We start from the raw sequence: 56685 nt of genomic DNA on the forward strand, positions 1-56685 counted from the left end.
CTCGCTTTGCAGGTGAGTCAACGCCACCAGCCCGCGATCGCCATGCACCGTGTGATAGGCGAAATAGGCCACGACGGAGACGCCGATCACCGGCCCGACAATTTGTCGGACGGTACGGCCAAGGGCGGAGCGGAGGGTGCGGAGCATCGTCATGGCCGGATGGAATCACAGCCCGAGTCGCGCGGTCAATGGGAAAGGTGGAAACATACCGAAAAATCACATTGAATCAGATGGGTATGATCGAAAGGGTTAGGACGCGCAGCGGATGGCACTATGCTCGTATAAGCTGATTGACTGAGGTAAAGCGCGTACACATATTATCGATACTGGTTGGCTCCCGTTCGGATCGTTCCATGACAGACCAAACTGCTATCGCCCCTGCCCTCAAGGACATCCTGGCGCGCATAGACCGTAATCAGGCTGAAACGGGCAAACTGAACGAAGAAACCAGGAAGTTTGTTGCCGAGCAGCATAAGCTGATGGCCGAGGCCAACAAACTCCGGCGCGACCACAGCTTCGCTCCCATCAGCATTCTTGTCGCCGTAGCCAGTGGGTCCGCGGGTCTAGTCGTCGCAATCGTTTCGTTGTTGAAAAGCATGGGCGTGCTTTAAGCAAATTCCCCCGCGACCCGCGCCACCGAACTCCCCCAGGCATCCCAACTCAGCCGCTCCCGAAAGCTGACCACGCAATCGCGCTGCATCTGCACATAGGCGGCACGGTCGGACCACAGCGCTTCGATGCGGTCGGCATAGGCCTCGCCACCCGCCGCCACCGGCAGCAGCAGACCGTTCACCCCATCGGTGACGACGCTGGGGATGCCGCCAGTGGCGGTGGAGATGCTGGGCAGGCCCACGGCGCTGGCCTCAGCGAAAACCAGACCGAAGGCTTCCTGGCGGCTCGGCACGAATAGGAAGGATGCTTGGCGGAACAGGTCCTTCAGCTTGGCGTACTGGGCAGGATCACCCTTGGACAGGAAGCCGTGCTGATGGATACCGGGGCCGTCCACGGGGGCTGTACAGCCGGCAATGTGCAGTTCCACATCCAGCCCACGGGCGCGCAACGCCCGGAAGGCCTCATGCACGATGTCGCCCCCCTTGCGACGCCAGTCCACGCCCAGGAAGAACAGCCGGCACTTGTCGGTCAGGCGGTCGGTGTCGGGCGCCAAGCCGGGATCGAGATTGGCACCCAGCGGCACGACATGGACGCGGGCCGCCGGGATACCGTAATCGTCCCGCGCCGAACGGGCGGCCCATTCGCTGCTGAGCAGGACGGCGCGGGAGCGGGACAGGGCGGCGGCTTCCATCGCGTTGCCCAGCCGCCTGGACCGGGCGGAGATGCCGGCGAATTCACCGGGATAATAGCCGCTCATCGCGGCATAGGTGGCGTCCGACACGTGCAGCATGGGCACAGATGTCTTCAGCCGCGACAGGATCACCGACGCCGACAGGCCGACGATGATGTCGGGCCCATAGGCTTCCAGCGGCCCCGCCACCTCCCGGCAGAACAGCTCGGAGACCAGCGGTTCGCGCGCCGCGTCGACCCCCAGGCGGGAACCGACCTTCAGGGCGATACGCTGAAAGGTGCCGGCGATGGGGCACGGGATATGGCGCACGTCCGTGAATGCACGGCTGAGCGCCTGCAAGGCGTAGAAGGGCGTCCCGCTCCAGTCCCGCGGGGTGGCAGGATTGTAGGGCGTCAGGAAGGCGACCTTCAGCGGCTTGGACAAGGCGGAACATCCTGTGGGATCAGAAATGACAAGAGTCCATCCGGCGGGCCGGATGGACTCTGCATCATGATCGCTATAAGCGACCTGGAAAAGATCAACCGCGCTTCAGCGCCGAACGGCCGGGATAGATTGCGGCCACGCCCAGGCCTTCCTCGATGCGGATCAGCTGGTTGTACTTGGCGATCCGGTCGGAACGGGACAGGGAGCCGGTCTTGATCTGACCGCAGTTGGTGGCCACGGCCAGGTCGGCGATGGTGCTGTCCTCGGTCTCGCCCGAACGGTGCGACAGGACGGCGGTATAGCCGGCATTCTGGGCGATGCGGACGGCTTCCAGCGTCTCCGTCAGGGTGCCGATCTGGTTGACCTTCACCAGGATGGAATTACCCACGCCCTTGGCGATGCCGTCGGACAGGCGGGCCGGATTGGTGACGAACAGATCGTCGCCGACCAGCTGTACCTTGCCGCCGATCGTGTCGGTCAGCAGCTTCCAGCCATCCCAGTCGTCCTCGGCCATGCCGTCCTCGATGGAGACGATCGGGTACCGGGAGACCAGATCGGCCCAATAGGCCACCATCTCGGCCGGGGTCAGGCTCTTGCCCTCGCCTTCCAGTTCGTATTTGCCGTTCTTGAAGAACTCGGTTGAGGCGGCGTCCAGGGCCAGCAGGACATTCTCACCGGCCTTGTAGCCGGCATCGGCGATGGCGGCGACGATGAAGTCCAAAGCCTCGGTCGCCGAGGACAGGTTGGGGGCGAAGCCGCCCTCGTCACCCACGGCGGTGTTGTGGCCGGCGGCCTTCAGCTTCTTCTTCAGGGCGTGGAAAATCTCCGCACCCACGCGGATGGCGTCAGTGACCGTCTCCGCACCGACCGGCATCACCATGAATTCCTGAATGTCGATCGGATTGTCGGCATGGGCACCACCATTGATGATGTTCATCATCGGCACCGGCAGGATGCGGGCATTGGCGCCGCCGATATAGCGGTAGAGCGGCAGGTCCAGCTCATCCGCCGACGCCTTGGCCACGGCCATCGACACGCCCAGGATGGCGTTGGCACCCAGGCGGCCCTTGTTCGGCGTGCCGTCCAGGTCGATCATGGCGGCATCGATGGCCACCTGATCGGTGGATTCCAGGCCGACCAGCGTGTCGGCGATCTCGCCATTCACGGCCTCGACGGCCTTCAGCACGCCCTTGCCCAGATAGCGGGCCTTATCGCCGTCGCGCAGCTCGACAGCCTCATGCGCGCCGGTGGAGGCACCCGACGGAACGGCGGCCCGACCAAAGGCGCCGGATTCCAGGCGAACCTCGACCTCGACGGTCGGGTTGCCGCGGCTGTCCAGGATTTCGCGCGCGTGAATGTCGATGATGGCGGACATGGGGCCTCTCTCTGGCGTGGGCTTGAATGCCATGAACCCGAAAAGGGTAAAGACGGGATCAAGGGGATAACGCCAGAGGCAGGCCACGACAAGCGACAGTTCGCTAGCTGGCCGTGCCGGCGGCCTTGGTCCCACGTACCGGGATAGTCGGGGGCAAAGTCCGCTTCGCCCCCTGCACGCCTGCATAGAAGGCGGAAAGCAAGGCGAAATCGGCCTCCATGCTGTCGGTGGCCGCCACAGGTGCGCCGATACGAACCGTGCGCGTCACATAATCCAGCGCGACAGGTATGATCGGAACGCCGGCCTGTCGCGCAATATGCCAAAAGCCGGTCTTCCACCCGGCACCCGGCTTGGGATTGCGCGTGCCCTCCGGCGCGATGCCCACCACCAGGCGATCGGCAGCGTTCAGGGCCGCCACGCACTCGCCCACCACCCCATGCGCGGACCGCCGGTCCACAGGCAGGATATCGCACCAGCGCATGATGGGCCCCAACGGCCCCTTGAACAGGGTGTGCTTGCCCAGGATATGGATGCGCACGCCGGTGGACAGGATGGTGCCCATGGCGATGAAGAAATCATAGTTGGAGCTGTGCGGGGCGCCGATGGTGACGAACTTCTCCAGATCGGGGAAGGCCCCCCCGACGCGCCAGCCCATCAGGCGCATCAACAGACGCCCGACAAAACGGGAAAAGGGGCCACCCCGCCGCGGCGTGCGGGGGCCCAGGGCTGTATTCGACATGGAAAGCGCTTCCTCAACCACCCGGCGGATTGTCCGACCCGCCTTTCGTTATATGCCGATGGTGCGGAAAACCGGGTGGATTGTCAAAGACGCGGAAGGTCAGATGGCAACCGGGTTGGCCTTGGCGATGCAATCCAGCGCCACCAGCGTCGACAGCACGCCTTCCATCTGGTTCAGCGGCACCATGTTGGGACCGTCGCTGGGTGCGCAGTCGGGGTTCTCGTGCGTCTCCATGAACACGGCCGCCACGCCGATGGCGATGGCCGCGCGCGCCAGAACAGGCACGAATTCGCGCTGGCCACCGCTGCTGGTCCCCTGTCCGCCCGGCTGCTGAACCGAGTGGGTGGCGTCATAGACGACCGGATATCCCGTCTGCGCCATGATGGGCAGGGAGCGCATGTCGCTGACCAGGGTGTTGTAGCCGAAGCTGGCCCCGCGCTCACACAGCAGGATGTTGTGGTTGCCGGTGGACGCGATCTTGGCAGCGACATTCTTCATGTCCCACGGCGCCAGGAACTGCCCCTTCTTCACATTGATCGGCTTGCCCGTCTCACCGGCCGCCAGCAGCAGGTCGGTCTGGCGGCAAAGGAAGGCGGGGATCTGGAGAACGTCCACCATCTCCGCCACCGGCGCGCATTGTTCGGCCGTGTGGATGTCGGTCAGGACGGGGCAGCCGAAGGTGGCGCGGATATCGGCCAGGATGGGCAACGACTGGTCCATGCCCAGGCCGCGCTGCGCCGACAGCGACGTGCGGTTGGCCTTGTCGAAGCTGGTCTTGTAGATCAGGCCGATGCCCAGCTTCTTCGTCAGTTCCGACAGGGCGCCAGCCATGGCGAAGGCGTGGTCGCGACTTTCCAGCTGACACGGGCCGGCGATCAGGATGAAGGGCTGGTCATTGGCGACCGACAGGGGGCCAACGGCGACGGTGCGGGTCACTTTTCCGGATCTTTCCTGCTGCTGTCCAGGCGACCGAAATAGAAACCCAGGACAAGCGTTACAAGGGGAAGGATGGCAACTTTCACGAAATCGATCACTTCGCGGACAAGGCTTGTATTGTCGATCGCCACCCCGTAAAGGCGGGCGGCGAAGTCGAAAATGAGAAGGGCCAGAACAACAGCAACGCACCAGCGGAAGAGGTTCAGCACCATCCGGGCGATGTGGGACTGGTCGTCAGCCTGCTTGCGGCTGGCATAATCCGCTGCGGACAAGCGGTCATCAACCTTGTCGAGGGAAGCTTTACTCTCAGATATTATATCACGAAAAAATTTCCGTTTCCCTTCGTCAGCCATTTGCTCCCGCAAATTAGCTGCATCCTGGAGGTTCGGATCATCAGGAGTGGGCATTGTACCACCCGTCAGCTGGCCAACTTCGACGTCAGGCCAACCATGACGTTCCCCTGCTTTGCCAATCGCTGCGCGACGTCGAAGAGGCGCTTCTGAAGGTAGGGATCAGTTTCCATATCGACGAGAAACATTAGATTCTCCGCCTCATCCAGAAGCGAGCGAGACACCTCTGCCAACTTGACCACGTCTCGGCGTTCAAGGACCTCAGTCATCGGAGAAATCCTCCATCCTGGCGATCAGTTCACTCAATGCCCCATCTTCGCACATAGGCCCCAGGTGAACCATCGGCAAGATAGGCAATCACACCAGCCGGCTCTGCGCGATGGCGGCGCCGATGAAGCTGGTGAACAGGGGATGCGGGTCGAACGGCTTGGACTTTAGTTCCGGGTGGAACTGCACGCCCACGAACCAGGGATGCTCGGGCAGCTCGACGATCTCCGGCAGGATGCCGTCGGGCGACAGGCCGGAGAATTTCAGGCCTACCTTCTCCAGCTGCTCCTTGAAGTTGATATTCACTTCATAGCGGTGGCGATGGCGCTCGACGATCTCTTCGCCGCCATAGATGTCGCAGACGCGGGTGCCGGGCAGCAGGTGGCAATTGTACGAACCCAGGCGCATGGTGCCGCCCAGGTCACCACCCTCCTGGCGCTGGACCAGCTGGTTGCCCTGAACCCATTCCGTCATGATGCCGACGACCGCCGGATCGGGCTTGCCGAATTCGGTGGAGCCGGCATGGGTCAGGCCGGCCAGATGGCGCGCACTTTCGATCACCGCCATCTGCATGCCGAAGCAGATGCCGAAATAGGGGATCTTGTGCTCACGCGCGAACTGCACCGCGCGAATCTTGCCCTCCGTGCCGCGCTCGCCGAAGCCGCCGGGCACCAGGATGCCGTGCACATGCTCCAGCCGCTCGATGGCCTCACCGGTCTCGAAGATCTCGGCGTCGATCCAGTCCAGCTTGACCTTGACATTGTTGGCGATGCCGCCATGGGTCAGCGCCTCGCCCAGCGACTTGTAGGCGTCCAGCAGGCTGGTGTACTTGCCCACCACCGCGATGGTGACGGTGCCTTCCGGGTTGCGCACGCGGCGCACGATCTCTTCCCAGCGCGACAGGTCGGGTGCGGTATCGATCGGCATGCCGAAATATTTCAGCACCTCGGTGTCGAAACCCTGCTCATGGTAAGAGATCGGCACCTGGTAGATGGTGTCGACATCCAGGGCGGCGATCACGCATTCCTTCTTGATGTTGCAGAACTGCGCGATCTTGCGGCGCTCATTCTCCGGAATGTCGCGATCAGCACGGCACAGTAGCATCTGCGGCTGGATGCCGACGGACAGCAGTTCCTTCACCGAGTGCTGGGTCGGCTTGGTCTTCAGCTCTCCGGCGGCAGGAATGTAGGGCACCAGGGTAACGTGGCAGAACAGCACGTTCTCCTGCCCCTGGTCGTTGCTGAACTGGCGGATGGCCTCCAGGAAGGGCAGCGATTCGATGTCGCCGACGGTGCCGCCCACCTCGCACAGAACGAAATCCTCACCATCCAGGTCGGCGGCGATGAAATCCTTGATGGCGTCGGTGATGTGCGGGATCACCTGCACCGTGGCGCCCAGATAGTCGCCGCGGCGCTCCTTGGCCAGGACGTTGGAATAGATGCGGCCGGTGGTGATGTTGTCCGACTTGGTGGCATGCACGCCGGTGAAACGCTCGTAATGGCCCAGATCCAGGTCGGTCTCCGCACCGTCATCGGTGACGAACACCTCGCCATGCTGATAGGGGCTCATCGTGCCGGGATCGACATTCAGATAGGGGTCCAGCTTGCGCAGGCGGACTTTGTAGCCACGTGTCTGCAGCAGCGCCCCCAGGGCTGCGGATGCCAGGCCCTTGCCCAGCGACGAGACCACACCACCGGTGATGAAGATGAAGCGCGTCATGGAACCCTAACCTTCGCCAAGCATGCCAACAGGTTGGGCCCTTCCGGCCCAATCCTCTGTCGAGATTTCACATCGGGGCACGGATGCCCACTTCACCATAAACAAGCCCTAACGGAAAGAGGCGGCATGTCTGCCGCCTCTCCCTATATCCACCGGGCCTACGCCAAAAGTGCTCACTCGCCGACGGGGACCGTCGGCTTGGCCGGCTCGGCGGGCGTCGCCGGCGCTTCGCTGCCGGGGGCCGGCAGCTTGTCGAACAGGCTCTTCCCACTGCCGCCGGTGCCGGCCAGGATGGCCAAGATCAGGCTGGTGCAGAAGAACAGGGCCGCCAGGATGGCGGTGGTGCGGGTCAGGAGGTTGGCACTGCCGCGCGCGGTCATGAAACCGCCCATGGTGCCGCCGCCGACGCCCAGGCCGCCGCCTTCCGACTTCTGCACCAGAACCACGCCGATCAATGCCAGCGTGATCAACAGATGCACGACCAGGACTACCTCTTGCATCCCAATATCCCTGAAAACCGTCACGGAACCGGGCCGCGGGGACCCGCGACCGTCGATCAGTCAAATGGCGCATAAAGCACCCAAACGCAAGGCCGCCCGCTTCCCGTTTCAAGGGGGAAGCGGGAAGCACCCGCGTCATGTATCCGTCACGCTTCTTAACGGGTCGCGCAATGGGATGCCATAGCGAAGTGTCAGGGGCAGGCTTGCGCGATGGCCCAGAAATCATCCGCCTTCAGGCTGGCACCCCCGACCAGGGCCCCATCGACGTCGGCAAGACCAAGGATTTCAGCGGCATTGGACGGCTTCACCGAACCGCCATAAAGGATGCGCACCGCATCCGGATCGGCCACCAGCCCCACCAACTTGGCGCGGATCATGGCGTGCATGGCTGCAATGTCGGCCAGCGTCGGGGTGCGGCCGGTGCCGATGGCCCAGACCGGTTCATAGGCGACAACCGTGTTGGCGGCGGTTGCACCATCGGGAATCGAGCCCGACAGCTGACCGGCCACCACCTGCTCCGCCCGGCCGGTGTCACGCTCGGCCTCCGTCTCGCCCACGCAGACGATGGCGGTCAGGCCGGCGCGCAGAGCGGCCGCGGCCTTGCCCTTGATCAGGGTGCTGGTTTCGGCGTGGTTGGTGCGGCGTTCGGAATGGCCGACGATGACGGATGAGGCTCCGGCATCGGCCAGCATTTCCGCGGCGATATCGCCGGTATGGGCCCCCTGGGCCTGGGCATGGCAATCCTGGCCGCCGGCCAGGACGGCGCTGCCGGCCACGGCATGGGCAACGGGGGCCAGGATGGTGGCGGGCGGGCAGATCAGCAGATCGAATCGCGGATCGGGCGTGGGACCGACACGAGCAGCCAGATCGGCGGCCAGGGCGGTCCCGTCGCTGCGCCGGCAATGCATCTTCCAATTGCCGGCGATCAGGTAACGGCGAACGGTCATTTCAATCCTCTTCTTGGTTGGCCTGGTCCGCCGGGTTTGCCCCGGTCCGCCGGCCTTTTGTGACGGGAACATTATGCGGCGCGCGGGCTGCTGTCCAAAAGGTCAACGCTGTCATGGGCTGATGCGGTCCGACATGGCCCCTGCCCGCCCCCCGGGCTTGCCCCCATTGTCACGCTTCCCTATGATGCCGCGCTTTCCGGGCCCTGGGCCCGACGGTGCCACCCGCATTCCGGCGGTGGCGCCGCACCTAATCGATGGAACCGCAAGCGTCCCCATGCTCCAGATCATCCGCAGCACCGCCGGCTCCTGGGTCGTCAAGATCCTGTTCGTCGTCCTGATCATCAGCTTCGCCGTCTGGGGCATTGGCGACATCACCAAGGGCGCCCAGACGGGCGTGGCCCGCGTCGGTGACCGCAACATCACCCCGCAGGAACTGGACCAGGCCTATCGCACCGAATTCAATCGCATGAAGCAGATGGTGGGTCCGGAATTCAGCGAGGAACAGGCCCGCCAGTTCGGCCTGCGCGACCGCGCGCTGGAACAGCTGATCCAGAAGGAACTGCTGGCCCTGGCCGCCGACGATCTGGGCCTGCGCATCGCCGATGACACGGTGCGCGCCGAGGTGCTCAAGGTCCCGGCCTTCAAGGACAGTTTCGGCAATTTCGACGCCAACCTGATGCGCGCCCTGCTGCAGCAGAACGGCCTCAGCGAAGCCGGCTTTGTCGAGGATGTGCGTGGCGACATGGCCCGCAGCGACCTGATCGGTGCCGTCACCGCCGGTGCCAGCTCATCCAAGACGCTGGCCGACGCGCTGTACCGCTACCGGTTCGAAGGCCGGACGTTCGAGATCGTCACCATCCCCTATGGTGCCATGCCGGCCGCCCCCTCGCCCGACCAGGCGACCTTGGAGGCGTTCCACAAGGAAAAGGGTGTGCGTTACACCGCCCCTGAATACCGCACGCTGAACGTGGCCCTGATCGAGGCTTCAAGTTTGACCAAGGATGTCGAGGTCACGGACGAGTTGCTGAAGGAATATTATGACGGCCATGCCGGCGACTACATCACGCCGGAAAAACGGTCGATCAGCCAGGCCGTGTTCCCCGACAAGGCAGGGGCCGACAAGGCGCTGGCCGAGGTGAATGCGGGCCGGAAGATCGACGACGTGGCCAAGGCGGCCGGTGTTGAGGCTGTGACGCTGGAGGATGTGCAGAAGGACGGTCTGCCGGCGGAGCTGGCCGACCCCGCCTTCACCACGGCCGAGGGCAAGTCCGGCGGGCCGGTGGAAAGCGCCTTCGGCTTCCATATCTTCACCGTCACCAAGGTGCAGGCCGGCGGCGAACGCACGTTGGAGCAGGTAAAGGATGAGGTCGCGGCCAAGGTCCGCCAGGACAAGGCCGTGGAGAAGATGTTCGAACTGTCCACCAAGCTGGAGGATGAACTGGCAGGCGGCACCCCGCTGACCGAGGCCGCCCATACCGTGGGGGCCCGCATCGTCAAGCTGGAGAAGATCGATAATCGCGGCGCCAATGCCGCCGGCGTCGCCCAGGGTACCGGTCTGCCGGAGGTCGACAAGATCGTCGCCTCGGGCTTTACCGTGGCCGAGGGCCAGACGGGCAGCGTGGAAGAGGCCGGCAGCGATGCCTTCTTCGCCGTGCAGGTGGAAGCGGTGCTCCCCGCCGCCCTGAAGCCGCTGGACGAGGTGAAGTCGGTCGTCCTGGGCGACTGGCAGGCTGACCAGAAGCAGCAGGCCGCGAAGAAGAAGGCCGAAGAAGTGGCCGCCAAGATGAAGGCCGGCACGCCCGCCAAGGAAGCCGCCACCGGCGTTCCCGGCGCTCTGGCCCAGAATATCGACCCGCTGATGCGCGCTGGCGCGCCCAGCGCCCTGGTCCCCGCATCGGCCGTGCAGACCCTGTTCAAGGGTGCCGTCGGCGACGTGACCACGGGTGAGAAGCCCACGGGCATCGTGGTCGCCAAGGTCACCGGCATCATCGCCGCCGACCCCGCCAACCCGATGGCCGCCAGCCAGCTTACCCAGCTGGCCAACAGCGCCGGTCAGGCCATGCAGGACGAACTGGTCATGCAGTATCTGGCCGCCTTGCGCGCCCATTACACGGTGACCATCAACCAGTCCCTGATCAACCAGCTCTACCGCACCAATCAGGAGTAATTCCCGTGCGCACCTTCCCGGATGAAAGCAGCTTCGCCCGCCCCTATGAGGCAGGGTCGGCGCAGGTGCTGTGGACCCGGTTGGTCAGCGACCTGGACACGCCCGTTTCCGCCATGCTGAAGCTGGTGCGCGGGCGTCCCAACGCTTTCCTGCTGGAATCGGTCACCGGCGGGTCGGTGCGCGGGCGTTATTCGCTGATCGGACTGAAGCCCGACCTGATCTGGCGCTGCCGTGGCGCCGCGTCGGAGATCAACCGGCAGGCCGCCACCGATCCCTCGACTTTCACTCCGTGCCAGGGCGACCCGCTGAAGGTGCTGGCCGACCTGCTGGAGGAGAGCCGCATCGATCTGCCAGCCGAACTGCCGCCCATGTCGGCGGGCCTGTTCGGCTATCTGGGCTATGACATGGTCCGGTTGATGGAGAAGCTGCCGGACAGCAACCCCAATGAACTGGACCTCGAAGACAGCATCATGATCCGCCCGACGGTCATGGCCATCTTCGACGGTATCGAGAATGTGGTGACCGTGGTCACCCCCGTCCGCCCGCAGGAAGGCGTGAATGCCGCCCAGGCCCTGGACGCGGCCCGTGCCCGGTTGGGCGAGGCGGTGGCCGATCTGGAAGGGCCGGTGCCGGCGGCGCATGAGACGGTGATGGAGGTGACGGCCCTGCCGCAGCCGGAATCCAACACGGCGCTGCAGGAATATTTTGGCATCGTGGAGAAGGCCAAGGAATATATCCGGGCCGGCGACATCTTCCAGGTGGTGCCCAGCCAGCGCTTCTCGGTGCCTTTCGCCCTGCCGGCCTTCGCGCTCTATCGCGCGCTGCGCCGTCTGAACCCCTCGCCCTTCCTGTTCTTCCTGGATTTCGACGGCCTGTCGGTGGTGGGCTCCAGCCCGGAGATTCTGGTGCGCCTGCGTGACGACACCGTCACCATCCGCCCCATCGCCGGCACCCGCAAGCGCGGCAAGGACCCGGCGGAGGACAAGGCGCTGGCCGCCGACCTGCTGTCCGACCCCAAGGAACTGGCCGAGCATCTGATGCTGCTGGATTTGGGCCGCAACGATGTGGGTCGGGTATCGCAGACGGGGACCGTTACGGTAACGGAAAAATTCACCATCGAGTACTACTCCCACGTCATGCATATCGTTTCGAATGTAGAAGGAAAACTGAACCCCAAATTCACGCCGATCGAGGCTCTGGTGGCCGGCTTCCCCGCCGGCACCGTGTCGGGCGCGCCCAAGGTACGGGCGATGGAGATCATCGACGAGCTGGAAAAGACCCGGCGTGGCATCTATGGCGGCTGCATCGGCTATTTCGCGGCCAACGGCACCATGGATACCTGCATCGCGCTCCGCACCGCCGTGCTGAAGGACGGGGTGATGCATGTGCAGGCCGGCGGCGGCGTCGTGGCCGACAGCGATCCGGAAGCCGAGTATCAGGAGACCGTGAACAAGGCCAAGGCCCTGTTCAAGGCCGCCGAGGAAGCCGTGCGCTATGCCCAGGAGCACGGGACGGCCTGACCCATGCCGGAAGCCATCCCCGCCAGCCTGACCGTTCCCTTCGACCGGTTGCTGCTGGCGACGGTGCCGGATCTGCTGCCGGCATTGTTGCCCCTGCTGCCGGGGGTGCAGCCGGTCGATAGTCTCGACCGGTTGCGCGCCGCGCTGGACCATGATCCCGGATCATCGGTGCGCCTGGTCTGCATCGGCTTCGGCCGGGTCGTGCCGCCCGACCTGCTGGCGCGCTGCCGGGCGGGTGCCATCAACATCCATCCCGGCCCGCATCTCTATCCCGGGTCCGCCGCCGCGCATCTGGCGCTTTATGAGGGGGCGGAATGGTTCGGGGTGACGGCGCATCTGATGAGCGCCGCCGTCGATGCCGGCCCCATCCTGGCCGAAGCCATCTTCCCCATCCCACCCGATACCGGCCATCGCGGCCTGGATGAATTGACCTGGTCGGCGCTGCTGTCGCTGCTGCACCAGCTGGCGCCGGCCATCAGGGGCGACACCCCCTGGCCACGGCCACCCGGCCTGTCCTGGTGGGGGCATGCCAACCGGCGGGCCGACATCATCGCACTGGCCCGGATCACCGATAATATGGTTGAAAGCGAAGTTCTGCGACGCTGGCGGGCCTTCCATGACGGGCCCGACAGCGCGCTGACCATCCAGGAGCATGGGCAGGTACGGCCCTATCAAGCGCAAGGTCGTATCATCGGCTGGGTCGACGGGATCGTCGGCGATGCCATCCAGGGCTGGGCCCATGATCCGGCATCGACCGATATGCCCGTGCATATCCGGGTGGAGGTGGACGGGCATCCTTTCCGCGATCTTGCGGCCTACGCGCCACGCGGCGATGTGGCCGCTGCCGGGCATGGTGATGGGCATTGTGGGTTCAGCCTGGCCTTATCCGACCTGCCGCAAGGTGCAGTGCGCGTGGATTTCCTGCTGCCTGCCGACGAGTGGCGCCGGCTTCCCGGCGGCCCCGTCATGCTGCACCAGACCTGCGGTTGAAGCAGGAGCGAGCAGGTGCACCTTGCAGCATCCCCCCTGACATTGCCTGGAACAGCAGGTTAGGATGAAGGGCGCTGCCATGGAGGGGACCCGGTGAATATACGGCCGTTCTTCCTGGTTCTGATCATCCTGTTCCTTGCGTCCGGCACCACGCGGGCGGAACAGGTGCTGCATTTGCGGGCCCCGTCCCTGACGGAAGGCAGCCACGCCTATTATCATGAACTAATGGTGAAGGCTTTCGCGGTCGAGGGCATCGAACTGCGCATCGATCCCGTGCAGAACCCGCCAAAGGCGCGGTTGGCCATGATGCTGACCAAGGGGGAACTGGCCATCACCTGGATGGTGCAGTCGGCGGAACGCGACAAGAGCTTCGTGCCGGTGATGCCCCCCTTGACCAACGGCATGGTGGGGCAGCGGGTACTGATGATCCGGCCGCAGGATCAAGCCCTGTTCGACAAGGTGCGCACGCTGGACGATCTGCGCCGGCTGGGCCTGCGGGCCGGCATGGGGCGTGACTGGGCGGAACAGGATATCTGGCAGCGCAACGGCCTGCCCTTCACCAACCCCTCGGGTGACTGGCGCCGGCTGTTCGACATGCTGGCGGTGGGCGGGCGCGACGTCGATTACATCCCCCGCGCCCTGTCGGAAATCCTGATCGAGGCGCCGGCCCATCCCGACCTGGGCGTGGAGAAGAACCTGCTCCTGGTCTATGATCGCGATGTGCGCTTCTACCTATCCCCCCTGGCCGCACATCTGGCCCCCGTACTGGAACGCGGCCTGCGCAAGCTGCGCGAGGACGGCGCCCAGGAAAGGCTGCTGGAGAAGCATTTCGGCCGGGCGCGGTCGATCATGGAGGTCGACAAGCGCACCATCCTGCACCTGGCCGATGGCGAGGAGACGGTGAATTAATCACAGCCCTATCCTTTCGCAGGAAAACTTCACTGATGATGCGCGCACTGCACTTCTGTAGAAGTTTGTCTTGATCAAGGGGATATGGCGGAGCACTTCCTTTTGCGGCCGAAGCATTTAATGCTGTGTCTGTTGGCGCTGTTCTGCTGGGTCGCACCCGTGCGCGGCGAGCCGACCATCATTCGCATCGCGCTGACGCCGGAAGGCAGTCACCAATATTTTCACGAACTGCTGAAGGCCGCCTTCCTGGCCGCCGGGCATCCCGTGGAATTGCAGGGCATCGTCGGGCCGGGCAAGGAACGGTTCAAGATGATGCTGCGCACCGGCGAGTTGGATGTCATGTGGCTGGTCCGCGGCGCCGAGCGTGACCAGTTGTACGTGCCCGTCGAATTCCGCCTGACCGACGGGCTGATCGGGCAGCGTATCCTGCTGATCCGGCCTGGAGAGCAGCACCGGTTCGACCAGATCGACAGTCTGGACGATTTCGCCCGCCTGGGCCTGCGCGCCGGGATGGGCAAGGATTGGCTGGATGTGGGCATCTGGCGACAGAATGGCATGCCGGAAACCAGCGAGGTGCCGGAATGGCGGCGGCTGTTCAAGATGCTGTCGGCCGGTAACCGCGCCGTGGACTATATCCCGCGCGGCCTTTCCGAAATCCAGATCGACGCCAATGCCAACCCGGAACTGGCGGTGGAGCAGCGGTTGCTGCTGCGCTATCACCGCGACAGCATCTTCTATCTAACGCCATCGGCCGGGCATCTGGCACCCATCCTGCTGCGTGGCCTGCAGAGGATCCGTGCCAACGGCCGCTATGCCGCCCTGCTGGACAAGCATTTCGGCCATCTCAAGCAGGCGATTGGCACGGACAGGCGCCTCGTGCTGGACCTGACCGACAATGACGACCCCACGCCGGTTCGGTGATCAGGCCACCGACGGCAGGCTCTGCCCCAACCGGCCGCCCACGCGCACCGGCTCGGCCCGCTTGGCCAGCCCGGTACGATCGTCGGTTTCGACGAACACGCCACAGACGCTGACGGTCGCGTCATTCTCGCCCGGCGAATAGCGCTCGCCCGGTGTCTTGCGCAGCATCTTGTGGATGGCCGCGTCCTTCTTCATGCCGATGACGGTGTCATAATCGCCACACATGCCGGCATCGGTCTGATAGGCGGTGCCGCCGTTCAGGATCTGCAGATCGGCCGTGGGCACATGGCAATGGGTGCCGACCACCAGGCTGACCCGGCCGTCCAGCACATGGCCCATGATCATCTTCTCGCTGCTGGCCTCGGCATGCATGTCCATGATGATGGCATCCACCCCGGCCGGCCCCATGCGGGGCCCACCCAAGCGATGGATGTTCAGCACCTTCTCCACCGGCGGGAACGGATCGTCCAGCGGCTCCATGAACACCCGGCCCATGGCATTGATCACCATCACCTTGTGCCGGCCATTCTTGGCGGGAAGGATGGTGTAGCCACGGCCCGGCGTGCCGTCGGGATAGTTGATGGGACGCACCAGCTGCGGCAAGCGGCCGATCTGGCCCAGCAATTCCTTCTGGTCCCAGGCATGGTTGCCCAGCGTCACGCAATCCACCCCGGCGGCGAACAGTTCCTCGGCGATCTTCTCCGTGATGCCGAAGCCGCCGGCGGCGTTCTCTCCGTTCACCACGATGAAGTCGGGCTTCAGCTTGGCCTTCAGGTCGGGCAGGTGGCGCAACACCCCTTCCCGCCCGCTACGCCCCACGATGTCGCCCAGAAAAAGCAGCCGCATACTAAACCTCTGTCGGACGCCATGCGCCCTGTTCCGTCACGATCCAGTCAAGCCGTTGATCGTAGGCATCGACGGGTAGCTTATCCACCCCCTGCCCCGCATAGCCGATGCCCACGGCGATGACCCGCACCTCGGCCCGCAACACCTCCAGCGTGCGGTCATAGAAACCGCCGCCATAGCCCAGCCTGAAACCCGCCTTGTCGAAGGCCAGCAGCGGCACCAGCACGATATCCGGCTGCACCAGCGGCGCGTCGCCCATCGGTTCCATGACCCGGAAGGCACCGGGCACCAGCGGATGGCCGGGACGCCACAGCCGGAAGATCAGCGGCCAGGCCCGCCCCGTCACCACAGGCAGCGCCGTGGCATGACCGGCATCGGCCAGGGCGGCCAGGGACGGCGTCACATCCGCCTCGTCCCCCTTGGGGTAATAGCCGGCGATGGTCAAAGGCCCCGAACGCAGGTCCGGCAGCAGCGACAGGAGATGGGTGGCGATGGCGGCACCAGCGGCCGGACCAGCTTCAACATGGCAGTGGGCACGGGCTTCGCGCGCTTCGATGCGAGCGGCCTGCTTGGCCTGGGCGATTGGATCGGTGTCCAGGTCGGGCATCACAAAACCGGCGTCTTCGTTGGAGACAACACCATCGGTCAGACTTTGACCGATGGTACGGCGGCGACCGCCGCCGCGCGGCACGTGCCGCGTGAGCCAAGCCGCCGGATGGCGGCGCCCGGCGCCTGAGGGAACAAAAAAGACGGAAGATGGCCGCCTTGGCCGTTGGTGTGTGCTATCCCTCGTGACCTGTGCAAACAGGTGGGAGCCATGTGCCGGCACCACGGCGCCGGTAGGGACAGCCCCCTCGAGGAATGATTATCGGCCCCGGGGATAAAGCGACCTGACGCACCAGGCAGCCAACTTCCTGATCCTTATTTAGGCGCGTTCAAGCCGCGCTGCAATGTCTTCGATGCGCTTTGCCAGCGTATCGATGGCCGCACCCACCTTCGCCTCGTCCGCCGAAGCCGCCGCGGGCGGCGGGGACGGCTGGTGGATCACCGGGGCGGGCGCGTGGCCGGCGCGCAGCGTCTTGGCCTCGGCACGCGCCTCCATCAATTCGTCCGCCAGGACGATGCAGGTGGCGATCAGGTTCTGCACCTCATGTCCGGCCGCACCGCCCGTCAATTCCTGCATGCGGGCATCGACATAGGCGGCCAGTTCCAGCAACCGCTGCTCCTGCCCATCCTCGCAGGTCAGCGAGTGGCCACGGCCGTTCAGGGTGAAATCGACGCGACGCATATTCAACCTTCCTCAAGCACGCCCTGCAGGCGTGAAATCGCCCCGTCCAGGCGAACCTTCATGACGCGGGCCTGTTCCTGTGCCTGGCGTTCCCCATGCCGGGCAGCCGCCAGTTCCGCCTCCAGCCGCAGCTTTTCCGCCAGCCAGCCGGCCGTCCCGGCACCTGAGTCCAACCGTTCCAACCGCCTGGTCAAGGCACGGTCCAGCAGGCCGATGGACTTATCCAGGCGCTCCAGCGCGGCGGTCAGGCTGTCCAAGGCGGTGGCTCGTTCGAACGGCGGTGGGCAGGGCGTCGGCCCCGAACCGGGCACAGACGAAAGACCTTAGGGTTCCGCCTTACCCCGCGTCAACATTCGCACCGCAAAAGACCTCGTTATTCGGTACATCCGCCCCTTCCCAGGCCGGGCAGCGGCCATGCTTGCCTGTGGCTTGACCCCCCCGGCTCTTTTGGCCAATTTGCCGCCACCATTCGGGGGGTGTCTGCCGTCGGACCGGGACGGCGGGTGCGACCCGTCTGGCGTTACGGTACAGCGCTTCGTCAGAGCAATGTCCGGCCAGCACATAAGGCCGGCGCCCCCGCATGAAAGGCCCTTCGCGCAATGTCGTCCGATCTGACCGCCGGCGTGTCCCACGCCGATCTCGCCAACGCCATCCGTGCCTTGTCCATGGATGCGGTGGAAGCCGCCAAGTCCGGGCATCCCGGCATGCCGATGGGCATGGCCGACGTCGCGACGGTGCTGTTCACGCAGTTCATGAAATTCGATCCCCGCCGCCCCGACTGGGCCGACCGCGACCGGTTCATCCTGTCGGCCGGCCATGGCTCCATGCTGCAATACAGCCTGATGTACCTGACCGGGTACGAGGACATCACGCTGGACGAGATCAAACGCTTCCGCCAGATGGGTGCGCGTACCGCCGGCCACCCCGAATATGGCATGGCGCGCGGCATCGAGATGACCACCGGCCCGCTGGGCCAGGGCATTTCCACCGCCGTCGGCTTCGCCGCCGCCGAGCGCATCCTGAATGCCCGCTTCGGTGACGATCTGGTCGACCACCACACCTATGTCATCGCTTCCGACGGTGACCTGCAGGAAGGCATCAGCCACGAGGCCTGCTCGCTGGCCGGCCATCTGGGCCTGTCCAAGCTGATCGTGCTGTGGGACGACAACAAGATCAGCATCGACGGTTCCACCGACCTGTCCTTCACCGAGGATGTTCAGGCCCGTTTCCGTGCCTATAACTGGGACGTCAGCGCCGTCGATGGCCACGACCCGGTCGCTGTCGCCAAGGCCATTGCCGCCGCCAAGCTGACCGACAAACCGTCGCTGATCGCCTGCCGCACCACCATCGGCTATGGCGCACCCACCAAGGCCAACACCGCCGGCAGCCATGGCAGCCCGCTGGGTGCCACCGAGATCGAGGGTGCCCGCAAGGCCCTGAACTGGCCTTATGCGCCGTTCGAGATCCCCGACGCCATCCTGGGCGCCTGGCGCCATTTCGGCGACCGTGGCCACCCCACAGTCGATGCCTGGGTGAAGCGCCTGGCGCGTTCGGAAAACCGCCTGGCCTTCAAGGCCGCCATCGCCGGCAACCTGTCGGACGAGGCGCGCGCAGCATTGCACGCCCACAAAAAGGCCGTGTCGGAGACCCGGCCGAAGATCGCCACCCGCCAGTCGTCAGGCAACACGCTGGACGTCATCGTCCCGCTGATCCCGGAAATGATGGGCGGTTCGGCCGACCTGACCGGGTCCAACAACACCCGCGTTAAGGTGGTGGCCAAGGCCGTCCAGAAGAACGACTGGAACGGCCGCTACGTCCATTACGGCGTGCGCGAGCATGGCATGGCCGCGATGATGAACGGCATGGCCCTGCATGGTGGCGTGATCCCCTATTCGGGCACCTTCCTGGCTTTCTCCGACTATAACCGCCCGGCCATCCGCCTGGGTGCGCTGATGAAGCAGCGGGTCATCCATGTCATGACCCATGACAGCATCGGCCTGGGTGAGGATGGTCCGACCCACCAGCCCGTGGAGCATATCCCGGCCCTGCGCTGCATCCCCAACCTGCTGGTCCTGCGCCCCGCCGACGCCGTGGAAGCGGCCGAGGCCTGGGAAATCGCCCTGGATGCCAAGACCCGTCCGTCCGTCCTGGCCCTGACCCGCCAGAACCTGGCCACCATGCGCGTGGACCATACGGACGAGAACCTGTCGGCCAAGGGCGCCTATGTCCTGCGCGAGGCTTCCGCCCCCCGCAAGGTGACGCTGCTGGCCACGGGTTCGGAGGTCGAGATCGCCTTCAACGCCCGTGAGAAGCTGGAAGCCGAGGGCATCCCGACGGCGCTCGTCTCCATGCCGTCCTGGGAACTGTTCGCCGAACAGCCCGAGGCGTACCAGAAGGCGGTGCTGGGCGATGGCCTGCGCATCGGCGTGGAAGCCATGGTCCGCTTCGGCTGGGACCGTTGGCTGGGCGAGAAGGGCGTGTTCATCGGCATGCCGGGCTTCGGCGAAAGCGCGCCGTACCAGGAACTGTATGCCCATTTCGGCATCACCGTCGAGGCCATCGTGAAGGCGGCGAAGGAGCGGGTGTAAGCCCTGCACCTTCCATCTTGAACGGCCATCTTGAACGGATGTGACGCGGACGGCGCCAGGGTGTATCCTGGCGCCGTTTCGCGTTTATGGGCTGCAGGAGATGAGCCATGGGTGCCACGCGCAAGGTGGTCCTGGAACTACCGGAAGAGGATGCCGCCCTGCTGGATGAGCTGGTGGCATCGGGTGCCTATCCGTCCAATGCTGCTTCTGTTTCTGCGGCGCTGGATATGTTCCGACCACATGACAATGATCCTGAAATTGACCGCTGGATCGAAAAAGTCGGAATTCCATTGTTGGAAGAGATCAAACGAGACCCCAGCCAATTGCTGACTCTCGAAGAGTTCGATCAAGAGTTGGAAGCCCATCGCCGCAACCGGCGCGCGGCACAGGCGCAATGAAGTTTCAGATCATATTCTCCAGAAACGCGCGGAAGAACCTGTCCGAGATCGAAGATTACATCGCTGCGCGTTCAGGCGAACAGCGCGCAGAGGATTTCCTGAAAGCCATCCGGCAGACGTGTCTGAACCTGGATACTTTCCCTCAGCGGGGTCGGCTCTTTTCAGCGGGGTCGGCTCTTTAAAGAAGGCTTCAGGGTTATTGGCCATGGCCGTTCGACGAACATCCTGTTCAGGGTCGAACGCGACCAAGTCACGATCCTTGGCATTCTGTACGGTGGCCGCGACATCTCCCGGCATTTCAATGCCAAGACAACGCACAAAGAATGAAACGAAAGCAAAACGGATAAGCGCTGCCTTACACACGTCGGCCCCGCACAAACCCTGCCCACAAAGAGTCACGCCGGTAACGCCGTTACCTGAATTGCACCCCAATCACAAAAAAACTAAGCTGCAACCCGTGCGCTTCACGCATGGCGGAAGGGACGGTTGCGCCCTTGTATGCGGGGAGTTCAAGGGTTAATTCGGCTTTGGAACATGGGCCGTTGGCTGCCCATCGGCACCCCGCCGGAAACCGGCGGCGGCGCTGTTCAATCGGAGGAAAGCATGGCTGTCAAAGTTGCGATCAACGGGTTCGGGCGTATCGGCCGTCTGGTGCTGCGCGCCCTCTATGAAAGCGGCCGCAACGACATTGAGGTCGTCGCCATCAATGATCTGGCCGACGCCGCGTCCAACGCCCACCTGCTGAAGTATGACAGCGTGCATGGCCGTTTCCCCGGCACCGTGGAAGTCGTCGACGGCAATCTGGTCGTCAACGGACATACGATCCGTTCGGTGCAGCAGCGCGACCCGGCGCAGTTGCCCTGGGGCGAACTGGGCGTTGACATCGCCCTGGAATGCTCCGGCATTTTCACCAGCCGCGAGGCCGCCTCCAAGCACCTGACCGCCGGTGCCAAGAAGGTGCTGATCTCCGCCCCCGCCACGGACGAGGACCTGACGGTCGTCTATGGCGTGAACCATGACAAGCTGACGGCCGAGCACAAGATCGTCTCCAACGCTTCCTGCACCACCAACTGCCTGGCCCCGGTGGCCCATGTCCTGAACCAGGGCATCGGCATCGCCCATGGCTTCATGACCACCATCCACAGCTATACCGGCGACCAGAACACCGTGGACACGTTCCACAAGGATCTACACCGCGCCCGCGCCGCAGCATTGAACATCATCCCGACCAGCACCGGCGCCGCCAAGGCCGTGGGCAAGGTGCTGCCGGAGCTGAAGGGCAAGCTGGACGGCACCTCCCTGCGCGTGCCGACCCCCAACGTGTCGGTCGTCGATTTCAAGTTCGTGGCCAAGCGCAACACCAGCGTCGAGGAAGTGAACAAGCTGATCACCGACGCCGCCGCTTCCGGTCCGCTGAAGGGCATCCTGGGCGCCTATGCCGAGCCGCTGGTGTCCACCGACTTCAACCATGACAGCCACAGCTCGATCTTCGCGCTGAACGAGACCAAAGTCATGGAAGGCAATTTCGTGCGTATCCTGACCTGGTACGACAATGAATGGGGCTTCTCCAACCGCATGGGCGACACCGTCATCGCCATGGCCAAGGCTGGCTGATTTCCCGACTGACCTTCGCCGGCACCTGGGCTATCCTGGGGGTCGGCCGGATCGAAAGGGGCGCCGTTCGGCAAGGACGGCGCCCCTGGCTTTTCAACCCAATCCCATTCAAAAGAAGGGCGAATGGACATGACCCCCAATGAAATCGCCCGGTTGCAGACCTACCTGCGCCGGAACTTCAGCAACGACAAGATCATCGTCAACCCGCCGGCCAAGAAGGGCCAGCCCGTGGAAGTCACCATCGGCGAGGAGTTCATCGGCACGCTGTATCGCGACGAGGATGATGGCGACGTGTCGTATGCCTTCAACATGACCATCCTGTCGGAAGACCTGCCGAATATCGCACCGGCGAAGAAGTAAGGTGCCCGGTGGAGCGGATCATATGATCCGCTCCACGCGCTCTGCCCTCAGATCACCCCCAGATCCCGCGCCGTCAAGTCCAGCGCCCGCTTGGCCAGCCACACCACCTCGTCCGCCTCCGCATGCGTCATGGTCAGTGCCGGGGCATAGACCAAGCTGTCGCGGATGCCCCGCATGATCAGGTTGTTGTGGAAGCAATGGTCGCGCGCCATCAGGCCGACCTTGCCTTCACCGGGGAATCGCTGCCGCGTACGCCGGTCCTTCACGATCTCGATGGCGCCGATCATGCCTTCCGATCGGATTTCACCCACGATAGGGTGGCCATCCAGCACCTCTTCCAGTTGGCTGCGCAGATAGGGGCCGATATCGGTCCGCGCTCGCTCCACCAGCCCTTCCCGTTCGATCAGTTCCAGATTGGCCAGTGCCACGGCACAGGCCACCGGATGACCGGAATAGGTGAAGCCGTGGTAGAACTCGCCACCCTCCTCGATCAGCGTCTCCGCCACCCTGTCGCCCACCATCACGGCCGACAGGGGCACATAGCCAGACGTGATGCCCTTGGCGAGCGTCATGAAGTCCGGCTCGATCCCGTAACGCTGGCTGCCGAACCAATGGCCCAGGCGACCGAAACCGCAGATCACCTCGTCTGCGATCAGCAGGATGTCGTGTTCCTTGCAGATGCGGTTGATCTCCGGCCAATAGCTGTCGGGCGGAATGATGACGCCACCCGCCCCCTGCACCGGCTCCCCGATGAAGGCGGCGACATTCTCCGGACCCAGTTCCAGGATCTTCGCTTCCACGGTGCGGGCCGCCAGCCAGCCAAAGGCCTCCGGCGACATCTCCCCCTGCCCCTCGAACGGGTAAGGCGCCATGACATGGGCGAAGCCGGGCAGCGGCAGGCCGCCCTGTTCATGCATCACCTTCATCCCGTTCAGCGAGGTCGCCGCCATGGTGGTGCCGTGATAGCCATGCTCGCGCCCGATGAAGATGCGCTTTTCGGGCTTGCCCTTCAGCGCCCAGTAATGCCGGGCCATGCGGATGATCGTGTCATTCGCCTCCGACCCGGAATTGGCGAAGAAGGCACGGGACAGGCCCGGCGGCGTCAGTTCCGCCAGCTTGGCCGCCAACCGTACCGTCGGCTCCGTCGTGGTCTTGAAGAAGCCGTGATAGAAGCTGAGATCGGTCAGCTGGCCATAGGCGGCATCGGCCAGTTCGCGGCGCCCGTAACCGACATTCACGCACCAGAGACCGGCCATGGCGTCCAGGATGCGGGCACCGGTACTGTCGGTCAGCCACACGCCCTGGGCCTGGGTGATGATGCGCGGGCCGCCAAGCGCTGCCAGCTCCTTATGGTCGGTGAAGGGGTACCAGTGATGGGCGCCGGACAGGCGCTTCAGTTCGGCGGTATCGACGGGGGACATGGGCTCGGGCGCTCCCAAGGCAGGATGGGTTGAAGACGGGCGGACGGCATCTGTCAGGCCGGCGGGTTGAACCCGATCCGCGCGCACAGCAACAGCATCTCTTCCTTGGGCGTTGGGCCGAGATAGATCATGAGGCCATGATAACGCCGGCCAGCCCCGGCGTCACGCGCCAGCCCGTTCCGGCCCCTTGAACCTCAAGCCCAGAACCAGAAGCGCGCCCACGATGTAAAGGGCGACCACACATAGCCAGACGGCCCCCGGCCATTGCCACCGGACCGACAGATAGACGCTTGAAAAGCCCAGCGGTGCCAGGATCGAGGCGAGGCTGACGGCCGACGCGAGCACGCCCTGGAACTTGCCCTGCTCCGCTTCATCGACCTGACAGCTGGCCAGGGATTGCAGGGCGGGCGTGCCGATGCTGCCCAGCGCGAACAGCGGCATGATGGCGAAGACCATCCAGCCTTGTGTGATGAATGCCATGATGGTCAGCGCGACGCAGACGCCCGCCACCCCCGTCAGGACCGCCCGGCGCTCCCCCAGCAGCCTGACCGCAAGGCCGGGGAGAAGGATTTGGGCCAGGGTCTGACACACACCGAAGGCGCCGAGCGAGAGACCGATCCAAAACCCGTTCCAATGGAAGCTGTCCCCACCCCAAAGCGCCCAGCAGACGCCATAGGCCTCTCCGGTGGCGCTGAAGATGAAGAAGACGAGGATGATCGGCAGCAGGGGTTTCATGGAAAGGGCCCAGCGCAACGGCCGCAGCGGGTTGAGGGCTGCAAGGTCGATCTTGCCGGCCCCGGGTCCCCGCGATTCCGGCAGGATGGTGAAAGCCATCGCCAGATTGCCGGCATTCAGCAGGGCCGCCACGATGAAGGGCAGACGCAGCCAATGATCGCCAAGCACACCGCCCAGGACGGGACCGATGATGAAACCGATGCCGAACATGGCATTGAGCAGACCGAAGCGGCGCGCACGCCTGTCCTGGGGTGAAATGTCGGTGATATAGGCGGCCGCCACCGACACATTCGCACCGGTCAGGCCGGCAATGGCGCGGCCGAGCAGCAGCATCCAGAGGCTGGGCGCGAAGGCCAGGAACAGGTAGTTCACGACGGACCCGGCCAGCGATATCAGCAGGACCGGCCGACGACCCAGCTTGTCACTGAGGGCGCCCAGAACCGGCGCGAAGATGAACTGCATGGTCGCGTAGAGGGCGATCATCACCCCCATATGGGAAGCGATTTCCTGTGCGTGGGTAACCTCCCGCAGCAGGGACGGGAGGATCGGGAAGATCAGCCCGATACCAACGGCATCCAGGATGATCGTGGTGAAAATGACCATAATACCAGATCCCGGTGAGTGTAACTCACCGGGATCTGGTACGGCGGCGACCGCCGCCGCGCGGCACGTGCCGCGTAAGCCAAGCCACCGGATGGTGGCGCCGGCGATTGAGGCCGGTGATCGGTTACGATCACCGGGACGTGGTATAAGGGGTTTGTTCATGGTGGCATGCTCCGGTCATCGCGGGCATGACGGACGCCAGAAGGCATCGCTTGCCGACGATGTGACCTGACAGGGGTCAGGTGGGTTTTCGGGGAGCGCTGGCCGGCCCATGCGGGTGCATATGGACGACGTGTATTTGACCGCTTGAACGGACTTCCGTCCGTCTGTTCGCACCACATCGGGCGGTTACAGGAAAAGCGGTCGCTTTTCGCGACGGCGGTATCCTACGTGTCCTGCCGAGGCACCGCAAGCCCCGTCGCCGAGGAGCAATACCCCTACCCTGACCATGCCCGCGTCACGCCACCGGCGCACCGGCATCCAGCCCCTGCTGGAACATGTCGGCCTCCGCATCGCGGCGTTTCTGCAGGCCGGGAACGGAGGGCCAAAGGCGCTTCATGGCGCGGAACTGGCCGGGCACCCCGGCGGGGGTGCCGGCAACGATCAGGTCGTGGATCGCCTGCATCTCCGTGCGCGACGGACCGACCAGGCCGGGTCCGCGATTATACACCAGGCTGACCAGCGCCCCCAGGCAGAGGCCGTTCAGTTTGTCGGCACCGGGAAAGGCGGCGATGGTGCGTTGCTCATAGGTGGGCAGCGTGTCAGTGGCGAAGACCTGGTTGGCGACGTCCCACGGGATGGTGATGCCGGCCAGCCCCTTCACCAGGGCCTGAAGCTGGGCATCGGCGGCGTCGGTCCCGCCCCGTACGCCGATCACGGGCAACAGGGCCTGGATGGCGGCCGCCGGCAGTGACGTTCCCCAATCCTGCTGGAATCCGGCAGCGCTCTGTTGTCCCAGATCGTACCCGACGCCGATGGTGATGCCCGAAACGCCGCCCGGCCAGACGGGATGGCAGGCGAAGCGATTGTAATAGGCCTCTCCGCCCGTTTCCTCATCGATGATGAAATCGGTGCAAGTCTGCGGGATCACGGGCCACCCTCCATCCTTTGGTTGGGAGGGGGCATAGTACCGTGATTATCCAGGGTGGCAATGCGGCCGCGATGGAAAGCCGTTGACTTCACAGGCCGGATTGCAGAACCATAATTGTATGCAATCCAAAAGCCAATCCCTATCCCATGCCGAGCGCATCGACCGCGTCCGCCTGATCCGGGCGGAGAATGTCGGGCCCGTCACCTTCATGCGGCTGATGGAACGGTTCGGCACGGCCACGGCTGCCCTGGCCGCGCTGCCGGAACTGGCGAGACGCGGCGGACGGACGGCCCCCTTGCGCATTCCCGGCAAGGTGGAGGTGGAGCGGGAGGCGGCGGGCTTGGACCGGATCGGTGCCCGCTGGCTGTTCCGGGGGCAAGCCGACTATCCCACGGCCCTGGCCGCCATCGATGATGCACCGCCGGTGCTGACCCTGCTGGGTTTCCCCGCCTTGCTGTCGAAACCCTGCGTCGGCATCGTCGGTGCGCGCAATGCCAGCATCGCCGGCAAGAAAATGGCCGAACGGCTGGGCCGCGATCTGGCCGATGCCGGCTTCACCGTTGTTTCCGGCCTGGCACGCGGTATCGACACGGCCGCCCATCAGGGATCCATCCATGGCGGCACGGTGGCCGTCGTGGCGGGCGGCGTGGATGTGATCTATCCGCCGGAGAATGAGGGGCTCTACCGCGACATCGCGCAGCGCGGCGCCGTTCTGGCCGAATCGCCGCTGGGCACGGAGCCGCAGGCACGGCATTTCCCACGGCGCAACCGGCTGATCTCCGGCCTGTCGCTGGGCGTCGTTGTCGTGGAGGCGGCGTTGAAGTCGGGATCGCTGATCACCGCGCGCTTTGCCGCCGAACAGGGGCGCGAGGTGTTCGCGGTACCGGGATCGCCCATGGACCCCCGCGCCCAGGGCTGCAACCGCCTGATCAAGGACGGGGCGGGTCTGGTGGAGAATGCCGACGACATCGTCACCCACCTGTCCGGTGCCTTGCGCGGGCCGCTGTCGGAACCATCGGGCGGGTATTACCGGGGATCCGGACCGGGTGTGGAAGACGAGGCGGAACTGGCAAAAGCGCGCCGTCTGGTGGGGGAGTGCCTGTCGCCAACCCCGGTTCTCATTGACGAAGTGGTCCGCGGCTGCCAATTGTCTGCCGGGGTGGTGATGACCGTGCTGCTGGAATTGGAACTGGCGGGGCGGCTGCAGCGTCATCCCGGGGGGCAGGTCAGCCTGATCTGATCGGCCCCGCCATCCGGTGTCCATCGTTCTTGCAAAGGCGGGTCCTTCAGTGGCTGGCAGTGTCGTCATCGTCGAATCCCCGGCCAAGGCCAAGACCATCAACAAATATCTGGGGTCGGACTTCACCGTCCTGGCCAGCTTCGGGCATGTGCGCGACCTTCCGCCCAAGGACGGGTCGGTGCGCCCCGAAGAGGATTTCGAGATGGATTGGGAACTGGGCGACCGGTCCAAGCGCCATGTCGACGAGATCGCCCGGGCCGTGCGCGGTGCAACCCGTGTCTTCCTGGCAACCGACCCGGATCGCGAAGGGGAAGCCATCGCCTGGCATGTGCATGAACTGCTGAAGGAAAAGCGGCTGGTCAACAAGGCCGAGGTGCGCCGCATCACCTTCAACGAGATCACCAAGAGTGCGGTGCTGGAAGCCATCGGCAAGCCGCGCGACGTGGACCAGGAACTGGTGCAGGCTTACCTTGCCCGCCGCGCCCTGGATTATCTGGTGGGTTTCAACCTGTCGCCCGTGCTGTGGCGCAAGCTGCCGGGATCGAAGTCCGCCGGCCGCGTGCAGTCGGTCGCCCTGCGCCTGATCTGCGAGCGCGAGGCGGAGATCGAGGCGTTCAAGCCCCAGGAATATTGGACGATCGAGGCGGAGTTCAAAACCTTCGAAGGGGCGACCTTCACCGCCCGCCTGACGCAGCTGGACGGCAAGCGGCTGGAAAAATTCAGCATGGGCAACAAGGGTGCCGCCGAGGCGGCGCTGGCTCGCATCCGCCCCATGCTGTTCAAGGTCGGAAGGGTGGAGCGCAAGGAGGTGAAGCGCAATCCGTACGCGCCCTTCACCACCTCAACCCTGCAGCAGGAAGCCAGCCGCAAGCTGGGCTTTGGTGCCGTCAAGACCATGCGCACGGCCCAGAAGCTGTATGAGGGCGTGGATATCGGTGGCGAGACGGTCGGCCTGATCACCTATATGCGTACCGACGGCGTGTCGTTGAGCCAGGAGGCCATCGACGGGTCCCGCCGGCTGATCGACCAGACCTGGGGCGGCAATTACGTCCCGGAAAAGCCCCGCATCTACAAGACGGCCGCCAAGAACGCCCAGGAGGCGCACGAGGCCATCCGTCCCACCGATCTGTTCAAGCGCCCGGACCAGCTGACCCGCTATCTCGACAAGGACGAGCTGCGGCTTTACGAGCTGATCTGGAAGCGCACCGTCGCCTCGCAGATGGCCAGCGCCATCCTGGACCAAGTGACCGTCGATATCATGTCCAAGGGCGCGGAGGCCGTGTTCCGCGCCACCGGCTCCATCATCCGTTTCGACGGCTTCCTGAAGGTCTATCAGGAGGACAAGGATGATGATGGCGAGGATGAGGATAATCGCCGCCTGCCGCCGATGAAGGATGGCGACGACCTGACGCGCGGCGCCCTGAAATCCGACCAGCATTTCACCCAGCCCCCGCCCCGCTATACCGAGGCCAGCCTGGTGAAGAAGATGGAGGAGTTGGGCATCGGCCGGCCTTCCACCTATGCCTCGACCCTGCAGGTCCTCCAGGAACGCAATTACGTGCGGCTGGAGAAAAGGCGGTTCGAGCCGGAGGATCGTGGCCGGCTGGTCACCAGCTTCCTGGAGAATTTCTTCAACCGCTATGTGCAGTATGATTTCACGGCGGCTTTGGAAGAGAAGCTGGACGATATTTCCGGCGGGCGCATCTTCTGGAAGGATGTGCTGCGGGAATTCTGGAAGCATTTCCATGCGGCCATCGACGATACCAAGGACCTGACCATCACCCAGGTGCTGAACGCCCTGGATGAGGCGCTGGGGCCTCACTTCTTCCCCGACCGGTACGATACCGAGGGGCACAAGGTCGATGTCCGCGTCTGCCCCACCTGCGGGGCCGGGCGGCTGTCGCTGAAGCTGGGCAAGACCGGTGCCTTCATCGGCTGTTCCAACTATCCGGAATGCCGCTATACCCGCCCGCTGGCCGTGGCCGGCGAGGAAGCGGAGGCCGATGCCGACCGCGATCTGGGCACCGACCCGGAAACGGGCATGAATGTCGTCATGAAGCGCGGGCCCTATGGCGTGTACGTGCAGCTGGGCGAGGCGGTGGCCAAGGGCGACAAGCCCAAACGCGTCTCCCTGCCGCGTGGCATGAACCCGCCGGACGTGGACCTGACCATCGCGCTGGCGCTGTTGTCCCTGCCCCGTTCGCTGGGCATGCATCCCTCGTCGGGCCAGGAGATCCAGGCCGGCATCGGGCGCTTCGGGCCGTATCTGAAGCATGGCGACGCCTATAAGAACCTGACGCCCGACGATGATGTGCTGACCATCGGGTTGAACCGCGCTGTCGTGCTGTTGGGCGACGGCCCGGTGAAGAAGGCGGTGGCGGGCCGCGAGCTGGGCAACCATCCCAAGGATGGCAAGCCCATCTCCATCGGCTCCGGCCGCTTCGGTCCCTATGTGAAGCATAACAAGCTGTTCGCCAGCATCACCAAGGCCTACAACGCCGATACGCTGACACTCGACCAGGCCGTGGAACTGCTGGCCGCGAAGGCCGCCAAGGACACAGCCAAGAAGGGTGCGGCACCGGAGGCGGAAGCCGAGGAGAAGCCCAAGAAGGCACCGGCGAAGAAGGCCGCGGCCCCCAAGGCGGCGGCGAAGACCGCAACCAAGACCACCGCCGCCAAGAAACCGGCGGTGAAAAAAGCCAAGGCCTGAGCTTGCAAACAGGAACAGGGTGAACCATGTTCATGCGTGTAAAGGGTAATCGCACCCTGGAGACCGCCATGCGCGCCCTGTTCCTGACCGGCCTGGTCCTGTCGATCATCGCCCTGTCCGCCACGGCGGAGGAGACGCAGCCCGTCAACACCTTCACCCTGCTGGAGAAGAAGCCGGCGGCCCAGCCCGTCGGCGGTGGCCCCACCGCGCGCACCGTTTCCGATTACAGCCAGGGCGTGCCCGTGTCGGAAGCACAGCAGCAGCAGGAAGAGGCCAAGTGCCGCGTGCGCAAGACGGTGGAGGCCGGCGTCGCCATGGGCGGGGTCAGCGGCAAGTACGCCGGTGCCCGCCTGGATTACGGCAAGGATGACAAGGCGCTGGCCCGTGGCTATGCCCCCAACCCCTGCCCTGATACGGGCTTCGCCATGTCGCTGGCCGTATCGGGCAGCGACATGGAGGTCAAGCGCCGGGGTGAGCGCCGTCCCATGGACGAGGATGGCCGGCCGGACCTGATGGAGCGCTGAATCAGCGCGGGTTCAAGGTCCGTTCGATATTCAGCCCTACGGTCAGGCCGCCGATGACCTGTCCCGGCTGGTCCCCGGCAATGGTCAGGCTTACCTGGACGCTGAACTGGTTGGTCGATTGGTCGAAGTCGATATTGTCGATGAAGACCGCGTCCGGCCCCTGCGGCACCGTCATGGAATATTTCGCTTCATCCGCCTGCCACAGATCGGATGGCATGGGATCGGCGGCAAGCGTCATGCCCACATTGTCGAACAGCAATATCTCCGACACCACCCCGCCCGATGCGGCGCGCAGGCGGGACAGCAGGGCCGTCAGCGGATGGTCGTGCAATGTAAGGGCTGCCGGATAGGCCTGTTCCGTGCGATGGGCCTGGAAATCCTGATCCGCCGCCATGATCTGCTGCACCGGCACGGCACCGTTGGCGCGGCTGGCGGCAAGCAGGGCCGGGATCAGGCCGTACTCGCGCGACAATTGCTCCTTCACGCCCTGCGCGACCGCAAGGGCCACGCGGCGTTCGGTGGGAGAGAGCGCCATATTGGCAGCAGCACAATGCGGTACCTCCGCATCGAACCGCTCCAGAAACCCGGGATTGGCCTTCAGGAAGCCGCCGGCGAAATAGACGCCCAACGGCATGTAGCGGTGGAAGGACACGGACAGGGCAGCAGCATCGATATCGCCCGCCTGGCGCGCATAATGCAGTTCCGCCTCTCCCATCAGCACCGTACCCACCCGGCCGCCCAGTAGCATCCGCAGCAGCTGGTCCGCTGATCGTGCCGCACCGTCGACCGCTGCACCTTGGCTTTCCAGCCATTTCAGCTGGTTGGAACCGATGATGGCGGCGATGGAACCTCCCCCCTGCCAGGAGGATGGCATCGGTCCCGTCCGCGCCGGCCGGACCCAGACCCAGCGTTCCAGGGCCAATGGCATGGACAGGCGCCCATCACCATCCGCGTCCCGGTCCGGTGCAACGGCGAACAGGCCCTGTGCTGCCCCCTGCCGCACCTGCTCCCGCGCGCGCAGCCAGGGGGCCAGCCCCACCTCGTAGCGCTGGTCCAGACGCTTCATGATGCAGGTGAGGGCACGCATGGAGGTCCCGTCCAACTCCCCCGCCACCATCTCCTGATAGGGAGGGGCGAGGTTGGTCAGAAACCGCAAGGTTTCGGCGGCCTGCGCCTGCCCGGGAGCGATGGCCAACAAGGCCACCGTCAGCAGACGCCCCGCCAGGATGGCAAGACGCATGATCTTCTCCCCGCTCACCGGTCTATGCCGGCTGTTAGGGGAAGTGTATGCGCGGGGGCGGCCTGTGAATATCTATCCTGAAGGCGCGGACGGGAAGCCGCCGCCGCGCCCTGGGGCCTTCAATCCGTGAACTTGTTGTTCCGGGGAAAGCCGGTGGGCGGCATCTTGCCCTGGGTACCGCGGAAGGCCACCCAGCCGGCCAGTTCCGGCATGGCGACCGTACGGATGCGCCCCTCGGCCCCGCCCAGCTTCCAGGACAGGCCGTCGGCCAGGTTGAAGCTCTTCACATCGGCCAGGCTGGCATCCTTGTATTTTTGCAGTGCCACGCCCTTGCCACGGGCCAGCAGCGGTAGTTCCTCCAGCTTGAACACCAGCAGCTTGCGGTTATTGCCGATCACCGCCACCGCATCGCCCTCCACCGGGATCACCAGCGACGCCACCCCGCCATCCGACGGGTTCAGGATCTGCTTGCCGGCACGGGTCTGGGCCAGCACCTCGTCCGCCTCCACCTGGAAGCCACGGCCATCGCTGCTGGCCACGATCAGCTTCTGACCCGGCATATGCGCGAACAGGGCCACGATCTCGGCGTCGCCGAAATCGGCCATCAGGCGCACCGGTTCCCCAAAGCCACGCCCGCGCGGCAGCTTGTCGGCACCCAGCGTGTAGAATTTGCCGTTGGACGCGAAGACCAGCAGCTTGTCGGTGGTCTGCACCCGCAGGACGAAGCCTTCCTGATCACCATCCTTGTATTTGGCGTCGGCGATCTCCGCCGGGGTCAGGTGGCGCGACACAGCCCTGATCCAGCCCTTCTCCGACAGAAAGACGGTCAGCGGCTCACGCTCGATCATCGCCTCGACCGGCACCACGATATCGGCGGGCGCCTCGCCCACCTCCGTCCGACGCTCACCCAGGGCGGTAGAGCGGCCGAACTTCTTGTCCATCTGCTGCACGTCGGCGCGGATGGCCTTCCAGCGCTTGCCCTCATCCTCCAGCAGGTCGGTCAGCTTGGTCTTTTCCGCGACCAGCGCGTCATGCTCCTTCTTGATCTCGAACTCTTCGAGACGGCGCAAGCTGCGCAGGCGCATGTTGAGGATGGCCTCGGCCTGGACATCCGACAGGGAGAAGGTGCGCATCAGCTCCTTCTTCGGCTCATCCTCCTCACGGATGATGCGGATGACCTCGTCCAGGTTCAGATAGGCGATCAGATAGCCGCCCAGCACCTCCAACCGATGCTCGATCTCCGCCAGCCGGAAGCGGGAGCGGCGGATCAGCACGTCCTGGCGGTGGGCCAGGAAGGCGTTCAGCACCTCGTGCAGGTTCATGACGCGCGGCAGGGTGCCGCCATCCAGCACGTTCATGTTCAGGCTGAAACGGATCTCCAGGTCCGTGTTGCGGAACAGCTGTTCCATCAGCACGGCCGGGTCGACATTGCGGCTCTTGGGGATCAGGATCAGGCGGATGTCTTCGGCCGACTCGTCGCGCACATCCTCCAGCAGCGGCAGCTTCCGCTCGGTCAGCAGCTCGGCGATCTTTTCCACCAAGCGCGATTTCTGCACCTGATAGGGAACCTCGGTGACGACGACCTGCCAGGTGCCCTGGCCCAGCGCCTCCTTGGTCCAGCGGGCGCGCAGGCGGAAGGCGCCACGGCCGGTACGGTAGGCCTCGATGATGTTGGCACGGGCCTCCACCAGCACGCCGCCGGTGGGGAAGTCGGGCCCGCGCACCCAGCTGACCAGCTCATCCACCGTCACCGGGCGGCGGCGTTCCGGGGCGGGCAGCAATTCACGCTCAATGATCAGGTTCAGCGCACCGCAGATCTCCCCCACATTGTGGGGCGGGATACTGGTGGCCATGCCCACCGCGATACCGGCCGACCCGTTGGCCAGCAGGTTGGGGAAAGCGGCGGGCAGCACGATCGGCTCATTCCCGTCACCATCATAGGTGGGGCGGAAATCGGTCGCGTCCTCATCCAGGCCCTGCATCAGGGCCTTGGCGACCTCCGTCAGCTTGGCCTCGGTATATCGCATGGCGGCGGCGTTATCGCCGTCGATATTGCCGAAATTGCCCTGCCCTTCGACCAGCGGATAGCGGCTGGCGAAATCCTGCGCCAGACGGACCAGCGCGTCATAGACGGACTGGTCGCCATGGGGATGGAACTTGCCGATGACGTCGCCGACCACACGCGCCGACTTCTTCGGCATGGTGTTGGGGTCCAGCTTCAGCTGGCTCATCGCGAACAGGATGCGCCGATGCACCGGCTTCAACCCGTCGCGCACATCGGGCAGCGAACGGGAGACGATGGTGGAGAGCGCATAGGACAGGTACCGTTCGCCCAGGGCTTCGGCGAGGCGCTTGTCCAGGATTTCATAGGCGGCGTCGGTCATGCCTTATCCATACCAGATGTGGTAGGGGCATGGGTACTGGCTTCTATACTGGGCTTTGGGGATACGCAGGTCCTACAGCTGGCGGCCGGCATAGAGCAGGCGTTCGATGATGACCTGATCGCCAACGATACGAAAATAGATCGAAACCCGTCGTTCAAAGCCGACGACCCGCTGGTCGGGTGCAATGCCGGGATGGAGGTGCCCCCGATAGGGAAAGAGGCACAGACCCCGGCAATAGGTTTCCAGATGCGTAATATACCGGTCGGCAACGGCTTCACCCCGGTCCTCCGCGATACGGATAGCCAAATCGGCCAGATCAACCAGAGACTCGTCGGAGAAACTTACCAGATACCTTGCCGTCATTGGGACCGGGCGCGCAACATCGCTCGCACCCGTCTAAACGCTTCATCCATTGGGACCAGTGAAGACGGATCACGCTCATACCGATCGCGGACGGGCAATATCTGCGCGCGCAGCCATGCGGGATCGGCATCGGCGAAGGGGCCGGGATCGTCCTCATCCATATCCGTGGCCGGCTTGCCGTCCATGGCGCATCGCCTCACAAGGGTTGATCACTAGAATATAACATCGCGCGGATATGCTGTCATCCCACGTCGGCCAGCAGGCCATGGGTGCGACCGTAACGTTCCACAAACCGGGCACGGGCCGCCGGCACCTCGGCATGGCGCTGGGCAAAGGCGCTGCGGTCCAGGAAATGGCCGGTCAGCGTCAGGCCCCGCATCACCTCCGCCGGGCCGCCGTCCGACAGGCCCAGCAAAAAGGGCGGCAGGGGCAGCAGCTTGTCCTTGTAGGGTTCGGCGGCGGAGATGGACACCGCGCGGCCGGTGCGCGGGCTGACATGGGACAGGCCGTCATTGCCGGTGAACAGGTCCTGGGCGCTGCGCCCGCTGACCGCACAGCGCGACAGGTCGAGGCCGAACCCCACCTCTTCCAGCAGCCCGACCTCCCAGCGCACATAAATCTCCGCCCAGACCTCCGTCGACAGGGCCTCGAACAAGGCGAGCGTGGCGTCGAACAGGCCGGGATGCGGCTCCCGGTCGGCCAGCAAGCCATCCAGCAGCGCACAGGCCGATGCCAGGCAGGCGAGTCGCAGCGGATCGTCCAGCAAGGGCGCCGCATAGGCACGTTCCAGTTCCAGCGACCAGGTGCCAAGCTGGTCCGCCAGCCGCGCCCGCCACCCGGCGGCCAGCAGATTTCCCGGCTCCAGCAAAGCCCGGTGTCGCGCCGACTGCGCGCCATGCAACAGGCCCGCATGCCGTCCATGGTCACGGGTCAGCACCAGCGCCAATGCCGCTGTTTCCCCATACGGGCGTGCGGATAACAGAATCGCTTGGTCGTTCCAGTCCATGGAACCAAGTCTAGTATAAATAACGCCCGGCCGCGAAGGGGCATGGCCCCCTTCGTCGAAAGTGGTATAGAGTTTCCACAACGCACCTTTCCATTGCCGACCGGCCCGCCTTGCCCCAGACAACGTCCGACGAACAATTGGCCCAGCGCTATCTGCTGGCGGGACTTTCCAGCGGCGAAGCCGTCTGGGACTGGGACCTGACCGTCGATGCCATGTTCCTGTCGCCGGGGTTCCGCGAGCATTTGGGTCTGCCCCCGGTTGAGACCGGCACCAGCCCCCGCGACTGGTTCGACCGGGTGCATCACGACGACCTGCCCTGGCTGGAAGCCACCCTGCGTCCCCGCAATGACGAGGGTGGCCGGCGTTTCGTGATCGAACACCGGGTGCGTAACGGCCGGGATGACTGGACCTGGCTGGCCGTGCGCGGGGCCGCCATCGCCGGGACCGATGGCACCGTTACCCGCCTGATCGGCACCGCCGCCGACATCACCGAACGCAAGCAGGCCGAAGAGAAGCTGCGCATCAGCGAGGAGCGGCTGGCGCTGGCGGCGGCGGCCACCAATGACGGGCTTTACGATTGGGACCTGCGCACCGACCGTATCTATTACGCGCCGCGCTGGTGGGCGCTGATCGGGCTGACACCTGAGGAGGAGGCGGACGGGCCTGACGAGTGGCTGAACCGCGTGCATCCGGAAGACCTGATCTGGCTGCAGGCCACACTGGATGCACAGATGTCGGCCGGTGGCAAGCCGTTCCAGATCGAATACCGTATCCAGCATGGCCTGTCTGGCTGGCGCTGGATGCTGTGCCGGGGCATCGCGGTCATGGATGCCGAGGGGGAGCCGGTGCGCTTGGTCGGATCGCAATCCGACATCACCGACCGCAAGGTGGCCGAGGAACAGCTGCGGATCAGCGAGGAACGCTACGCATTGGCCGCCCAGGGGGCCAATGACGGTCTGTGGGATTGGCGCATCCAGGAAGGCGAGGTCTATTACTCGCCGCGCTGGTCGGACATGCTGGGCCTGCCCGGTGGCGAATGGGTCGGCACCATGGAGGATTGGTTCGCCCTGGTCCATGCCAGCGACCTGCCCGGCCTGCGCGCGGCGTTCGAACTGCACCTGTCCGGCCGGCTGGATCATCTGGAGCATGAGGTCCGTACCCGCCATGACAGCGGGGCGGAACTGTGGGTGCTGATCCGCGGCGTGGCCATCCGCGACGCGCTGGGTGACGCCATCCGCATGGCCGGATCGATGACCGACATCACTGCCCGCAAGCGCGCCGAGCAGCAGATCCTGTTCGATGCGTTCCATGACGGTCTGACCGGCCTGCCCAACCGGTCGCTGCTGATGGATCGTATCGGCCAGACCATCGACCGCCGCCGCCGGCCCGACGATCCGCCCTGTGCCGTCATCCTGTTCGACCTGGACCATTTCAAGACCGTCAATGACAGCCTGGGTCCCAATGCCGGGGACGAGGTGCTGCGCATCCTGGCGAAAAGGCTGGAGAACCAGCGCCGGGCCGGCGACACCATTGCCCGCCTCTCCGCCGATGAGTTCGGTGTACTGATGGACGGGGTCGTGGATGTGAAGGCGGCCATGACGGCGGCCCAGCGTCTGGCCACCATCATGGCCGAGCCCATCCATCTGCCGGGCCTGCCGCAGGAACTGGTGCTGACCGTGTCGGGCGGCATCGCCATGTCGCATACGGGTTATGGCCAAGCGGCCGACATGCTGCGCGATGCCAGCCTGGCCATGTTCCGCGCCAAGGGGGCGGGCCGCAACCGGGTGGAAGTGTTCGACGACGCCTTGCGCGCCCGCGCCATGTCGCGCCTGCGGACGGAGGCCGACCTGCGTCTGGCCGCCGACCGCCACCAGCTGACCCTGTTCTATCAGCCCATCGTGCGCCTGTCGGACCAGACCATCGCCGGCTTCGAGGCGCTGATCCGCTGGCTGCATCCCGAACGCGGCATGATCTCGCCCGCCGATTTCGTGCCGCTGGCCGAGGATACGGGCCTGATCCTGCAGATCGGCCGCTGGGCCATGCAGGAGGCGGCGGAACAGTTGGCCCGCTGGCAGAAGACCCATGACAGTGGGTTGTTCATGAGCGTCAACGTGTCGGGCCGGCAGATGCTGGACGACGACATGGTGGATTGCGTGCGCCATGTGCTGGACGACACGGGCGTGCGGCCGGACACGCTGAAGCTGGAAATCACCGAAAGCCTGCTAATGGACGATCCCGGCCGGGCGGTTTCGATGATGCAGCAGATCCGGAGCCTGGGCGTCCACCTGTCGCTGGACGATTTCGGCACCGGTTACTCATCGCTGTCCTACCTGCACCGCTATCCCGTCAATTCGCTGAAGATCGACCGCGCTTTCGTCAGCGGGTCGGGCAATGGCGACCGGCGGGAGGAAATCCCCCGCATCATCCTGCTGCTGGCCAAGAGCCTGGATCTGGATGTGGTGGCGGAAGGGATCGAGAACCCGTCGGAGGTCATCTTCCTGCGCGGGCTGGAATGCCGCTATGGCCAGGGTTACTACTTCTCCCGCCCCGTGCCGGCCGACGCGGCGGAGAAGCTGCTGGGATTGCCGATGCTGCCCTGATCGCTACCGCAGCAGCCGCGTCCCTGCCGGCGGCTGGCGTTGTTCCCAGCCTTCACGCTGCAATTCCGGGGTCTCGGCATCCTCCCTTGGAAAGCCCAGGCACAGATAGCCGATGAAATGCCACGCGGCCGGCACGTCCAGAGCCCTGTTCACAGCATCGGGGGCCAGGATGGAAACCCAGCCCAAGCCAACCCCATGGGCACGCGCCACCAGCCACAGCGTGTGGATGGCCATGGCAACCGAATAATCCAGCGTCTCCGGCATGGTCCGCCGGCCCAGGCCGCCGCCCTGCACGGGATCGGGTTCGGCAAAGACGGCCAGATGTACCGGCGCCTCCACCAGCCCTGCCAGCTTCAGCCTCACGTAATTCTCCCCACGTCCGGCCGCCACCTGTTCGGCCAGGGCCGTCGCATTGGCCGTTTTGAAATTGTCGATGATGGCGGTGCGGCGGGCCGCATCCTCCACCACCACCCAGCGCCAGGGTTCCGAGAGGCCGACGCTGGGGGCCAGCGCCGCCTCGTCCAGCAATTGGTCCAGCAAGCCCGGCGGCAACGGGTCGGGCCGGAAATGCCGCACGTCGCGCCGCCAGCGCAGCAGGGCGTGCAGCTTTTCCCGGAAATGCGCGTCGAAGGCCGGACCTGTCATGGTCATTTGATCGGATTCGGGCCGGGGAAGGCCGCGCGCAGGGCCGGCAGGGCTGCCGGGTGATAGACCGAATGGTGTCGCTCATCGGGCAGGTCCTGGAAATCCCAGGTCAGGCCGGCCGGCGGATTGGCCTTCAAAGCCGCCATCACCCGGTCCAAACCTGCGCGCATGCCCCCGCCTTCGTTACCGATGGCCAGATGCAGGCTGCGCGGGCCGGGCTTTTGCGCCTTCAACAGGGCGGCAGCCTGATGGGACAGGGCCTCCTTGTTCCACCACAGGCTGGGGCTGATGGCGATGTAATGGCTGAACAGATCGGGCTGGCGTAGGAAGGTTTCCAGAATGAACAGACCGGCCAGCGATTCCCCGATGATGCCCGTTTCCGCCGCCGCACGGAAATTCTTGGCGATATAGGGCTCCAGTTCCTCGGCCAGGAACCGGCGGAAATTATCGGCCCCGCCCTGGGTCGGCACTTCCTTGATGTCCAACGGATCCTGGGAGGGGGAGGTCAGGTCGCGTTTGCGGTCCGTGCCTTCGATGCCGACCAGGATCACCTCCTTGGTCACCCCGTTCAATTCACCCAGTTGCACCAGCCCGGCGATGTGGAACCAGTCCTCCCGTGTGCCGCCATCGATCAGGTACAGCACGGGATAGGTGCGGTCGCCCCCGGCATAGGACGCGGGCAGCAGCACATTGATCCGCCGCCTTTCCTTCAGCAGCTTCGATTCCAGCATATAGCTGGTGCCGAACTGGATGGGCTCGCTCGCCCCCAGGCCGGGGACATCGCTGGCGGTGGCGCAGAGCGGGGTGAGCAGGCAGGCGGCGGCCAGCAGGGCCGTTTTCACAAGGTTCCTCATCGCGTTTCCCGGATTGCCGTTATTTCATTATTCAGTAGGTCCCGAAGCTGATCCGCCAGGGATGCCAGTTCATCGCCGCCATAGGCGGCGGACAGGCCTCGGCCCCAGACGGGGCCGGGCCAGGCCGGATCATCGCGCCGACGGGCGATGACATGCATGTGGAGCTGGGACACGACATTGCCCAGGGCCCCGATATTGATCTTGTCGGGCTGGAACAGGCTCTCTAGCACGCGGGCCGCGGCCGAGGTTTCCCGTGTCAACAGCACCTGGTCGGCGGCCGTCAGGCGATGGATTTCCACCGCGCCCGCCCGGCGTGGCACCAGGATCAGCCAGGGGAACAGCCGATTGCGCATCAGCAGCACCCGGCAGAGCGGCCAGTCGCACAGCGCCACCGTATCCGTGGCCAGCCGCGCATCGAGATCGAAACCCGTCTCCATGGCCCTCTCCCCTCACCTGTTCAGCACCCGATCTATACCAAACATGGCCGCCTGCGCTATGGTCGGACCCGGCAGTGAATGATCGACGTTGCGCTTTTCATAAAAATAACAGAAACGGCTGCCACAAGTTTGGGCCTGTCGCCATTCCTGGCGGCGGGTGGGTTCCGGGGGCATGACGGGAACGATGGGCAAGATCTTGAAAATGCGGGCTTCGGCCTGGCTGGTGCTGGTGCTGCTGGTCCTGGGCAATATCGGGGCCTGGGCATTGTCGAACCGGCCGACCACACCGGAAAAGCTGTGGTCCGGCACCATCTCCGGCGTCGCCTTCAGCCCGTACCAGGAAAACCAGAACCCGCAGGATGGCCGCCACCCGAGCCGCGCCGATATCGAGCGCGATATGGGCGTCGTGGCCCCTTACGTCCGCTCCATCCGTACCTATACGGCCACCGACGGGCTGGAGGTGACGCCGGAGATCGCCGCCAAGTACGATCTGGACGTCACCGCCGGCGCCTGGATTTCCGGCGACCTGGGCAAGAACGAACAGGAGATCAATTCCCTGGTCCGCCTGACCCGCGCCAACAAGAACGTCACCCGCGTCATGGTCGGCAACGAGGTGATGTATCGCGGCGACCTGGAGGTCGACGCCCTGATCGACTATATCCAGCGCGTCAAGCGGCAGATGGACGTCCCCGTCTCCACCGCCGAACCACCCTATGTCTGGATCAAGTATCCGGAACTGGCGGCGTCCGTCGATTACATCACCATCCACCTGCTGCCCTATTGGGAGAAGGTGACCATCGAGCAGGCGATGGACCAGGTGCGCCGCGGCTATGACGAGGTGCGCGCCAAATATCCGGACAAGCACATCCTGATCGGCGAGGCCGGCTGGCCGTCCGACGGCCCCTATCGCGGCGGCGCCCAGGCCAGCCTGGTCAATCAGGCGCAGTTCATCCGCAACTTCCTGAACCTGGCCGGTGAAAACCGCTGGGACTATTACATCATGGAAGGGTTCGACCAGCCCTGGAAGCGGGAGATCGGCGGCGAGGCGGAGGCCAACTGGGGCATCTGGGACACCCATCGCCAGATGAAATTCCCCATGGAAGGCGGGGTGTTCGAGGTGCCGGGCTGGCCCGTGCTTTGCGCCATCGCCACCCTGCTGGCCTTCATCCCCATGTTCTGGTTCGTGCTGAGCCGTGACGACCTGAAGCCCGCCGGACAGCTGTTCTACGGCGCGCTGATCCAGGCCATCGCGTCCGGACTTGTCTGGACAGCAACGGAGGCGATGACCACGGGCATGAACACCATGTCCTTCGTGGCCTTCCTGGTGCTGATCGGCGCGCAGATATTGCTGCTGATCGTGGTGCTGATCGATGGGCTGGAACTGACCGAAGTGGTGTGGACCGACCGCTGGAAGCGGAAGTTCAACCCGGTCAAGACCAACACCAGCGGCTATTACCCCAAGGTTTCCATCCATGTGCCCTGCTACAACGAGCCGGCGCATATGGTGATCGAGACGCTGAACGCGCTGGCGAAGATGGACTATCCCAACTTCGAAGTGCTGGTCATCGACAACAACACCAAGGATGAGGAGGTGTGGAAGCCGCTGGAGGCGCATTGCGCCAAGCTGGGTCCGCATTTCCGCTTCTTCCATCTGGCCAAATGGCCGGGATACAAGGCCGGTGCCTTGAATTTCGGTCTGGCCGTGACGGCACCGGATGCCGAGGTGGTGGGCGTCATCGACAGCGACTATCAGGTCACGCCGGACTGGCTGTCCTCCACCATCCCCTATTTCGAAAGCCCGAAGGTCGCCTTCGTCCAGAGCCCGCAGGATTATCGCGACTGGCACATCCATCCGTTCCACCGGATGATCAACTGGGAGTACCAGGGCTTCTTCCATATCGGCATGGTGCAGCGCAATGAACGCAATGCCATCATTCAGCACGGCACCATGACCCTGATCCGCACCTCCATCCTGAAGCAGGTCGGTTGGTGGGCTGAATGGTGCATATGTGAAGATGCGGAGTTGGGCCTGCGCCTGTTCGAGGAGGGACTGGAGTCGGTTTACATGCCCGACAGCTTCGGCAAGGGCTTGGTCCCCGACAGTTTCGCCGGCTACAAGACGCAGCGTTTCCGCTGGGCCTATGGCGCGGTGCAGATCATCAAGCGGCATTGGCGGGAATTCCTGCCGTCGGGCAAGACCCTGACCTTCGGGCAGAAATACCATTTCGTCACCGGCTGGCTGCCCTGGTTCGCCGATGCCGCGCACATGCTGTTCGTGGTGGGCGGCGTGTTCTGGTCGCTGGGCCTGCTGCTGGCGCCGCGTTATTTCGAATTCCCACCGACGGTATTCATCATGCCGACCCTGGGCGTGTTCTTCTTCAAGGTTGCCTGTGGCCTGTGGCTCTATGCGGCACGGGTGAAGTGCGGCTTCCTGGACAAGGTGAACGCGGCGGTGGCCGGCATGGCGCTGACCCACACCGTGGGCCGCGCGGTGTGGACCGGCCTTTTCACAGAGGGCCGCCCCTTCGTGCGCACGCCCAAATGCGAGGACCAGCCGGCGCTGATCCAGGGCTTCATGCATGCCAAGGAAGAGGTGATGCTGATGCTGGCCCTCTGGACCACGGCCTTTGCCGTTGGCTGGCGCGAGGGCGGCGACAATCGCGACGCCTATATCTGGTCGGCGATGCTGGTGGTGCAGTCCCTGCCCTATATCGCCGCCTTGGCCGTGGCCACCATCAACGGCCTGCCAATGCCCAGGCAGGAAGGGCCGGAAGCGGCCCCGGCGGCGGAGTGAGGCCGCGTTAACCAACTTATCCGGTCGGATGCGGCATGGTAGAATACCTCCATGCTGCGCCCAGACTTCCTTCCCGCCGAACGGCTTGACGAACGCCGGACGATGCAGTCCCGGCGGTACGAGCATCATGGCATGGCCGCCGCCTATTACCGGCGCGATGGTGGCAGCGAGGAACCACTGGGGCCGAACCCGGTGATGCCGGCCTTCCAGTTCGTCATTCCGCTGATCACGATGCCCGCCCATGGCGGCTGGATGGATGGCAGGTGGATCGAGCTGCCGGCCCATGCCGCCGGGGCACCCGGTTTCTTCGACTGGCGCCGCACTTGGTCGGCAGACCTACGTGACCCGTTCGAGGCCCTGGTGCTGGTCATCCCGCAGGCAGCCATGGACGAGTTGACCGACAGTCTGGGCGGGCGGCGCATCACCCGTTTCGACTGCCCGGCGGAGCAGGAAACCAGCTTCGACCCGCACGTCTTTGGCTTGGCCCAGGCGCTGCTGCCGCTGCTGAGCCATCCGCATGAGGCCGGCGCCCTGTTCGCCGATTACATCTTCGGGGCCTGCCGGCTGCATTTCGCCGTCACCTATGGCGGACTGCGCGTGTCGGAGGCGCGGCGGACGGGGCGGCTGGCGCCCTGGCAGGAACGCCGCGCCACGGAAATGATGCTGGCCGACCTTGGCGCCGATATCTCCGTGGAGGTGGTGGCCGCCGCCTGCGGGCTGTCGGCCCGGCATTTCGAGCGGGCTTTCGCCGTCAGCTTCGGCGCCCCGCCCCATCGCTGGCGCCTTAAACAGCGCGTGGAGCGCGCCCGCCGCATGCTGGAGGAAGGGGACGAGCCGCTGGCCCTGATCAGCGCGGTCTGCGGCTTCGCCGACCAGAGCCATTTCACCCGCGTCTTCCGCCGCTTCCATGACGTGCCACCGGCCACATATCGGCGGCAGCGGCGGATATAGAACGGCGCCCGCGTTCCAAAGATGACGCGCGGCTTCAAGACGAGGCCCACCGCCGATCCTACCTTCCATGATGACAGTCCCGATCATCATGGAAGGGTTCCATGCGTTATCGCATCTTCGGCCGGACCGGCCTGCGCGTCTCCGCGCTGGCGCTGGGAACCGGCAATTTCGGCACCGGCTGGGGCTATGGCGCCGACCGCGATCAGGCTGCCCGTATCTATGACGCCTATCGCGCCGCTGGCGGCAATCTCATCGACACGGCCAACAACTACCAGTTCGGCCAATCCGAAGGCCTGGTGGGCGAGTTCATCCGGGCCGAGCGCGACGAGATCGTGCTTGCCACGAAATTCTCGCTGGGTGCGGCGCCCGACAGCGGCCTGATGGCCACGGGCAATAGCCGCAAAACCATGGTCCGGTCGGTGGAGGACAGCCTGAAAAGGCTGGGCACCGATCATATCGACCTGCTGTGGGTGCATATGCCCGACGGGGTGACGCCCGTGGAGGAAATCATGCGCGGCCTGGACGACCTCACGCGCAGCGGCAAGATCCACCATGCCGGCCTGTCCGACTTCCCCGCCTGGCGTATCGCCACGGCGGCCACCCTGTCCGACCTGCGCGGCTGGGCGGGCGTGGCCGCCATCCAGATCGAATACAGCCTGGTGGAACGCACGGCGGAGCGCGAATTGCTGCCCATGGCCGATGCGTTCGGCTTGGGCGTCGTCGGCTGGTCGCCGCTGGGCGGCGGGCTGCTGACCGGCAAGTACCGGCGCGGGGAGAAAGGCCGGGCGGAAGGTCTGGGCGTGCTGACCCATGCGGAGAGCGATGCGCGCAAGAGAGACACCGTCGACACGCTGCTGTCCGTCGCCAATGAACTGGGTGTCACGCCGGGACAAGCGGCCATCGGCTGGGTCATGGCACGCGGCGTCACCCCCATCCTGGGCCCGCGCACGGCGGAACAGGCGGCGGACAATCTGGCCGCCGCTCAGGTCGCGCTTTCCGCAGAGCATCTGACCCGGCTGGACGGGGCCAGCGCCATCCCGATGGGCTTCCCGCACGAGATGCTGGCCGATGCCGGGGTGCGCAACCAGTTGGCGGCCGGCAAGGCCGACCTGATCGATAGGCCGGCACTGCCGGTACGATAGGAAGAGAGAGCATCATCATGGGCAAATTGCTTGTCACCGGCGCCACCGGCCATCTGGGCCGGCAGAGCATCGAATTCCTGATCACCCGCGTGCCGGCGGGGTCCGTCGCGGCGCTGGCCCGCGACCCGGCCAAGGCCGCCGATCTGACGGCGCTGGGGGTGGAGGTGCGGCAGGGCGACTACGCCGACCCCGCCTCCCTGGAACGCGCCTTCGCCGGCATCGACCGGCTGCTGATGGTGTCGACGGTGATGTTCACCGATACGATCACCCATCATCGCAACATCGTGGCCGCGGCCAAGGCGGCCGGGGTGGGGCACATCGTCTATACCGGCATCCAGCGGCGGGAAGGTTCCGGCTTTGCCATCGACATGGTGACGGAGACGGATGTGGCCACGGAGGCGGCACTTCGCCAGTCCGGCCTGGACTGGACCCTCATGCGCAACAGCCTGTATCTGGATTCGCTACCTTTGATCCTGGGACCGAAGGTGCGTGAACGCGGGCTCCGGGTGCCGGCCGGTGCGGCCGTGGCGGCATTGGGCGCACGGCGGGACTTCGCGGAGGCCAATGCCGCCGTGCTGACCAGCGGCGGGCATGCCGGGCGCATCTATTCGCTGGGCGCCGGCAATGCCCTGTCCTTTTCCGGCATGGCACGGGAACTGGGTGTGCCCTATGCGGCGGTGGACCGGGAAAGCTTCATAGCCGACCGTCTGGCCGACGGGCTGCCGCCGCCCGCCGCCGGCTTCCTGTGGCAATGGGGCGAGGCGGTGGCTCTGGGTGAATTCGCGGAAGTCACAGGCGACCTGGAAAGGCTGATCGGCCGGCGCCCCATGGATGCGGCAACGTTCCTGGCGGGGGCCTATGCGGCGGGCAGCTGACGCCCCCTATTCCACCGACCGGAACAGCCGGTCGAACCACCCGCCGCCGGGACAGGCCAGGCCTTCCTCCGCCGAACAGCCGTTGCGGGTGAAGGCCACGGTGCCGACGCGGCCCAGGACGCGTTCCAGGGGCACATAGCCGACATCGTTCAGGAAACGGCTGTCGCCGGAATTGTCACGGTTGTCACCGGCCATGAACAGGTGGCCCTCGGGCACGACATATTCCGGCGTATTGTCGGCCATGCCGCTGTCGGTCTGTTCCAGGATCAGATGCTGGCGCCCGCCGGGCAGGGTCTCGCGATATTCCACGGCCTGGACGATGGTGCCACTCTGGGCGCGATAGGTGATGTCGCGCACCTTCTCCCGCTCCACCAGCACACCGTTGATGAAGAGGCGGCCATCGGTCCAGCGCAGACGGTCGCCGGGCAGGCCGACGATGCGCTTCACAAGATCGCTCTCCTCCCCCGCCTTGCGGAACACGACGATATCGCCACGCTGGGGCAGACCGGCAGGGATGCGACCAGAGCCGATAGGCAGCGGCACGAAGGGGGTGGAGAAGCGGCTATAGCCATAGGCGTATTTGGCCGCATAGAACTGATCACCCACGGTCAGGGTCGGCAGCATGCTTTCCGAGGGCACGTAGAAGCCCTGGTAAAGGAACGTGTTCACCAGCAGATAGACGCCGCCGAAAATCCCGATGGTGCCGGCCCATTCCCGCAGCTTGGATGGGGATTTGGGCGGCACGGCGGGGGCGGCGGGCTGGCTGGTCATGGCATCAATCCGCCGCGACCCAGCGGAACAGGCGGTCGGACCAGCCGCCACCGGGGCAGACCAGCCCTTCCTCCGGGGAGCAGGACTTGCGGGCGAAAGCCACCATCGACACCCGGCCCAACACACGTTCCAGCGGGATATAGCCCACCTGGCGCAGATAGCGGCTGTCCTGGGAATTGTCACGATTGTCGCCCATCATGAACAGGTGGCCTTCCGGCACCTTGTATTCCGGGGTGTTGTCGGCAAAGCCGTCATCGCGCTGTTCGATAATCAGGTGCTTGCGGCCATTGGGCAGGGTTTCGGTATATTCGGTAACCTGCACCACCTGCCCGCCATTGTCGCGGTAGGAATAGTCGCGGTTCATTTCCCGCGGCACTTCGGTGCCGTTGATCAACAGGCGGCCATTCTGCACCTGGATCACATCACCGGGCAGGCCGATGACCCGCTTCACATAATCCTCCTCCGTCGTCGGCAGGCGGAAGACGACGATGTCGCCGCGTTCCGGCGTCACGTCGGGGAAGCGGCCGGACCCGAAGGGCAGCGGCACGAAGCTGGTGGAGAAGCGGCTGTAGCCATAGGCGTATTTGGCCGCATAGAACTGGTCCCCCACCTTCAGGGTGGGCAGCATGCTTTCCGAAGGCACATGGAATCCGGCGAACAGCAACGTGTTGATGACGAGATAGAAGCCGGCGACGAAACCGATCAGACCCGCCCATTCACGAACAACTGCGCGCAAGACCCATACTCCTGAAATTATGTCGCGGACACCATGCCCGGTGGCCCTTGGCCGGTCAATCACCACCCAATGTCCATCGGGTGGGGCCAATTCACGCGGTAGCTTCTTCCACTGCGACCGGTTCTTCCACCGGCGCCGCTTCTTCAGCAGCCTTTTCCTCCGCCACGTCCGCACGGCGTTCCAGCACGGCGGCGAAGAACCCGTCCGTGTCGTGGCGCAGCGGCGTCAGGCGCAGCATGTCGGTATCCACCGGCGGCTTGCCCCAGGCGGTGGGCCAGGCGGTGGGCACCGGCACCAGGGTGAAATCGGGATGGGTGGCCAGGAACGCCTCCACCTGGCCCTCATTCTCCTCGCGCAGCAGCGAGCAGGTGGCATAGACGATGCGCCCGCCGGGCCGGACCAGACGCGCGGCGCTGTCCAGGATGCTGGACTGGAGCGGCAGCAGTTCCACCAGGCCGGGGCCCAGGGGGCGCCAGCGGCTGTCGGGATTGCGGCGCCAGGTGCCGGTGCCGGAACAGGGCGCATCCACGACGACGCGGTCGAACTTACCCTTGTGGCGCTTCACCCAGGGGTCACGCTCGGTAGAGATGGCGCGGGTTTCGATATTGTGCAGGCCGGCGCGGCGGAACCGCTCCTTCGCACGGGTAAGGCGGCCTTCCAGCACGTCGGTGGCCACCACCCTGCCCTTGTTTTCCATCATCGCGGCGATGGCCAGGGTCTTGCCGCCGGCCCCAGCGCAGAAATCCACCACCTGCATGCCGGGCCGGGCATCGGCCATGAAGGCCACCAGCTGCGAACCCTCGTCCTGGATTTCGATCATGCCGGACTTGTAGGCATCCAGCGCCATCACCGGCGCGCGGCCGGCCAGACGCAGGCCCACGGGCGACAGGTCGGTGGCGGTGGCCTTGATGCCGGCATCGGCCAGGGCCTTCTGCGCCTCTTCCCGCGTGCCCTTCACCGGGTTCACGCGCAGATCCAGCGGCGCCTCGCCCAGCATGGCCGACGCCTCCACCAGGAAACGGTCGCCGAAGGTGGCGCGCATGGAGGCTTCGGCCCAATCCGGCACCTCGGCCTGCACGGCCTCAGGTTGGTCGGGATGGTTCAGGGTGCGGGTGTCCAGCGCGCGGGTCAGCTTGCGTTCACGGTCGCTCAGCGGGGCGGGCGCGAACTTCGCGCCATTGAACAGGCCGCCGATGGCATCGGCCGAACGGCCGCCGGCCAGCATGCAGTCGGCAATGACCAGGGCGCGCGGGTCGGGCATGTGGTTCACCCGTTCCAGCCACCAGTGCAGCCGCGCCCAATGGCGCATGACGCCATAGACCAGCGACGCGATCTCGCCCCGGTCCTTGGCACCGATGAAGCGGCGGGCGCGGAAGAAGGCGCTGGTCACGGCATCGGCCGGGCGCGGGGTGTCCATCACCTCGGCAAGCAGGTCGGTGGCGGTGGCCAAACGGGCGGCGGGGGTCATGGCTCTTCTTCCGGATACGCTGGTAAAGCGCGGGAATATAGGGCCGGTGCGCGGCTGGCGGAAGTCCCCAAGGCAACGGGACGGGCTTGCACCCCACGCTCCCCTTGCCTATGGTGACACCGGTTTCCAATTATCATACGAATCGGGAGGCAAGATGCGCCACTGGATGATCCCGGCCCTGGCGGCCCTGTTCCTGGCGGGTCCGGCGGCACAGGCGGGTGAGCGCATCTTCATCGCCGGCGATAGTACGGCCGCCAATTATGGCGTCGACCGCTATCCGCAAATGGGTTGGGGCATGGCGCTGGCCTGCAATCTGGACGGCACTGTGGGTGTGGAGAACCGTGCCATGGGCGGGCGCAGCACCAAAAGCTTCATCGCCGAGGGGCGGTTCGACGCCATCGCCAAGGATATCGCCGCCGGCGACACGCTGCTGATCCAGTTCGGGCATAATGATGCCAATCAAGCCAAGGAGGAGCGGTACACGCCCCTACCCGCCTTCCGCATCAACCTGCTGCGCTTCATTTCCATGGCGCGGGAAAAGGGGGCGCAGGCCGTTCTGCTGACCCCGGTGGCCATGCGCAAATACAATCCCGACGGTTCCATCATCGACAGCTTCCCCGATTATGCCGATGTGGCACGGACGGTGGCGCGGGAGACGGCAACCCCACTGATCGACCTGGGCTATGACAGCCGCGTCTATGTGCAGGGGCTGGGGGCGGAGCCGGCCAAGGCTTACTATCTGCATTACGGCAAGGAGGCGGGTTATGCCCGCTGGCCCGACGGTATCGCCGACGACGTGCATTTCAGCGAGATCGGGGCGCGGGCCATGGCGTCGCTGGTGGCCGCCAGGCTGAAGGAACTGAACCTGCCCGTGTCCGCACATGTGAAGCCGCTGCCGGCGGCCAACCCGCCGACCCTGGGCTGGCCGACCTGTCCTTGACGATGCCGATGGTGGCGATGGATAGTGGATTCCCGATCCGTATCTCTGTCATCCCGGCTTTCGCCCATGGGCGCTAACTTAGGTGATTTGCATTGCCGTAGAAGCTCCTTCTACCGTCACCCCGGCGAAGGCCGGGGCCTATGTCGTAGAGCGAAGCGCTTGTCACTTGGGCCCCGGCTTCCGCCGGGGTGACGGTAGTGAGGGCGGAATTGGTCGGCTCAATCATTTAAGTTAGCGCCCATGGGCGCACGCCGGGATGACGAGATCAATCAACCCCGGTTTACATACAGTCATGTCACTCCCCCCCGCCCAACCCGACTGGTCCGCCGCCCCCGCCGTGCGCGTGGATGGGCTGGTGGCTGGGCAAATGGTGCTGGAGATCGCCGATGGGCGGCCGGTGCGGCTGGTGTCGGATGTCGGCATCACCGGGCTGGCCGGGGCCGGCTGGTGGGCCGGGCTGCAACAGGCCTGGGCGCATACGGCCAAGGGGCCGTTCCGGGCCATTCTGGACTGCGCCGACCTACCCGGACTGGTGCTGTCGGCCCTGCGTGCGGGATGCACCGACATCGCCTTCACCCCGGCACCGGCGACTCCGCAAGGGGTTAACGACCGTCTGACATCGTTGGCAGAGGCCCATGGGGCACGCCTGCACCCGGCACCCACCAGCGTCACAGAGGTGTGCTGGCGGCGCAACCGTGGTGCCACCCTAAGGCAACACCTGACCCAACATATTGATTTCAAATAAATGTAACGGAATTTCCTCCGTTACCGCCTCACGCCGTCACGTTGCTTTACACACCCGCCTGGGATATCAAACCGGCACCCACATGAGGGCCTGAACGGCCCGCCGAACTGGCAGGAAATCGAAGATGAAGCTGACCCGCCGCGTTAAGGAAATCCTTTCCTGGTATGAGAGCGACAATCCCGGCACCAAGGCCAATCTCGCCCGCATCCTGATGGAAGGCCGCCTGGGTGGCACCGGCAAGCTGGTGATCCTGCCGGTCGACCAGGGTTTCGAACATGGCCCGGCCCGCAGCTTCGCCATGAACCCGGCCGCCTATGACCCGCACTATCATTTCCAGCTGGCCATCGATGCCGGGCTGTCGGCCTATGCCGCCCCGCTGGGCCCGCTGGAGGCTGGTGCAGCCACCTTCGCCGGCTCCATCCCGTTGATCCTGAAGATGAACAGCGCCAACAGCCTGTCGCGCCAGAAGGAAAACGCCGACCAGGCGGTGACCGCCAGCGTCGATGACGCGCTGCGCATCGGTGCGTCGGCCATCGGCTTCACCATCTACCCCGGCTCCGACAGCATGTTCGGCCAGTACGAGGAGATCCGGGAACTGTCGCGCGAGGCCAAGTCCAAGGGCATCGCGACCGTGATCTGGTCCTACCCGCGCGGCGGCGACATCTCCAAGAAGGGTGAGCTGGCGCTGGACGTGGACGCGTACGCGGCCCACATGGCCGCGCTGCTGGGCGCCCATATCATCAAGGTCAAGCTGCCCACCGCCGACCTGGAACAGGACGAGGCGCGCAAGATCTATGAGAAGCACAATATCCCGCGCGAGACCCTGGCCGAGCGCGTGAAGCACATCACCCAGGCCTGCTTCAACGGCCGCCGCATCGTCGTCTTCTCCGGCGGTGCCGCCAAGGGGGAGGACGCGGTGTATGAGGATGCCCGCGCCATCCGCGACGGCGGCGGCAACGGCTCCATCATCGGCCGCAACGCCTTCCAGCGCTCACGCGAAGACGCGCTGGCCCTGCTGGACAAGCTGGTGCGCATCTACCAGAACAAGGAATAAGCGGTTCCCGCTTGTTCCCAGATATCAGGGGTCAAGGCCATTGACCCCTGATATATACTGCCTGCTATGGGGCCCGGCGCGGTTCGCTGCGTCGGGCTCTTTCTTTATCGTCATTGAGAAAACCATGTCCGACTGCCGCCTCTACCTGATCACCCCACCCCGCATCGATCTGGCCATCTTCCCCAAGCTGCTGGCATCAGCGCTGGATGCCGGCGACGTGGCCAGCGTGCAGTTGCGGTTGAAGGATGTGGGCGATGACGAAATCCGCCGTACCATCGACGCACTGCGGCCCGTGGTGCAGAGCCGGGAGGTGGCGTTCATCCTGAACGACCGGCCCGATCTGGCCGCGGCCAGTGGCTGCGACGGGGTGCATGTCGGGCAGGAGGATACACCCTATGCCCAGGCCCGCAAGATCGTGGGCCGCGACGCCATCGTCGGCGTCACCTGCCACGACAGCCGGCATCTGGCCATGGTGGCAGGGGAGGATGGGGCCGATTACGTGGCCTTTGGCGCTTTTTTCGATACGGCAACCAAGGAGCCCAAGGCGCGGGCCGAGCCGAAGATCCTGTCCTGGTGGCAGGAGATGATGGAAATCCCCTGCGTGGCCATCGGCGGCGTCACCGTGGAGAATTGCCCGGTGCTGGTCGATGCCGGTGCCGATTTCCTGGCCGTCAGCGGTGGCGTGTGGAATTACGCCGAGGGGCCGGCGGCGGCGGTGAAGGCGTTCAACAAGGTGATCGCGGACGTGCTGGGGGTGTAACGCCCCTCATCCATGATCGAACTGCAAGGCCGCCAAGTGGGCGTAAAGCCCGCCACGGCGCAGCAATTCCTCATGCGTCCCCTCCTCCACCACCTTGCCGACTTCCAGCACGATGATGCGGTCGGCATTGACCACCGTGGCCAGTCGGTGGGCGATGATCAGGGTGGTGCGGCCCTTCATCAGGGTCTCCAGGGCCGCCTGCACCACCCGCTCGCTTTCGGCATCCAGCGCCGACGTGGCCTCGTCCAGCAGCAGCACGGGCGCGTCGCGCAGAATGGCGCGGGCAATGGCCAGGCGCTGGCGCTGCCCGCCAGACAGACGCACGCCTTTCTCGCCCAGGAACGTGTCGAACCCTTCCGGCATGGCCTGGATGAAGTCCAGCGCATGGGCGGCGGACGCGGCGGCCCGCACCTCCGCATCCGACGCATCGGGCCGGCCATAGCGGATATTCTCCATGGCACTGGCCGAGAAGATCACCGAATCCTGCTGGACGATGCCGATGCGGGCGCGCAGATCGGCGGGATCGGCCTGGGCGATGTCCACCCCGTCCAGCCGGACGCTGCCCTGCTGCGGGTCGTAGAAGCGCAGGAGAAGCTGGAAGATCGTGGTCTTGCCGGCACCGGACGGACCGACCAGGGCCACGCGCTCCCCCGGACGGATGGTCAGGTTCAGCCCATCCAGAGCGCTGTCCTTGGGCCGCGAGGGATAGTTGAAACGCACCCCGTCGAACCGCACCTCGCCCTGCGTCGGCGACGGCAAAAGCAGCGGCTGGGCCGGCGCGCGGATATCGGGGACGGTGGCCAGCAGGTCGAACAGCCGCTCCGTGGCGCCGGCCGCGCGCGACAGGTCGCTGGCCACTTCCGACAGCGCCCCCACCGCACCGGCCACCATGACGGCATAGAAGACGAAGGCGGAAAGCTGACCGGCGCTGATCCGGCCGGCGATCACATCATGCCCACCGATCCACAGCACCATGCCGATGGCCCCGAACACCAGCACGATGACCAGCATGGTCAGCCAGGACCGTGCCTTGATCCGGCGCAGAGACACGGTAACCGTATCCTCTACCCGGTCACGAAACCGGTTGATCTCCATCGGTTCCCGCCCGAACGCCTGGACGGTGCGGATGCCGCCCAGCACCTCGTCCACCGTGCTGCCGATATCGGCGACGGCGTCCTGGCTGGCGCGCGACAGGCTGCGGACCTTGCGGCCAAAGATGATGATGGGTGCCACCACCAGTGGCACCACCAGCAACACCAGCCCCGTCAGCTTGCCCGAGGTCAGGCCCAGCAGCACCAGACCGCCCACCAGCATCAGACTGTTACGCAGGGCGATGGACACCGATGTGCCGATCACCTGCTGCAACAGGGTCGTGTCGGTGGTCAGGCGCGAGAGAATCTCCCCGGTCTTCGTCGTCTCGAAAAAAGCCGGTGATTGCGTGACCAGATGATCGAAGACCTTGCGCCTGATATCGGCCACCACCCGCTCCCCGATCCAGGAGACCAGGTAGAATCGGGTGAAGGTGGAAACCGCCAGCAGCACGATGACCACCAGCATGACCAGCAGCGCCTGGTTCAGCAGGTCGGCATTGCCCGCCGCGAATCCGCGATCCACCAGCGCCTTCAGGCCCTGACCCAGGCCCAGCACGGTGCCGGCCGCAACAGCCAGCGCCGCCGTGGCGGCGGCCATGCGCAGCCGATAGGGCTTCAGGAACGGCCAAAGCAGGCGCAAAGGCTTCAGATCGCGACGATTCTGGCCCTCGGGCGGGGTGCGTTCGGCGCTGCTGTCACGAAAGACCAAGGAAGTTGCTCCGCACAGAAGAAAGCGGGTGGAAATCGAAACCATCCCGTGGTAACCGCATGACCGCGTCAGGGCAACAACAACGCCCCGATAACATAGCTGCCGCGCCGAACACGTATCAGCCCAGCCTTGCGTCTCCGCAGGGCCGGACGGGGTTGCCTTCACCCCCAGCTTGGTATAAAAGCGCGGCTTCGATTTAGGGACTGCCGACCATGAAGCCTGATATCCACCCCGAGTACCACGAGATCACCGTCGTCATGACCGACGGTAGCTCCTTCAAGACCCGCACCACCATGGGCAAGGCCGGCGACACGCTGCGTCTGGACATCGATCCGAAGTCCCACCCGGCGTGGACGGGCGTGCAGAAGCTGCTGGACACCGGCGGTCAGATCGCCAAGTTCAACAAGCGCTTCCAGAGCTTCGGCCTGAAGTAAGCAGCTTGGCCGCAAGGCAAACGAAAAGCGCCGCCGGGAGCATCCTGGCGGCGCTTTTTGTGTTTGGGGTTGTTATGTCGATCCACATGAATATCCACCGTCATTCCCGCGAAAGCGGTAATCCAGCGTAAGGCGCGGTAAGCGCCGATATGGGTCTTATCGCGGCGGACGCCGCTCTACGCTGGATCCCCGCTTGCGCGAGGATGACGGTGTAGAGCGGCTCGAAGCGACAATCACACCGGGTCCGGCGACTTCGTCCGCATGGTGACGAATTCCTCCGCCGCCGTGGGGTGCAGGCCGATCGTGTTGTCGAACATCTGCTTGGTGGCACCGGCATTCATGGCCACCGCGATGCCCTGGATCATCTCCGGCGTGTCGGTGCCCACCATGTGGCTGCCCACGACCTTCTGTGTTTCCCGGTCTACCACCAGCTTCATGAAGGTACGCTGATCACGGCCCGACAGCTGGTGGCGCATCGGCTTGAAATTGGTGCGATAAATATCGACGCCGCTGGGCAAGGTGGCACGCGCCTGTTCCTCCGTGATGCCGACCGTGGCGACGGGCGGGATGGAGAAGACGGCAGTGGGGATATTGTCGTAATTCACGTCGCGCGCACGGTTGCCGTACAGGCGATCGGCCAGCACATGCCCCTCCGCCAGGGCCACGGGCGTCAGGTTGACGCGATTGGTGACGTCGCCCAGGGCGTAGATGCTGGGAACGTTGGTCTGGTACTGGTCATTGACCTTGATGGCCCCGGCATCATCCAGTTCCACGCCCGGCTTCTCCAGCCCCAGATCCTTGGTTAGGGGCTTACGGCCGATGGCGTAAACAACCGCATCGCATTCGATGCGCTGCCCGTCGGACAGATGCGCGATCAGGCCGGTCTCCACCTTCTCGATCCGGTCGATGATGGTGTTCAGGCGCAGGTCGATGCCGGACTTACGCACCTCGTCCGCCACGAATTCCCGTACATCCAGGTCGAATCCGCGCAGGATCTGCCGGCCGCGATAGAGCTGGGTGACCTTGGCACCCAAGCCATTGAACAGCCCGGCGAATTCCAGCGCGATATAGCCGCCGCCGGCGACGACGACGCGCTTGGGGAATTCCTTCAGATAGAAGATCTCGTTCGACGTGATGCCATATTCCCGCGCCCCCGGCTCCTTGGGCAGTTCCGGCCAGCCGCCGGTGGCGACCAGGATCCGTTCCGCCGTCACACGCTTGCCGTTCACTTCCACCGTATGGGCATCGACGATGGTGGCGCGACCTTCGAACACCGTCACGCCGGCCCCTTCCAGCAGACGCTGATAGATGCCGTTCAGGCGCGCGATCTCCTTGTCCTTGGCTTCGATCAGGGCGTTCCAGTCATGGGTGGGCTTTTCCACCTGCCAGCCGAAACCGGCCGCATCCTCGAACGCCTGGCCATATTCCGCGCCATAGACCAGCAGCTTCTTGGGCACGCAGCCGACATTGACGCATGTGCCGCCGAAATAGCGTTCCTCCGCCACCGCCACACGCGCCCCATGCCCCGCCGCGATGCGCGACGCCCGCACCCCGCCCGAACCGGCGCCAATGGTGAACAGGTCGAAATCATACTGGGACATGGTGGGTAGCCCTGAAGGAAGGAAGATGGAGCATATGTAGGCACAGGGGTGCGCGGATGCTGCGCTCTCTATCGCAAGCCTGTCATGCCCCGCCCCAGGCCACGAAATGCGGGTTCAGGAAGGTGGGAGCCTTGCCATAGGGGAAGGGCTCGCCATCCAGCAGGGTCAGGCAGCCGCCCGCCCCCAGCAGCACGGCATGGCCGGCGGCGATGTCCCATTCGCAGGTGGGGCCCAGGCGGGGATAGACATCGCCCACCCCTTCCGCCACGCGGCAGAATTTCAGAGAACTGCCGGCCGCGACCTTTTGTGACACCCGCCGGCCCGTCAGGAATTCCTCCACGGCTGCATTATCGGCATGACTGCGCGAGGTCAGCACGGTCAGGCCCAAAGCCGGCACCGCGCGTACCCGGATGGGTTCATCCGGCTGCCCCGGGCGACCGCGTACGGCAGTGTCGGGACCGGATGCGGCGTACATGGTGCCGCCCACGGGCAGCATGACGACGCCCAGGACGGGCGCGCCGTCCTGGATCAGGGCGATGTTCACGGTGAACTCGCCATTACGCTTGATGAATTCCTTGGTGCCGTCCAGCGGATCGACCAGC

55 protein-coding genes and 1 other RNA gene (2 of these 56 running past the window's edge) are annotated in these 56685 nt (G+C 65.0%); 24 read left to right on the top strand and 32 right to left on the bottom strand.

What is annotated here, in order from left to right:
* Positions 1-147 carry the start of an FtsB family cell division protein gene (locus ACM9HJ_RS13735; RefSeq protein WP_416572304.1) on the bottom strand. It extends 219 nt beyond the left edge of the window, so 147 of the gene's 366 nt are visible here — the first part of the coding sequence; the start codon lies at positions 145-147; its stop codon lies off the left edge, out of view.
* 206 nt (positions 148-353) lie between these two features.
* Here ACM9HJ_RS13735 and ACM9HJ_RS13740 point away from each other — a divergent pair, with 206 nt between their 5' ends.
* Positions 354-611, top strand: coding sequence for a hypothetical protein (locus ACM9HJ_RS13740; RefSeq protein WP_416572305.1), 258 nt, complete (start codon positions 354-356; stop codon positions 609-611).
* Here the strand turns inward: ACM9HJ_RS13740 and ACM9HJ_RS13745 are convergent.
* The 9 genes from ACM9HJ_RS13745 to tpiA all read right to left on the bottom strand — a co-directional run bounded on the left by ACM9HJ_RS13745 (position 608) and on the right by tpiA (position 8559).
* Positions 608-1726, bottom strand: coding sequence for a glycosyltransferase family 4 protein (locus ACM9HJ_RS13745; protein WP_416572306.1), 1119 nt, complete (start codon positions 1724-1726; stop codon positions 608-610). The genes ACM9HJ_RS13740 and ACM9HJ_RS13745 overlap by 4 nt on opposite strands.
* Positions 1727-1820: 94 nt before the next feature.
* Positions 1821-3101, bottom strand: a complete 1281-nt coding sequence (eno, locus tag ACM9HJ_RS13750) for a phosphopyruvate hydratase (RefSeq protein WP_416572307.1) — start codon at positions 3099-3101, stop codon at positions 1821-1823.
* Positions 3102-3204: 103 nt separating this feature from the next.
* Positions 3205-3840, bottom strand: a complete 636-nt coding sequence (locus tag ACM9HJ_RS13755) for a lysophospholipid acyltransferase family protein (RefSeq protein WP_416572308.1) — start codon at positions 3838-3840, stop codon at positions 3205-3207.
* A 99-nt stretch (positions 3841-3939) separates the two neighbouring features.
* Positions 3940-4776 carry a 3-deoxy-8-phosphooctulonate synthase gene (gene kdsA / locus ACM9HJ_RS13760; protein WP_416572309.1) on the bottom strand — a complete coding sequence of 279 codons (837 nt, stop codon included), beginning with the start codon at positions 4774-4776 and terminating at the stop codon, positions 3940-3942.
* The gene (locus ACM9HJ_RS13765) at positions 4773-5183 is read right to left on the bottom strand and encodes a hypothetical protein (protein WP_416572310.1); all 411 of its coding nucleotides are present in this window, start codon (positions 5181-5183) and stop codon (positions 4773-4775) included. Before ACM9HJ_RS13765 ends, kdsA begins: the two co-directional genes overlap by 4 nt.
* An 11-nt stretch (positions 5184-5194) precedes the next feature.
* On the bottom strand, positions 5195-5395 hold the full coding sequence (locus tag ACM9HJ_RS13770) for a hypothetical protein (protein WP_416572311.1): 201 nt from the start codon (positions 5393-5395) through the stop codon (positions 5195-5197).
* Positions 5396-5483: 88 nt separating this feature from the next.
* Positions 5484-7112, bottom strand: a complete 1629-nt coding sequence (locus ACM9HJ_RS13775) for a CTP synthase (protein ID WP_416572312.1) — start codon at positions 7110-7112, stop codon at positions 5484-5486.
* Between the two features lie 173 nt (positions 7113-7285).
* Positions 7286-7612, bottom strand: coding sequence for a preprotein translocase subunit SecG (secG, locus tag ACM9HJ_RS13780; RefSeq protein WP_416572313.1), 327 nt, complete (start codon positions 7610-7612; stop codon positions 7286-7288).
* A gap of 191 nt (positions 7613-7803) precedes the next feature.
* Positions 7804-8559, bottom strand: coding sequence for a triose-phosphate isomerase (gene tpiA / locus ACM9HJ_RS13785; protein WP_416572314.1), 756 nt, complete (start codon positions 8557-8559; stop codon positions 7804-7806).
* Between the two features lie 274 nt (positions 8560-8833).
* Here tpiA and ACM9HJ_RS13790 point away from each other — a divergent pair, with 274 nt between their 5' ends.
* The 5 genes from ACM9HJ_RS13790 to ACM9HJ_RS13810 all read left to right on the top strand — a co-directional run bounded on the left by ACM9HJ_RS13790 (position 8834) and on the right by ACM9HJ_RS13810 (position 15066).
* Positions 8834-10726: a SurA N-terminal domain-containing protein gene (locus ACM9HJ_RS13790; RefSeq protein WP_416572315.1), complete on the top strand. Its 1893-nt coding sequence runs from the start codon at positions 8834-8836 to the stop codon at positions 10724-10726.
* 5 nt (positions 10727-10731) lie between these two features.
* Positions 10732-12246 (top strand): anthranilate synthase component I, encoded by a 1515-nt coding sequence (gene trpE, locus ACM9HJ_RS13795; protein WP_416572316.1) that lies wholly within the window; start codon positions 10732-10734, stop codon positions 12244-12246.
* Between the two features lie 3 nt (positions 12247-12249).
* Complete coding sequence (locus tag ACM9HJ_RS13800; RefSeq protein ID WP_416572317.1) at positions 12250-13236, top strand: formyltransferase family protein; 987 nt, start codon at positions 12250-12252, stop codon at positions 13234-13236.
* Between the two features lie 93 nt (positions 13237-13329).
* Entirely contained in the window at positions 13330-14145 is an 816-nt protein-coding gene (locus tag ACM9HJ_RS13805) for a hypothetical protein (protein ID WP_416572318.1), read from the top strand.
* A gap of 120 nt (positions 14146-14265) precedes the next feature.
* The gene (locus ACM9HJ_RS13810; protein WP_416572319.1) at positions 14266-15066 is read left to right on the top strand and encodes a hypothetical protein; all 801 of its coding nucleotides are present in this window, start codon (positions 14266-14268) and stop codon (positions 15064-15066) included.
* On the opposite strand, the gene ACM9HJ_RS13815 is transcribed toward ACM9HJ_RS13810, so the two are convergent.
* The 5 genes from ACM9HJ_RS13815 to ACM9HJ_RS13835 form a co-directional block, all read right to left on the bottom strand.
* Positions 15067-15912 (bottom strand): TIGR00282 family metallophosphoesterase, encoded by an 846-nt coding sequence (locus ACM9HJ_RS13815; protein WP_416572320.1) that lies wholly within the window; start codon positions 15910-15912, stop codon positions 15067-15069.
* Position 15913: 1 nt separating this feature from the next.
* Entirely contained in the window at positions 15914-16519 is a 606-nt protein-coding gene (locus ACM9HJ_RS13820) for a 5-formyltetrahydrofolate cyclo-ligase (RefSeq protein ID WP_416572321.1), read from the bottom strand.
* A gap of 146 nt (positions 16520-16665) precedes the next feature.
* A non-coding RNA gene (ssrS, locus tag ACM9HJ_RS13825) (6S RNA) lies at positions 16666-16824 on the bottom strand.
* A gap of 13 nt (positions 16825-16837) precedes the next feature.
* Complete coding sequence (locus tag ACM9HJ_RS13830; RefSeq protein WP_416572322.1) at positions 16838-17200, bottom strand: cell division protein ZapA; 363 nt, start codon at positions 17198-17200, stop codon at positions 16838-16840.
* Between the two features lie 2 nt (positions 17201-17202).
* Positions 17203-17457: a hypothetical protein gene (locus ACM9HJ_RS13835; protein ID WP_416572323.1), complete on the bottom strand. Its 255-nt coding sequence runs from the start codon at positions 17455-17457 to the stop codon at positions 17203-17205.
* Positions 17458-17799: 342 nt separating this feature from the next.
* Between ACM9HJ_RS13835 and tkt the strand changes: the two genes are divergently transcribed.
* The 5 genes from tkt to ACM9HJ_RS13860 all read left to right on the top strand — a co-directional run bounded on the left by tkt (position 17800) and on the right by ACM9HJ_RS13860 (position 22160).
* On the top strand, positions 17800-19788 hold the full coding sequence (tkt, locus tag ACM9HJ_RS13840; protein ID WP_416572324.1) for a transketolase: 1989 nt from the start codon (positions 17800-17802) through the stop codon (positions 19786-19788).
* A 107-nt stretch (positions 19789-19895) separates the two neighbouring features.
* A complete protein-coding gene (locus tag ACM9HJ_RS13845; protein ID WP_416572325.1) occupies positions 19896-20186 on the top strand; it encodes a hypothetical protein in 291 nt (96 codons plus the stop codon).
* Positions 20183-20368, top strand: a complete 186-nt coding sequence (locus tag ACM9HJ_RS13850) for a type II toxin-antitoxin system RelE/ParE family toxin (protein ID WP_416572326.1) — start codon at positions 20183-20185, stop codon at positions 20366-20368. Before ACM9HJ_RS13845 ends, ACM9HJ_RS13850 begins: the two co-directional genes overlap by 4 nt.
* Positions 20369-20789: 421 nt before the next feature.
* Positions 20790-21800 carry a type I glyceraldehyde-3-phosphate dehydrogenase gene (gene gap / locus ACM9HJ_RS13855; RefSeq protein ID WP_416572327.1) on the top strand — a complete coding sequence of 337 codons (1011 nt, stop codon included), beginning with the start codon at positions 20790-20792 and terminating at the stop codon, positions 21798-21800.
* Between the two features lie 129 nt (positions 21801-21929).
* Positions 21930-22160: a DUF3126 family protein gene (locus ACM9HJ_RS13860; protein WP_416572328.1), complete on the top strand. Its 231-nt coding sequence runs from the start codon at positions 21930-21932 to the stop codon at positions 22158-22160.
* Positions 22161-22207: 47 nt separating this feature from the next.
* Here ACM9HJ_RS13860 and ACM9HJ_RS13865 read toward each other — a convergent pair whose 3' ends face one another.
* The 3 genes from ACM9HJ_RS13865 to ACM9HJ_RS13875 form a co-directional block, all read right to left on the bottom strand.
* A complete protein-coding gene (locus tag ACM9HJ_RS13865; RefSeq protein ID WP_416572329.1) occupies positions 22208-23581 on the bottom strand; it encodes an aspartate aminotransferase family protein in 1374 nt (457 codons plus the stop codon).
* 162 nt (positions 23582-23743) lie between these two features.
* Positions 23744-24919 (bottom strand): TCR/Tet family MFS transporter, encoded by a 1176-nt coding sequence (locus tag ACM9HJ_RS13870; RefSeq protein ID WP_416572503.1) that lies wholly within the window; start codon positions 24917-24919, stop codon positions 23744-23746.
* A 457-nt stretch (positions 24920-25376) separates the two neighbouring features.
* Positions 25377-26009 (bottom strand): hypothetical protein, encoded by a 633-nt coding sequence (locus tag ACM9HJ_RS13875; RefSeq protein ID WP_416572330.1) that lies wholly within the window; start codon positions 26007-26009, stop codon positions 25377-25379.
* A gap of 118 nt (positions 26010-26127) precedes the next feature.
* Between ACM9HJ_RS13875 and dprA the strand changes: the two genes are divergently transcribed.
* The 3 genes from dprA to ACM9HJ_RS13890 are packed head-to-tail and all read left to right on the top strand — an operon-like array spanning position 26128 to position 30483.
* Positions 26128-27249, top strand: coding sequence for a DNA-processing protein DprA (dprA, locus tag ACM9HJ_RS13880; protein ID WP_416572331.1), 1122 nt, complete (start codon positions 26128-26130; stop codon positions 27247-27249).
* A 49-nt stretch (positions 27250-27298) separates the two neighbouring features.
* Complete coding sequence (gene topA, locus ACM9HJ_RS13885) at positions 27299-29959, top strand: type I DNA topoisomerase (protein WP_416572332.1); 2661 nt, start codon at positions 27299-27301, stop codon at positions 29957-29959.
* Between the two features lie 26 nt (positions 29960-29985).
* On the top strand, positions 29986-30483 hold the full coding sequence (locus ACM9HJ_RS13890; protein ID WP_416572333.1) for a hypothetical protein: 498 nt from the start codon (positions 29986-29988) through the stop codon (positions 30481-30483).
* Between the two features lies 1 nt (position 30484).
* Here ACM9HJ_RS13890 and ACM9HJ_RS13895 read toward each other — a convergent pair whose 3' ends face one another.
* From ACM9HJ_RS13895 to recO, 5 genes are all read right to left on the bottom strand, one after another.
* Positions 30485-31723 carry a hypothetical protein gene (locus ACM9HJ_RS13895; protein ID WP_416572334.1) on the bottom strand — a complete coding sequence of 413 codons (1239 nt, stop codon included), beginning with the start codon at positions 31721-31723 and terminating at the stop codon, positions 30485-30487.
* Between the two features lie 119 nt (positions 31724-31842).
* Entirely contained in the window at positions 31843-34107 is a 2265-nt protein-coding gene (gene parC, locus ACM9HJ_RS13900; protein ID WP_416572335.1) for a DNA topoisomerase IV subunit A, read from the bottom strand.
* Positions 34108-34179: 72 nt separating this feature from the next.
* Positions 34180-34470 (bottom strand): type II toxin-antitoxin system RelE/ParE family toxin, encoded by a 291-nt coding sequence (locus ACM9HJ_RS13905; protein WP_416572336.1) that lies wholly within the window; start codon positions 34468-34470, stop codon positions 34180-34182.
* Positions 34467-34655 (bottom strand): hypothetical protein, encoded by a 189-nt coding sequence (locus tag ACM9HJ_RS13910; protein WP_416572337.1) that lies wholly within the window; start codon positions 34653-34655, stop codon positions 34467-34469. Before ACM9HJ_RS13910 ends, ACM9HJ_RS13905 begins: the two co-directional genes overlap by 4 nt.
* Positions 34656-34711: 56 nt before the next feature.
* On the bottom strand, positions 34712-35476 hold the full coding sequence (recO, locus tag ACM9HJ_RS13915; protein WP_416572338.1) for a DNA repair protein RecO: 765 nt from the start codon (positions 35474-35476) through the stop codon (positions 34712-34714).
* 110 nt (positions 35477-35586) lie between these two features.
* On the opposite strand from recO, the gene ACM9HJ_RS13920 reads away from it, so the two are divergent.
* A complete protein-coding gene (locus ACM9HJ_RS13920; protein ID WP_416572339.1) occupies positions 35587-38076 on the top strand; it encodes an EAL and GGDEF domain-containing protein in 2490 nt (829 codons plus the stop codon).
* Between the two features lie 3 nt (positions 38077-38079).
* On the opposite strand, the gene bluB is transcribed toward ACM9HJ_RS13920, so the two are convergent.
* From bluB to ACM9HJ_RS13935, 3 genes are read right to left on the bottom strand one after another with little or no spacing between them, the layout of a single operon-like run.
* Entirely contained in the window at positions 38080-38727 is a 648-nt protein-coding gene (gene bluB, locus ACM9HJ_RS13925; RefSeq protein WP_416572340.1) for a 5,6-dimethylbenzimidazole synthase, read from the bottom strand.
* The gene (locus ACM9HJ_RS13930) at positions 38724-39575 is read right to left on the bottom strand and encodes an alpha/beta hydrolase (protein WP_416572341.1); all 852 of its coding nucleotides are present in this window, start codon (positions 39573-39575) and stop codon (positions 38724-38726) included. The genes bluB and ACM9HJ_RS13930 overlap by 4 nt, the downstream gene beginning before the upstream one ends.
* Positions 39572-40012: an HIT domain-containing protein gene (locus ACM9HJ_RS13935; protein ID WP_416572342.1), complete on the bottom strand. Its 441-nt coding sequence runs from the start codon at positions 40010-40012 to the stop codon at positions 39572-39574. The genes ACM9HJ_RS13930 and ACM9HJ_RS13935 overlap by 4 nt, the downstream gene beginning before the upstream one ends.
* A gap of 202 nt (positions 40013-40214) precedes the next feature.
* Here ACM9HJ_RS13935 and ACM9HJ_RS13940 point away from each other — a divergent pair, with 202 nt between their 5' ends.
* From ACM9HJ_RS13940 to ACM9HJ_RS13955, 4 genes are all read left to right on the top strand, one after another.
* Positions 40215-42806 (top strand): glycosyltransferase, encoded by a 2592-nt coding sequence (locus ACM9HJ_RS13940; protein WP_416572343.1) that lies wholly within the window; start codon positions 40215-40217, stop codon positions 42804-42806.
* Between the two features lie 51 nt (positions 42807-42857).
* Complete coding sequence (locus ACM9HJ_RS13945) at positions 42858-43757, top strand: helix-turn-helix domain-containing protein (protein ID WP_416572344.1); 900 nt, start codon at positions 42858-42860, stop codon at positions 43755-43757.
* A 101-nt stretch (positions 43758-43858) separates the two neighbouring features.
* Complete coding sequence (locus ACM9HJ_RS13950; RefSeq protein WP_416572345.1) at positions 43859-44899, top strand: aldo/keto reductase; 1041 nt, start codon at positions 43859-43861, stop codon at positions 44897-44899.
* Between the two features lie 17 nt (positions 44900-44916).
* Entirely contained in the window at positions 44917-45774 is an 858-nt protein-coding gene (locus ACM9HJ_RS13955; protein ID WP_416572346.1) for an NAD(P)H-binding protein, read from the top strand.
* A gap of 6 nt (positions 45775-45780) precedes the next feature.
* On the opposite strand, the gene lepB (ACM9HJ_RS13960) is transcribed toward ACM9HJ_RS13955, so the two are convergent.
* The 3 genes from lepB (ACM9HJ_RS13960) to ACM9HJ_RS13970 all read right to left on the bottom strand — a co-directional run bounded on the left by lepB (ACM9HJ_RS13960) (position 45781) and on the right by ACM9HJ_RS13970 (position 48749).
* On the bottom strand, positions 45781-46545 hold the full coding sequence (gene lepB, locus ACM9HJ_RS13960) for a signal peptidase I (RefSeq protein ID WP_416572347.1): 765 nt from the start codon (positions 46543-46545) through the stop codon (positions 45781-45783).
* A gap of 4 nt (positions 46546-46549) precedes the next feature.
* The gene (gene lepB, locus ACM9HJ_RS13965) at positions 46550-47281 is read right to left on the bottom strand and encodes a signal peptidase I (RefSeq protein ID WP_416572348.1); all 732 of its coding nucleotides are present in this window, start codon (positions 47279-47281) and stop codon (positions 46550-46552) included.
* 91 nt (positions 47282-47372) lie between these two features.
* Positions 47373-48749: an RsmB/NOP family class I SAM-dependent RNA methyltransferase gene (locus ACM9HJ_RS13970; protein ID WP_416572349.1), complete on the bottom strand. Its 1377-nt coding sequence runs from the start codon at positions 48747-48749 to the stop codon at positions 47373-47375.
* Positions 48750-48903: 154 nt separating this feature from the next.
* On the opposite strand from ACM9HJ_RS13970, the gene ACM9HJ_RS13975 reads away from it, so the two are divergent.
* The 4 genes from ACM9HJ_RS13975 to thiE all read left to right on the top strand — a co-directional run bounded on the left by ACM9HJ_RS13975 (position 48904) and on the right by thiE (position 52248).
* Positions 48904-49689: a rhamnogalacturonan acetylesterase gene (locus tag ACM9HJ_RS13975; RefSeq protein ID WP_416572350.1), complete on the top strand. Its 786-nt coding sequence runs from the start codon at positions 48904-48906 to the stop codon at positions 49687-49689.
* Positions 49690-49981: 292 nt separating this feature from the next.
* Entirely contained in the window at positions 49982-50434 is a 453-nt protein-coding gene (locus ACM9HJ_RS13980; RefSeq protein ID WP_416572351.1) for a hypothetical protein, read from the top strand.
* Between the two features lie 124 nt (positions 50435-50558).
* A complete protein-coding gene (locus ACM9HJ_RS13985; RefSeq protein WP_416572352.1) occupies positions 50559-51488 on the top strand; it encodes a class I fructose-bisphosphate aldolase in 930 nt (309 codons plus the stop codon).
* A 124-nt stretch (positions 51489-51612) separates the two neighbouring features.
* The gene (thiE, locus tag ACM9HJ_RS13990) at positions 51613-52248 is read left to right on the top strand and encodes a thiamine phosphate synthase (RefSeq protein WP_416572353.1); all 636 of its coding nucleotides are present in this window, start codon (positions 51613-51615) and stop codon (positions 52246-52248) included.
* 6 nt (positions 52249-52254) lie between these two features.
* Here the strand turns inward: thiE and ACM9HJ_RS13995 are convergent, their stop codons facing one another.
* The gene (locus tag ACM9HJ_RS13995; RefSeq protein ID WP_416572354.1) at positions 52255-54048 is read right to left on the bottom strand and encodes an ABC transporter transmembrane domain-containing protein; all 1794 of its coding nucleotides are present in this window, start codon (positions 54046-54048) and stop codon (positions 52255-52257) included.
* 212 nt (positions 54049-54260) lie between these two features.
* Between ACM9HJ_RS13995 and rpmE the strand changes: the two genes are divergently transcribed.
* The gene (gene rpmE / locus ACM9HJ_RS14000) at positions 54261-54482 is read left to right on the top strand and encodes a 50S ribosomal protein L31 (protein ID WP_416572355.1); all 222 of its coding nucleotides are present in this window, start codon (positions 54261-54263) and stop codon (positions 54480-54482) included.
* Positions 54483-54715: 233 nt separating this feature from the next.
* On the opposite strand, the gene gor is transcribed toward rpmE, so the two are convergent.
* Positions 54716-56083: a glutathione-disulfide reductase gene (gene gor, locus ACM9HJ_RS14005; protein ID WP_416572356.1), complete on the bottom strand. Its 1368-nt coding sequence runs from the start codon at positions 56081-56083 to the stop codon at positions 54716-54718.
* A gap of 82 nt (positions 56084-56165) precedes the next feature.
* On the bottom strand, positions 56166-56685 hold the 3' portion of the coding sequence (cysQ, locus tag ACM9HJ_RS14010; protein WP_416572357.1) for a 3'(2'),5'-bisphosphate nucleotidase CysQ. 275 nt of this gene lie beyond the right edge of the window; 520 of the gene's 795 nt are visible here — the last part of the coding sequence; the start codon falls outside the window, past its right edge — the gene reads right to left on this strand; its stop codon occupies positions 56166-56168.

The organism is Niveispirillum sp. KHB5.9 (genome assembly GCF_048066115.1).
In the GTDB taxonomy this organism is placed as follows: domain Bacteria; phylum Pseudomonadota; class Alphaproteobacteria; order Azospirillales; family Azospirillaceae; genus Niveispirillum.

Coding starts and splice junctions, on each gene's coding strand:
- tpiA (WP_416572314.1), bottom strand. CDS start 8,559: ATGACCGTTCGCCGTTACCTGATCGCCGGCAATTGGAAGATGCATTGC.
- secG (WP_416572313.1), bottom strand. CDS start 7,612: ATGCAAGAGGTAGTCCTGGTCGTGCATCTGTTGATCACGCTGGCATTG.
- ACM9HJ_RS13850 (WP_416572326.1), top strand. CDS start 20,183: ATGAAGTTTCAGATCATATTCTCCAGAAACGCGCGGAAGAACCTGTCC.
- ACM9HJ_RS13810 (WP_416572319.1), top strand. CDS start 14,266: ATGCTGTGTCTGTTGGCGCTGTTCTGCTGGGTCGCACCCGTGCGCGGC.
- tkt (WP_416572324.1), top strand. CDS start 17,800: ATGTCGTCCGATCTGACCGCCGGCGTGTCCCACGCCGATCTCGCCAAC.
- ACM9HJ_RS13955 (WP_416572346.1), top strand. CDS start 44,917: ATGGGCAAATTGCTTGTCACCGGCGCCACCGGCCATCTGGGCCGGCAG.
- ACM9HJ_RS13775 (WP_416572312.1), bottom strand. CDS start 7,112: ATGACGCGCTTCATCTTCATCACCGGTGGTGTGGTCTCGTCGCTGGGC.
- ACM9HJ_RS13815 (WP_416572320.1), bottom strand. CDS start 15,912: ATGCGGCTGCTTTTTCTGGGCGACATCGTGGGGCGTAGCGGGCGGGAA.
- ACM9HJ_RS13820 (WP_416572321.1), bottom strand. CDS start 16,519: ATGCCCGACCTGGACACCGATCCAATCGCCCAGGCCAAGCAGGCCGCT.
- ACM9HJ_RS13930 (WP_416572341.1), bottom strand. CDS start 39,575: ATGAGGAACCTTGTGAAAACGGCCCTGCTGGCCGCCGCCTGCCTGCTC.
- ACM9HJ_RS13895 (WP_416572334.1), bottom strand. CDS start 31,723: ATGCGTCTTGCCATCCTGGCGGGGCGTCTGCTGACGGTGGCCTTGTTG.
- bluB (WP_416572340.1), bottom strand. CDS start 38,727: ATGACCATGACAGGTCCGGCCTTCGACGCGCATTTCCGGGAAAAGCTG.
- gap (WP_416572327.1), top strand. CDS start 20,790: ATGGCTGTCAAAGTTGCGATCAACGGGTTCGGGCGTATCGGCCGTCTG.
- ACM9HJ_RS13755 (WP_416572308.1), bottom strand. CDS start 3,840: ATGTCGAATACAGCCCTGGGCCCCCGCACGCCGCGGCGGGGTGGCCCC.
- ACM9HJ_RS13890 (WP_416572333.1), top strand. CDS start 29,986: ATGTTCATGCGTGTAAAGGGTAATCGCACCCTGGAGACCGCCATGCGC.
- ACM9HJ_RS13910 (WP_416572337.1), bottom strand. CDS start 34,655: ATGGACGGCAAGCCGGCCACGGATATGGATGAGGACGATCCCGGCCCC.
- ACM9HJ_RS13860 (WP_416572328.1), top strand. CDS start 21,930: ATGACCCCCAATGAAATCGCCCGGTTGCAGACCTACCTGCGCCGGAAC.
- ACM9HJ_RS13870 (WP_416572503.1), bottom strand. CDS start 24,919: ATGGTCATTTTCACCACGATCATCCTGGATGCCGTTGGTATCGGGCTG.
- gor (WP_416572356.1), bottom strand. CDS start 56,083: ATGTCCCAGTATGATTTCGACCTGTTCACCATTGGCGCCGGTTCGGGC.
- ACM9HJ_RS13905 (WP_416572336.1), bottom strand. CDS start 34,470: ATGACGGCAAGGTATCTGGTAAGTTTCTCCGACGAGTCTCTGGTTGAT.
- ACM9HJ_RS13975 (WP_416572350.1), top strand. CDS start 48,904: ATGCGCCACTGGATGATCCCGGCCCTGGCGGCCCTGTTCCTGGCGGGT.
- ACM9HJ_RS13980 (WP_416572351.1), top strand. CDS start 49,982: ATGTCACTCCCCCCCGCCCAACCCGACTGGTCCGCCGCCCCCGCCGTG.
- recO (WP_416572338.1), bottom strand. CDS start 35,476: ATGGACTGGAACGACCAAGCGATTCTGTTATCCGCACGCCCGTATGGG.
- ACM9HJ_RS13830 (WP_416572322.1), bottom strand. CDS start 17,200: ATGCGTCGCGTCGATTTCACCCTGAACGGCCGTGGCCACTCGCTGACC.
- ACM9HJ_RS13865 (WP_416572329.1), bottom strand. CDS start 23,581: ATGTCCCCCGTCGATACCGCCGAACTGAAGCGCCTGTCCGGCGCCCAT.
- ACM9HJ_RS13800 (WP_416572317.1), top strand. CDS start 12,250: ATGCCGGAAGCCATCCCCGCCAGCCTGACCGTTCCCTTCGACCGGTTG.
- thiE (WP_416572353.1), top strand. CDS start 51,613: ATGTCCGACTGCCGCCTCTACCTGATCACCCCACCCCGCATCGATCTG.
- ACM9HJ_RS13970 (WP_416572349.1), bottom strand. CDS start 48,749: ATGACCCCCGCCGCCCGTTTGGCCACCGCCACCGACCTGCTTGCCGAG.
- ACM9HJ_RS13790 (WP_416572315.1), top strand. CDS start 8,834: ATGCTCCAGATCATCCGCAGCACCGCCGGCTCCTGGGTCGTCAAGATC.
- lepB (WP_416572347.1), bottom strand. CDS start 46,545: ATGACCAGCCAGCCCGCCGCCCCCGCCGTGCCGCCCAAATCCCCATCC.
- parC (WP_416572335.1), bottom strand. CDS start 34,107: ATGACCGACGCCGCCTATGAAATCCTGGACAAGCGCCTCGCCGAAGCC.
- ACM9HJ_RS13770 (WP_416572311.1), bottom strand. CDS start 5,395: ATGACTGAGGTCCTTGAACGCCGAGACGTGGTCAAGTTGGCAGAGGTG.
- dprA (WP_416572331.1), top strand. CDS start 26,128: ATGCAATCCAAAAGCCAATCCCTATCCCATGCCGAGCGCATCGACCGC.
- eno (WP_416572307.1), bottom strand. CDS start 3,101: ATGTCCGCCATCATCGACATTCACGCGCGCGAAATCCTGGACAGCCGC.
- ACM9HJ_RS13940 (WP_416572343.1), top strand. CDS start 40,215: ATGCGGGCTTCGGCCTGGCTGGTGCTGGTGCTGCTGGTCCTGGGCAAT.
- rpmE (WP_416572355.1), top strand. CDS start 54,261: ATGAAGCCTGATATCCACCCCGAGTACCACGAGATCACCGTCGTCATG.
- ACM9HJ_RS13935 (WP_416572342.1), bottom strand. CDS start 40,012: ATGGAGACGGGTTTCGATCTCGATGCGCGGCTGGCCACGGATACGGTG.
- ACM9HJ_RS13740 (WP_416572305.1), top strand. CDS start 354: ATGACAGACCAAACTGCTATCGCCCCTGCCCTCAAGGACATCCTGGCG.
- ACM9HJ_RS13950 (WP_416572345.1), top strand. CDS start 43,859: ATGCGTTATCGCATCTTCGGCCGGACCGGCCTGCGCGTCTCCGCGCTG.
- ACM9HJ_RS13845 (WP_416572325.1), top strand. CDS start 19,896: ATGGGTGCCACGCGCAAGGTGGTCCTGGAACTACCGGAAGAGGATGCC.
- ACM9HJ_RS13765 (WP_416572310.1), bottom strand. CDS start 5,183: ATGCCCACTCCTGATGATCCGAACCTCCAGGATGCAGCTAATTTGCGG.
- ACM9HJ_RS13985 (WP_416572352.1), top strand. CDS start 50,559: ATGAAGCTGACCCGCCGCGTTAAGGAAATCCTTTCCTGGTATGAGAGC.
- ACM9HJ_RS13945 (WP_416572344.1), top strand. CDS start 42,858: ATGCTGCGCCCAGACTTCCTTCCCGCCGAACGGCTTGACGAACGCCGG.